Annotated in this window: 53 protein-coding genes, 1 other RNA gene and 1 pseudogene (2 of these 55 only partly in view); 35 read left to right on the forward strand and 20 right to left on the reverse strand. The window is 71.4% G+C overall.

What is annotated here, in order from left to right; genetic code table 11:
• Positions 1 to 55, reverse strand: the start of a protein-coding gene (locus ACH35V_RS05155; protein WP_395970348.1) for an HGxxPAAW family protein. 326 nt of this gene lie to the left of the window's left edge; the window shows 55 of its 381 coding nt (coding positions 1–55); its start codon is at positions 53 to 55; its stop codon lies beyond the left edge, outside the window.
• Positions 56 to 238: 183 nt separating this feature from the next.
• Here ACH35V_RS05155 and secA point away from each other — a divergent pair, with 183 nt between their 5' ends.
• Positions 239 to 3,121, forward strand: a complete 2,883-nt coding sequence (gene secA, locus ACH35V_RS05160; RefSeq protein ID WP_395970349.1) for a preprotein translocase subunit SecA — start codon at positions 239 to 241, stop codon at positions 3,119 to 3,121.
• A gap of 76 nt (positions 3,122 to 3,197) precedes the next feature.
• Here secA and ACH35V_RS05165 read toward each other — a convergent pair whose 3' ends face one another.
• From ACH35V_RS05165 to ACH35V_RS05180, 4 genes are all read right to left on the reverse strand, one after another.
• The gene (locus ACH35V_RS05165) at positions 3,198 to 3,737 is read right to left on the reverse strand and encodes an Rv3235 family protein (RefSeq protein ID WP_395970350.1); all 540 of its coding nucleotides are present in this window, start codon (positions 3,735 to 3,737) and stop codon (positions 3,198 to 3,200) included.
• A 268-nt stretch (positions 3,738 to 4,005) separates the two neighbouring features.
• Positions 4,006 to 5,349: a PTS transporter subunit EIIC gene (locus tag ACH35V_RS05170; RefSeq protein WP_395970351.1), complete on the reverse strand. Its 1,344-nt coding sequence runs from the start codon at positions 5,347 to 5,349 to the stop codon at positions 4,006 to 4,008.
• Positions 5,350 to 5,404: 55 nt separating this feature from the next.
• The gene (locus ACH35V_RS05175; RefSeq protein WP_131964775.1) at positions 5,405 to 6,148 is read right to left on the reverse strand and encodes a GntR family transcriptional regulator; all 744 of its coding nucleotides are present in this window, start codon (positions 6,146 to 6,148) and stop codon (positions 5,405 to 5,407) included.
• Positions 6,149 to 6,346: 198 nt separating this feature from the next.
• Entirely contained in the window at positions 6,347 to 7,684 is a 1,338-nt protein-coding gene (locus tag ACH35V_RS05180) for a PTS transporter subunit EIIC (protein WP_395970352.1), read from the reverse strand.
• A 178-nt stretch (positions 7,685 to 7,862) separates the two neighbouring features.
• On the opposite strand from ACH35V_RS05180, the gene nagA reads away from it, so the two are divergent.
• The 8 genes and pseudogenes from nagA (at position 7,863) to ptsP (ending at position 13,587) form a co-directional block, all read left to right on the forward strand.
• Complete coding sequence (nagA, locus tag ACH35V_RS05185) at positions 7,863 to 9,032, forward strand: N-acetylglucosamine-6-phosphate deacetylase (protein ID WP_395970353.1); 1,170 nt, start codon at positions 7,863 to 7,865, stop codon at positions 9,030 to 9,032.
• Positions 9,029 to 10,069 carry an SIS domain-containing protein gene (locus ACH35V_RS05190; RefSeq protein ID WP_395970354.1) on the forward strand — a complete coding sequence of 347 codons (1,041 nt, stop codon included), beginning with the start codon at positions 9,029 to 9,031 and terminating at the stop codon, positions 10,067 to 10,069. The genes nagA and ACH35V_RS05190 overlap by 4 nt, the downstream gene beginning before the upstream one ends.
• Before the next feature lie 10 nt (positions 10,070 to 10,079).
• Positions 10,080 to 10,370 (forward strand): glucose PTS transporter subunit EIIB, encoded by a 291-nt coding sequence (locus ACH35V_RS05195; RefSeq protein ID WP_395971139.1) that lies wholly within the window; start codon positions 10,080 to 10,082, stop codon positions 10,368 to 10,370.
• Between the two features lie 61 nt (positions 10,371 to 10,431).
• Positions 10,432 to 10,881, forward strand: a complete 450-nt coding sequence (locus tag ACH35V_RS05200; RefSeq protein ID WP_395970355.1) for a PTS glucose transporter subunit IIA — start codon at positions 10,432 to 10,434, stop codon at positions 10,879 to 10,881.
• A 10-nt stretch (positions 10,882 to 10,891) separates the two neighbouring features.
• Positions 10,892 to 11,381: pseudogene (locus ACH35V_RS05205) on the forward strand (HAD family hydrolase); the annotation flags it as partial.
• A 45-nt stretch (positions 11,382 to 11,426) separates the two neighbouring features.
• Positions 11,427 to 11,612, forward strand: a complete 186-nt coding sequence (locus tag ACH35V_RS05210) for a hypothetical protein (protein WP_395971153.1) — start codon at positions 11,427 to 11,429, stop codon at positions 11,610 to 11,612.
• A gap of 17 nt (positions 11,613 to 11,629) precedes the next feature.
• Positions 11,630 to 11,902, forward strand: a complete 273-nt coding sequence (locus ACH35V_RS05215; RefSeq protein ID WP_395970356.1) for an HPr family phosphocarrier protein — start codon at positions 11,630 to 11,632, stop codon at positions 11,900 to 11,902.
• Positions 11,903 to 11,904: 2 nt separating this feature from the next.
• Positions 11,905 to 13,587 carry a phosphoenolpyruvate--protein phosphotransferase gene (gene ptsP, locus ACH35V_RS05220; protein WP_395970357.1) on the forward strand — a complete coding sequence of 561 codons (1,683 nt, stop codon included), beginning with the start codon at positions 11,905 to 11,907 and terminating at the stop codon, positions 13,585 to 13,587.
• A 10-nt stretch (positions 13,588 to 13,597) separates the two neighbouring features.
• Here the strand turns inward: ptsP and ACH35V_RS05225 are convergent, their stop codons facing one another.
• Both ACH35V_RS05225 and ACH35V_RS05230 read right to left on the reverse strand, forming a co-directional pair.
• Positions 13,598 to 15,223, reverse strand: a complete 1,626-nt coding sequence (locus ACH35V_RS05225; RefSeq protein ID WP_395970358.1) for a glycoside hydrolase family 3 protein — start codon at positions 15,221 to 15,223, stop codon at positions 13,598 to 13,600.
• 269 nt (positions 15,224 to 15,492) lie between these two features.
• Positions 15,493 to 16,932 carry an N-acetylglucosamine kinase gene (locus ACH35V_RS05230; protein WP_395970359.1) on the reverse strand — a complete coding sequence of 480 codons (1,440 nt, stop codon included), beginning with the start codon at positions 16,930 to 16,932 and terminating at the stop codon, positions 15,493 to 15,495.
• Positions 16,933 to 16,993: 61 nt separating this feature from the next.
• Between ACH35V_RS05230 and ACH35V_RS05235 the strand changes: the two genes are divergently transcribed.
• The 9 genes from ACH35V_RS05235 to ACH35V_RS05275 all read left to right on the forward strand — a co-directional run bounded on the left by ACH35V_RS05235 (position 16,994) and on the right by ACH35V_RS05275 (position 31,608).
• Positions 16,994 to 17,998, forward strand: coding sequence for a MurR/RpiR family transcriptional regulator (locus ACH35V_RS05235; protein WP_395970360.1), 1,005 nt, complete (start codon positions 16,994 to 16,996; stop codon positions 17,996 to 17,998).
• Positions 17,995 to 18,891 (forward strand): N-acetylmuramic acid 6-phosphate etherase, encoded by an 897-nt coding sequence (locus ACH35V_RS05240; protein WP_395970361.1) that lies wholly within the window; start codon positions 17,995 to 17,997, stop codon positions 18,889 to 18,891. The genes ACH35V_RS05235 and ACH35V_RS05240 overlap by 4 nt, the downstream gene beginning before the upstream one ends.
• Before the next feature lie 107 nt (positions 18,892 to 18,998).
• Entirely contained in the window at positions 18,999 to 19,652 is a 654-nt protein-coding gene (locus tag ACH35V_RS05245) for an HAD family hydrolase (RefSeq protein ID WP_395970362.1), read from the forward strand.
• Between the two features lie 25 nt (positions 19,653 to 19,677).
• Complete coding sequence (locus ACH35V_RS05250; protein WP_395970363.1) at positions 19,678 to 20,187, forward strand: DUF6912 family protein; 510 nt, start codon at positions 19,678 to 19,680, stop codon at positions 20,185 to 20,187.
• Between the two features lie 66 nt (positions 20,188 to 20,253).
• A complete protein-coding gene (pruA, locus tag ACH35V_RS05255) occupies positions 20,254 to 21,885 on the forward strand; it encodes an L-glutamate gamma-semialdehyde dehydrogenase (RefSeq protein ID WP_395970364.1) in 1,632 nt (543 codons plus the stop codon).
• Between the two features lie 157 nt (positions 21,886 to 22,042).
• Positions 22,043 to 22,753, forward strand: coding sequence for an HAD family hydrolase (locus ACH35V_RS05260; protein ID WP_395970365.1), 711 nt, complete (start codon positions 22,043 to 22,045; stop codon positions 22,751 to 22,753).
• A gap of 102 nt (positions 22,754 to 22,855) precedes the next feature.
• Entirely contained in the window at positions 22,856 to 24,820 is a 1,965-nt protein-coding gene (locus ACH35V_RS05265) for an acetoacetate--CoA ligase (protein ID WP_395970366.1), read from the forward strand.
• 245 nt (positions 24,821 to 25,065) lie between these two features.
• The gene (locus ACH35V_RS05270) at positions 25,066 to 26,511 is read left to right on the forward strand and encodes a serine/threonine protein kinase (protein ID WP_395970367.1); all 1,446 of its coding nucleotides are present in this window, start codon (positions 25,066 to 25,068) and stop codon (positions 26,509 to 26,511) included.
• Positions 26,512 to 26,766: 255 nt separating this feature from the next.
• Entirely contained in the window at positions 26,767 to 31,608 is a 4,842-nt protein-coding gene (locus ACH35V_RS05275; RefSeq protein ID WP_395970368.1) for an NAD-glutamate dehydrogenase, read from the forward strand.
• 282 nt (positions 31,609 to 31,890) lie between these two features.
• Here the strand turns inward: ACH35V_RS05275 and ACH35V_RS05280 are convergent, their stop codons facing one another.
• Complete coding sequence (locus ACH35V_RS05280) at positions 31,891 to 32,883, reverse strand: hypothetical protein (RefSeq protein ID WP_395970369.1); 993 nt, start codon at positions 32,881 to 32,883, stop codon at positions 31,891 to 31,893.
• 122 nt (positions 32,884 to 33,005) lie between these two features.
• Positions 33,006 to 34,121, reverse strand: coding sequence for a peptide chain release factor 2 (gene prfB / locus ACH35V_RS05285; RefSeq protein WP_395970370.1), 1,116 nt, complete (start codon positions 34,119 to 34,121; stop codon positions 33,006 to 33,008).
• 57 nt (positions 34,122 to 34,178) lie between these two features.
• On the opposite strand from prfB, the gene ACH35V_RS05290 reads away from it, so the two are divergent.
• Complete coding sequence (locus tag ACH35V_RS05290; protein WP_395970371.1) at positions 34,179 to 35,309, forward strand: hypothetical protein; 1,131 nt, start codon at positions 34,179 to 34,181, stop codon at positions 35,307 to 35,309.
• 79 nt (positions 35,310 to 35,388) lie between these two features.
• Here ACH35V_RS05290 and ACH35V_RS05295 read toward each other — a convergent pair whose 3' ends face one another.
• On the reverse strand, positions 35,389 to 35,574 hold the full coding sequence (locus ACH35V_RS05295) for a hypothetical protein (protein WP_395970372.1): 186 nt from the start codon (positions 35,572 to 35,574) through the stop codon (positions 35,389 to 35,391).
• A 434-nt stretch (positions 35,575 to 36,008) separates the two neighbouring features.
• Here ACH35V_RS05295 and ftsE point away from each other — a divergent pair, with 434 nt between their 5' ends.
• The 6 genes from ftsE to ssrA all read left to right on the forward strand — a co-directional run bounded on the left by ftsE (position 36,009) and on the right by ssrA (position 42,262).
• The gene (gene ftsE / locus ACH35V_RS05300; protein WP_138643357.1) at positions 36,009 to 36,698 is read left to right on the forward strand and encodes a cell division ATP-binding protein FtsE; all 690 of its coding nucleotides are present in this window, start codon (positions 36,009 to 36,011) and stop codon (positions 36,696 to 36,698) included.
• A gap of 163 nt (positions 36,699 to 36,861) precedes the next feature.
• The gene (ftsX, locus tag ACH35V_RS05305; protein ID WP_395970373.1) at positions 36,862 to 37,767 is read left to right on the forward strand and encodes a permease-like cell division protein FtsX; all 906 of its coding nucleotides are present in this window, start codon (positions 36,862 to 36,864) and stop codon (positions 37,765 to 37,767) included.
• Between the two features lie 62 nt (positions 37,768 to 37,829).
• The gene (locus ACH35V_RS05310) at positions 37,830 to 39,089 is read left to right on the forward strand and encodes a S41 family peptidase (RefSeq protein WP_395970374.1); all 1,260 of its coding nucleotides are present in this window, start codon (positions 37,830 to 37,832) and stop codon (positions 39,087 to 39,089) included.
• 4 nt (positions 39,090 to 39,093) lie between these two features.
• Positions 39,094 to 39,594 (forward strand): SsrA-binding protein SmpB, encoded by a 501-nt coding sequence (smpB, locus tag ACH35V_RS05315; RefSeq protein ID WP_395970375.1) that lies wholly within the window; start codon positions 39,094 to 39,096, stop codon positions 39,592 to 39,594.
• A 9-nt stretch (positions 39,595 to 39,603) separates the two neighbouring features.
• A complete protein-coding gene (locus ACH35V_RS05320; RefSeq protein WP_395970376.1) occupies positions 39,604 to 41,586 on the forward strand; it encodes a penicillin-binding transpeptidase domain-containing protein in 1,983 nt (660 codons plus the stop codon).
• Between the two features lie 303 nt (positions 41,587 to 41,889).
• Positions 41,890 to 42,262: a transfer-messenger RNA gene (ssrA, locus tag ACH35V_RS05325) on the forward strand.
• A 59-nt stretch (positions 42,263 to 42,321) separates the two neighbouring features.
• On the opposite strand, the gene ACH35V_RS05330 is transcribed toward ssrA, so the two are convergent.
• The gene (locus ACH35V_RS05330; RefSeq protein WP_395970377.1) at positions 42,322 to 42,636 is read right to left on the reverse strand and encodes a tyrosine-type recombinase/integrase; all 315 of its coding nucleotides are present in this window, start codon (positions 42,634 to 42,636) and stop codon (positions 42,322 to 42,324) included.
• Between the two features lie 479 nt (positions 42,637 to 43,115).
• Positions 43,116 to 43,427 carry a hypothetical protein gene (locus tag ACH35V_RS05335; RefSeq protein ID WP_395970378.1) on the reverse strand — a complete coding sequence of 104 codons (312 nt, stop codon included), beginning with the start codon at positions 43,425 to 43,427 and terminating at the stop codon, positions 43,116 to 43,118.
• Positions 43,428 to 43,597: 170 nt separating this feature from the next.
• On the opposite strand from ACH35V_RS05335, the gene ACH35V_RS05340 reads away from it, so the two are divergent.
• Entirely contained in the window at positions 43,598 to 43,891 is a 294-nt protein-coding gene (locus tag ACH35V_RS05340) for a hypothetical protein (RefSeq protein ID WP_395970379.1), read from the forward strand.
• Here ACH35V_RS05340 and ACH35V_RS05345 read toward each other — a convergent pair.
• Positions 43,854 to 45,302 carry an MFS transporter gene (locus ACH35V_RS05345; RefSeq protein WP_395970380.1) on the reverse strand — a complete coding sequence of 483 codons (1,449 nt, stop codon included), beginning with the start codon at positions 45,300 to 45,302 and terminating at the stop codon, positions 43,854 to 43,856. The two genes, ACH35V_RS05340 and ACH35V_RS05345, sit on opposite strands and share 38 nt — an antisense overlap.
• A gap of 118 nt (positions 45,303 to 45,420) precedes the next feature.
• On the reverse strand, positions 45,421 to 45,843 hold the full coding sequence (locus ACH35V_RS05350) for a Dabb family protein (RefSeq protein WP_395970381.1): 423 nt from the start codon (positions 45,841 to 45,843) through the stop codon (positions 45,421 to 45,423).
• A 156-nt stretch (positions 45,844 to 45,999) separates the two neighbouring features.
• Between ACH35V_RS05350 and ACH35V_RS05355 the strand changes: the two genes are divergently transcribed.
• The 6 genes from ACH35V_RS05355 (at position 46,000) to ACH35V_RS05380 (ending at position 50,146) form a co-directional block, all read left to right on the forward strand.
• Positions 46,000 to 46,638: a TetR/AcrR family transcriptional regulator gene (locus tag ACH35V_RS05355; protein ID WP_395970382.1), complete on the forward strand. Its 639-nt coding sequence runs from the start codon at positions 46,000 to 46,002 to the stop codon at positions 46,636 to 46,638.
• 127 nt (positions 46,639 to 46,765) lie between these two features.
• Positions 46,766 to 47,950, forward strand: coding sequence for an epoxide hydrolase family protein (locus ACH35V_RS05360; protein ID WP_395970383.1), 1,185 nt, complete (start codon positions 46,766 to 46,768; stop codon positions 47,948 to 47,950).
• 160 nt (positions 47,951 to 48,110) lie between these two features.
• On the forward strand, positions 48,111 to 48,710 hold the full coding sequence (locus ACH35V_RS05365) for a sulfite oxidase-like oxidoreductase (RefSeq protein WP_395970384.1): 600 nt from the start codon (positions 48,111 to 48,113) through the stop codon (positions 48,708 to 48,710).
• Positions 48,711 to 48,718: 8 nt separating this feature from the next.
• Entirely contained in the window at positions 48,719 to 49,390 is a 672-nt protein-coding gene (locus tag ACH35V_RS05370) for a ferredoxin reductase (RefSeq protein ID WP_395970385.1), read from the forward strand.
• A 16-nt stretch (positions 49,391 to 49,406) separates the two neighbouring features.
• Complete coding sequence (locus ACH35V_RS05375; protein ID WP_395970386.1) at positions 49,407 to 49,706, forward strand: DUF6510 family protein; 300 nt, start codon at positions 49,407 to 49,409, stop codon at positions 49,704 to 49,706.
• A 269-nt stretch (positions 49,707 to 49,975) separates the two neighbouring features.
• The gene (locus tag ACH35V_RS05380; RefSeq protein ID WP_395970387.1) at positions 49,976 to 50,146 is read left to right on the forward strand and encodes a hypothetical protein; all 171 of its coding nucleotides are present in this window, start codon (positions 49,976 to 49,978) and stop codon (positions 50,144 to 50,146) included.
• A gap of 54 nt (positions 50,147 to 50,200) precedes the next feature.
• Here ACH35V_RS05380 and ACH35V_RS05385 read toward each other — a convergent pair whose 3' ends face one another.
• The gene (locus ACH35V_RS05385) at positions 50,201 to 50,854 is read right to left on the reverse strand and encodes a LuxR C-terminal-related transcriptional regulator (protein WP_395970388.1); all 654 of its coding nucleotides are present in this window, start codon (positions 50,852 to 50,854) and stop codon (positions 50,201 to 50,203) included.
• 279 nt (positions 50,855 to 51,133) lie between these two features.
• Between ACH35V_RS05385 and ACH35V_RS05390 the strand changes: the two genes are divergently transcribed.
• The gene (locus ACH35V_RS05390; RefSeq protein ID WP_395970389.1) at positions 51,134 to 52,294 is read left to right on the forward strand and encodes an ATP-binding protein; all 1,161 of its coding nucleotides are present in this window, start codon (positions 51,134 to 51,136) and stop codon (positions 52,292 to 52,294) included.
• 171 nt (positions 52,295 to 52,465) lie between these two features.
• Here the strand turns inward: ACH35V_RS05390 and ACH35V_RS05395 are convergent, their stop codons facing one another.
• Complete coding sequence (locus ACH35V_RS05395; protein ID WP_395970390.1) at positions 52,466 to 53,041, reverse strand: hypothetical protein; 576 nt, start codon at positions 53,039 to 53,041, stop codon at positions 52,466 to 52,468.
• 36 nt (positions 53,042 to 53,077) lie between these two features.
• The gene (locus ACH35V_RS05400; RefSeq protein WP_395970391.1) at positions 53,078 to 53,251 is read right to left on the reverse strand and encodes a hypothetical protein; all 174 of its coding nucleotides are present in this window, start codon (positions 53,249 to 53,251) and stop codon (positions 53,078 to 53,080) included.
• A gap of 137 nt (positions 53,252 to 53,388) precedes the next feature.
• On the opposite strand from ACH35V_RS05400, the gene ACH35V_RS05405 reads away from it, so the two are divergent.
• Positions 53,389 to 54,033, forward strand: a complete 645-nt coding sequence (locus ACH35V_RS05405; protein WP_395970392.1) for a response regulator — start codon at positions 53,389 to 53,391, stop codon at positions 54,031 to 54,033.
• Between the two features lie 148 nt (positions 54,034 to 54,181).
• Positions 54,182 to 54,787, forward strand: coding sequence for a LuxR C-terminal-related transcriptional regulator (locus ACH35V_RS05410; RefSeq protein ID WP_395970393.1), 606 nt, complete (start codon positions 54,182 to 54,184; stop codon positions 54,785 to 54,787).
• A gap of 160 nt (positions 54,788 to 54,947) precedes the next feature.
• Here the strand turns inward: ACH35V_RS05410 and ACH35V_RS05415 are convergent, their stop codons facing one another.
• The 3 genes in view from ACH35V_RS05415 to ACH35V_RS05425 are tightly spaced (each overlapping or abutting the next) and all read right to left on the reverse strand, a layout consistent with a single transcriptional unit that may run on beyond the window.
• Positions 54,948 to 55,610 carry a sulfotransferase family protein gene (locus ACH35V_RS05415; protein WP_395970394.1) on the reverse strand — a complete coding sequence of 221 codons (663 nt, stop codon included), beginning with the start codon at positions 55,608 to 55,610 and terminating at the stop codon, positions 54,948 to 54,950.
• Positions 55,607 to 56,686, reverse strand: coding sequence for a type III polyketide synthase (locus ACH35V_RS05420; RefSeq protein WP_395970395.1), 1,080 nt, complete (start codon positions 56,684 to 56,686; stop codon positions 55,607 to 55,609). The genes ACH35V_RS05415 and ACH35V_RS05420 overlap by 4 nt, the downstream gene beginning before the upstream one ends.
• On the reverse strand, positions 56,683 to 56,791 hold the end of the coding sequence (locus ACH35V_RS05425; RefSeq protein ID WP_395970396.1) for a condensation domain-containing protein. Its footprint extends 1,280 nt past the window's final position; only the last 109 of its 1,389 coding nucleotides appear in the window; the start codon falls outside the window, past its right edge; the stop codon is at positions 56,683 to 56,685. The genes ACH35V_RS05420 and ACH35V_RS05425 overlap by 4 nt, the downstream gene beginning before the upstream one ends.

Raw genomic sequence — 56,791 nt, forward strand, 5'->3', positions numbered from 1 at the left:
AATGTTCCGGTCGCGGTTCTTCCGGCCGCTCTACGGACTGCGACTGTTCGGACACCGATCCTCCCCTCCGGATGCTGTGGGACATCCTCTCCGGGAGCCGGAAAGTCAAACGGGACGCGCAGTGGATTGCGCTGCGGAGTGACCTAGACCATTCTAAGTCTCGCCTACGATGGCATCGTACGTGTGGTGTGCGCGCCGCCTGGAGCGGTGAACCACGATCTGCAAGGAGCCTCCGAGAGTGCCGCCAGTCATCGACAAGATCCTTCGTGCGGGCGAGGGCAAAATCCTGCGCAAGCTCAAGAAGCTCGCGGATCAGGTCAACTCGATCGAGGAGGACTTCCTCGAGATGAGCGACGCCGAGTTGCGCGAGCTGACCGACAAGTACCGGGAGCGGCTCGCCGACGGCGAGACCCTGGACGACCTGCTCCCCGAAGCTTTCGCGACCGCCCGCGAGGCCGCCAAGCGCGTCCTCGGCCAGCGCCATTTCGACGTCCAGGTGATGGGCGGTGCCGCCCTCCATCTGGGCAACATCGCCGAGATGAAGACCGGTGAGGGCAAGACCCTGACCGCGGTGCTGCCGGCCTATCTCAACGCCCTGTCGGGCGACGGCGTCCACATCGTCACGGTGAACGACTACCTGGCCAAGCGGGACGCCGAGTGGATGGGCCGCATCCACCAGTTCCTCGGCCTCGAGGTCGGCGTCGTCCTCGCCCAGATGACGCCCGAGGAGCGCCGCGCCGCCTACAACGCCGACATCACCTACGGGACGAACAACGAGTTCGGGTTCGACTACCTGCGCGACAACATGGCCTGGAGCCTCGAGGAGTGCGTCCAGCGCGGCCATAACTTCGCGATCGTGGACGAGGTCGACTCGATCCTCATCGACGAGGCCCGCACCCCGCTGATCATCTCGGGGCCGGCCGAGCAGAACTCCAAGTGGTACTCGGAGTTCGCCAAGATCGTCCCGCGGCTGAAGCGGGCGGAGCTGGTCAGCACCGCCGGGCAGGTCGACGAGTACGGCCCCGGCGACTACGAGGTCAACGAGAAGAAGCGCACGGTCGGCATCACCGAGGCCGGCGTGGAGAAGGTCGAGGACTGGCTCGGCATCGACAACCTCTACGACTCGGTCAACACGCCGCTGGTGAGCTTCCTCAACAACGCGCTGAAGGCCAAGGAGCTGTACAAGCGCGACAAGGACTACGTCGTCATGAACGGCGAGGTCCTGATCGTGGACGAGTTCACGGGCCGCATCCTCCACGGCCGCCGCTACAACGAGGGCATGCACCAGGCCATCGAGGCCAAGGAGGGCGTGGCGATCAAGGACGAGAACCAGACGCTCGCCACGATCACCCTGCAGAACTACTTCCGCCTCTACTCCAAGCTGTCCGGCATGACCGGCACGGCCGAGACCGAGGCGGCCGAGTTCAACAAGACCTACAAGATCGGCGTGGTGCCGATCCCGACGAACAAGCCGATGATCCGCGAGGACGTGGCGGACGTCGTCTACAAGACCGAGCAGGCCAAGTTCGAGGCGTGCGTCGACGACATCGCCGAGCGGCACGAGAAGGGCCAGCCCGTCCTCGTCGGCACGACGTCGGTGGAGAAGTCCGAGAAGCTGAGCAAGATGCTCAAGCGGCGCGGCATCCCGCACCAGGTGCTGAACGCCAAGCAGCACGAGCAGGAGTCGACGATCGTCGCGGAGGCGGGCCGCAAGGGCGGCGTCACCGTCGCGACGAACATGGCGGGACGCGGCACCGACATCATGCTCGGCGGCAACCCCGACTTCCGCGCCGACCTGGAACTGCACCAGCGTGGCCTGTCCCCGCTGGAGACTCCGGACGAGTACGAGTCGGCGTGGCCGGAGGCGCTGGAGAAGGCGCAGGAGGCCGTGAAGGGCGAGCACGAGGAGGTCGTCGACCTCGGCGGCCTGTACGTCCTCGCGACCGAGCGGCACGAGTCGCGGCGCATCGACAACCAGCTGCGCGGACGGTCCGGCCGGCAGGGCGACCCGGGCGAGTCCCGGTTCTACCTCTCCCTCGAGGACGACCTGATGCGGCTGTTCAACTCCGCCCGCGTCGAGTCGATCATGACCCGGCTGAACATCCCGGACGACGTGCCGATCGAATCCAAGATCGTCAGCAATGCGATCAAGTCGGCGCAGAGCCAGGTCGAGCAGCAGAACTTCGAGATGCGCAAGAACGTCTTGAAGTACGACGAGGTCCTGAACCGGCAGCGCAAGGTCATCTACGCCGAGCGCCGCAAGGTCCTCGAAGGCCAGGACCTGCACGACCAGGTCCAAGGCATGATCGACGAGGTCGTCGCGGGCTATGTCGCGGGCGCCACCGGCGAGGGCTTCGCCGAGGAGTGGGACCTCGAGAAGCTGTGGAAGGCGTTCCGGCAGCTCTACCCGATCGAGATCACGGTGGACGAGCTGGTGGAGGACGCCGCCGATGGCGACATCTCCGGCCTCGACGCCGAGACCCTCGCCGCGAAGATCCGCGAGGACGCCCAGGCCGCCTACGACAAGCGCGACGAGGAGCTCGGCGCCGAGGTCATGCGGGAGCTCGAGCGCCGCGTGGTGCTGAACGTCCTCGACCGCAAGTGGCGCGAGCACCTCTACGAGATGGACTACCTCCAGGAGGGCATCGGCTTGCGGGCCATGGCGCAGCGCGACCCGCTGGTCGAGTACCAGCGCGAGGGCTACGACATGTTCAACGCGATGCTCGACGGCATCAAGGAGGAGTCGGTCGGCTACCTGTTCCACCTGGAGGTCGAGGTGGAGGAGCAGCCGACGGCCCCGGCGGTCGGCGCCGCGCCCGTCTCCGTCGCCAAGACGGCCACGGACACCGAGGCCGACGCGGACGCGGACGCCGCCCCCGCCGACGAGGTCGAGGAGGCCGACGAGGCCCCGGCGATCAAGGCGAAGGGCCTCGACGCGCCGAAGCGTCCGGCGAAGCTGGAGTACTCGGCCCCGACCGTCGACGGCGACGGCGGCGTCGAGCACCACAGCGAGGAGACGCAGGACGAGTACGCGGGCGTGAACCGCAACGACCCGTGCCCCTGCGGCTCGGGCAAGAAGTTCAAGCGCTGCCACGGCGACCCCCGGAGCAAGGGCAAGTAGCACCCGTCACGGAAGCGGCCACCCCCACCATCGGGAGGGCCCATACCCACCTCAAGGGGCGCCCCGCTTCCGCACGTCAGGGGGCAGTTGTCTCCAGGGCTGTGCAGCGCCATCGGCCGCGGGTGTGCTCCAGGCGCAGGGCCAGGGCGTGGACGCGTCCGGCTACGACCACCACCGCGACCGACTCCGCGACGGTCGGCGCGGGGCGCTGGAGCCGGTTGGACAGGACCTTCGGCGGGACGATCCGTCCGCCGCGTCCCACTGCGCGGCTACGTGTCACTGCGTTGCCCTGCCTTACGGTCTCGCCGGGGGCGGACGTGGTGCTGTGGTGGAGCAGTGCGCGGCACACGGCCGGGACGGCGACCAGGGACAGTTGGTGCGCTGGGCGCGTGCCCGCCAGGATGTCCACGACCAGGCGGACGGCCGCGTCCGCGACGGACCGGACCTCCGCCTCTGCGCCGTCGTCCGGCCGGACCAGCCGCAGTCCGGGCGGCCGCGGTCCGGGCGGCCGGACGGGAGCCGCCGCCGGCTCCAGTGCCAGCGCTCCCCGGGTGGCGGGCACCGGACGGTACCGGACGAACCGCACCACCCCTGACTTCCCCGTACGCCCTCGCATGAAAGACCTCCTGGCTCGTTTCAAGACAGGAGTCACGAGAGGCGCAGGAAATACATTCTGACCACATCCGGCCCATCAGCGGCCAAGGGCCGGAAAGGGGCCGGAAAGGGGAAGGCGGCGGGACGCTGCTGCGTCCCGCCGCCTTCGGAAGCGAGTCCCGGGCGAGGGTGCGGGGTTTTCCGGGACTCTCGGGAGCCGGGCCGGGGGGCTGGGCCGGCCCGGGGTGGGGCGCCGCGCTAGTGAGGGGCTCGCGGCGCCCCCGTGGGGGTCAGGCGCCGGCGGCCTGCGTGTCCCCCTTCTTGCCACCGGCCATTTCCGGGTCGGCCGCGGGGTCGACGGCCGCGGTCTCCTCGCCTTCCGGTTCGCGTCCCGGAGTCGCGAAGTTGAACTTCTCGATCAGGAACTTGAAGATGAAGTAGTAGACGAAGAAGTACAGGACGCCTATCCCGAGGATGAGCGGTAGTTGCTTCGTGTTGTCCTTCGTCGCGTTCAGCAGCAGGTCGATGCCGCCGGCGGAGAAGCTGAAGCCGAGCTGGGCCCCGGCGGCCTCCAGGACCGCCATCGATATGCCGGTGAGGACGACGTGCACCGCGTACAGGACGGGCGCGACGAACATGAACGAGAACTCGATCGGCTCGGTGACGCCGGTGACGAACGCGGTGAGCGCCGCCGACAGCATGAGGCCGCCGACCGCCGGACGGCGGTGCGCGGGGGCGGCGCGCCACATGGCGAGGGCCGCGCCGGGCAGGCCGAACATCAGGACCGGGAAGAACCCGGCGAGGAAGCCGCCCGCGTCGGGGTCGCCGGCCAGGTAGCGGTTGATCTCGCCGTTGACGGCGCCGTCCGGGCCCTGGTACTCGCCGAACACGAACCAGACGAGGGAGTTCGGGATGTGGTGCAGGCCGAACGGGATGAGCAGCCGGTTGATCATGCCGTAGATGCCGGCGCCTGCCGCGCCCGCGCCGGTGATCCACTCACCGAAGTCGGTGAGCCAGCTGCCGAGCACCGGCCAGAGGAAGCCGATCAGGATGCCGATGATCAGGCCCGCGAAGGCGGTGACGATCGGGACGAAGCGGCGTCCGCCGAAGAAGGCCAGCCAGGTCGGCAGCTTGATCCGGTAGTAGCGCTGGTAGAGCAGCGCGGCGGTGAGGCCCATCAGGATGCCGCCGAGCACCTGGGTCGGGTTCGTGGCGCCCCAGTCGATGGTCGGGGTCGGCTGTCCGCCGACCACCTTCTCGATCGTGACGTTGCCCTTGAGCTCCTCCGAGTGCGAGAACATGATCTTCGAGACGCGGTCGAAGACCAGGTAGCCGACGACCGCGGCGAGCGCGGTGGAGCCGTCCGACTTCTTGGCGAAACCGATCGCCACACCGACGGCGAAGAGGAGCGGCAGGGCGGCGAACAGCGCGTTGCCGGCCTCGCCGACGACCTCGGCGACGCGGTTCCATTCGAGGCCGTCCTTGCCGAGCATGTCGGGCTGTCCGAAACGCAGCAGCAGGCCCGCGGCGGGCAGGACGGCGATCGGCAGCATGAGGCTGCGGCCGATGCGCTGCAGCTGGGCGAGTATGCTCGACCCTCTGCGTGGTGTGTTATCCACTGTCGTGGCGGTCATCGTGAGGTTCCTCCTCAGGGGATCCAGGAGTTCTCAGGTGTAGGGGGCTGGGGGATCAGGACTGGGGCGGCGGGGGATTTCCGAGTGCCGTGTGGATCTGGTAGCGGTCCGCCCTGTAGGTCGACACGCCCAGCTCCGCACACACACCACCGGTGTACGAGCGGCGTTGGAGGAGCAGCACTGCACTGCCCCTTGGGATTTGCAGGTGCCTGGCATCCGCGGCGTCGGCCAGACTTGCGTCGATCGTCTGATCGCCCGCGTCGAAGACGAGACCGTACACCGCTTCGAGGACGCCGTACAGAGAGCGATCCGCGAGGCGGCGGTCGAGCAGGTCGGGAGCGAGTGAGGCGAGGATGTGGGCACGTTCCAGGGCCATCGGCTCGCCGTCCGCGGTGCGCAGGCGTTCGATGACATGGATCTCGGTTCCCGGTTCGACCTCGAAGACCCGGGCGAGGCGGGCGTCCGCGTAGACGGTCCGCCGGTCCAGGTCTATCGCGCCGGGACGCAGGCCGCGGCTCAGCATGTCCTCGGTGAACGAGACGAGCCGCAGCGGCATCTCGATCTTGGGCCGGGCCACGAACGTGCCCTTGCCCGGGACGCGGTACAGCCGGCCCTCGGAGACGAGCTGGTCGACGCCCTGCCGCACGGTCATGCGGGACAGCCCGTACCGGACGCACAGCTCGCGCTCCGACGGGATCGGGGCGTCGACGGGCAGTTCCGCGCTCTCGATGAGGTCGAGCAGGATCGCGCGGAGCTGGAAGTACTTCGGTACCGGACTGTGCGGGTCGATTGTCGTCACGGGGGTTTCCTCGATGGCCGGGGGCCGGATCGATGGGATTCGCCGGGTTTCGACGGATGGGTGGGGTAGTCGGTGTATTGGATTTGGTTCGGACTGGTCTAGGCCGGACTAGACCACAGGACCGAAAGGCATGTCAATGCACGAATTCGTAACGACCGGGTCACGCCGGTACGCGACCATGATCGACGTACTCGCAGGTCAGGGAGCCCGCTCGGAGGGCCCGTCCGGCCGGGCCTCCGGGGGCATGTCCTCTTCCGGCTCCCGTCCAGGGGTCGGCAGGTCGAACCGCTTGATGACGAACATGAAGATCGCGTAATACAGGACGAAGTAGACCACCCCCAGTGCGATCACCATCCAGAGATGCCGGGTGTTGCTCTTGGTCGCGTTCAGCAGCATGTCGATCAGCCCGGCGGAGAAGCTGAAGCCGAGCTGCGCGTCCGCCGCCGCGAGCAGGCCCAGGGACACGCCCGTCAGCACGACGTGGATGCCGTACAGGACGGGCGCGACGAACATGAACGAGAACTCGATCGGCTCGGTGACGCCGGTGACGAACGCGGTGAGCGCGGCCGAGAACATCAGCCCGCCGACGGCGCCGCGCCGGTGCGGGGGAGCGGCGCGCCAGATGGCGAGGGCCGCGCCGGGCAGCCCGAACATCAGGACGGGGAAGAACCCGGCGAGGAACGTCCCCGCGTGCGGGTCCCCGGCCAGGTAGCGGTTGATCTCGCCGTGCGTGACGCCGTCCGGGCCCTCGTAGGTGCCGAACACGAACCAGATGAGCGAATTCAGGATGTGGTGCAGGCCGAAAGGGAGCAGCAGCCGGTTCGCGACGCCGTAGACGCCCGCGCCGAACGCGCCCGCGCCCGTGATCCAGTCGCCGAAACCGTCGATCCAGCCGCCGAGCGTCGGCCACACGAACCCGAAGACCACGCCGAGGGCCAGCGCGGCGGCGGCGCTGACGATCGGCACGAACCGCCGGCCGCCGAAGAACGCCAGCCAGGACGGCAGCTTGATCCGGTAGAACCGCTGGTAGAGCAGCGCGACCATGACCCCGACGACGATGCCGCCGAGGACCTGCGTCGGGTTCGTCAGCCCGTAGTCGACCGCCTCCTCCAGGCTGCCGTCCTCCGCTTGGACCTGGTGGACGACGGTCCCCTTCAGCTCGCTGGTGTGGGAGAACATCACCTTCGAGACGCGGTCGAAGACCAGGTAGGCGACGACGGCGGCGAGTGCGGTGGAGCCGTCGGACTTCTTGGCGAAGCCGATCGCGACGCCGACCGCGAACAGGATCGGGAGGTTGTCCAGCAGCGCGCCGCCCGCCGCGGCGAACACCTCGGCGACGCGGTTCCAGCCGAGACCGTCCACGCCGAGCAGGTCGTCCTGGCCGAGCCGGAGCAGGATCCCGGCGGCGGGCAGGACGGCGATCGGCAGCATGAGGCTCCGGCCGATCCGCTGCAGCACCGCGAACGTGGACGACCAGGCGCCGCCGATGCCGCCGCGCCCGCCACCGCCGCCGCCGACCGCGGCCGTGCTGCTCATCGGTGATCACCTTCCGGACCGGCGGCTTTTCCCGCAGCCGATACCGGACGAGTTCGGGCCCGCATCTTCATCTTCATCCGATTCGTGGAGTATGGTGCGTACTGGTCTAGTCCGGACTAGACCAGTTGGACCGGGCGTTTACGACCAGCGATCGTCGTGTCACAGAGAGTGCTCATACATGGCATCACTACTGATCACGGCCTCCAACATGATCATTACCCCCGCGGGCAGTCCTACCCGCGTCCTCTCCCCGGGATACGTCCGGGCCGAGAACGGTGTGATCGTCGAGGCGGGCGGGGGCCGTTCGCCCGCCACGCTCGGCACGCCCGACCACGACCTGCGCGACGGGCTGCTCGCGCCCGGCCTGGTCGACATCCAGGTCAACGGCTTCTTCGGCCACGACATGGTGGACGCCGACGAGGCCGGCTGGCACACCGTCGTGACCCGCCTCCCCGAGACCGGCGTGACCGCGTTCCTCCCCACGTTCATCACCGCCCCCGTCGAGACGCAGGCCGCCGCCCTCCGCCGCGCCCGCGACCTCCTCCCGAACCTCCCGGACGGGACGCGCGTCCTCGGCGTCCACCTCGAAGGACCGTTCCTGTCGGAGAAGCGCAAGGGCGCGCACAACGCCGTCCACCTCACCGACCCGGAGCCCGGCGCGCTCGAGACGCTGCTGGAGACCGGGCTGGTCAGGCTCGTCACCCTCGCGCCCGAGCGGAACGGCGCGCTGGACGCGATCCGCACGCTCACCGAGGCGGGCGTGGTGGTCAGCGTCGGGCACAGCGACGCGACGGCCGACCAGGTCGCCGCCGCCGCCGACGCCGGGGCCCGCAAGGTCACCCACATCTTCAACGCGCAGACCGGCGTCCACCACCGCGACCCGGGCGTGGCCGTCCAGGCGCTCATCGACGACCGGCTGAGCCCCGGCCTGATCCTCGACCTGCACCACGTCGCGCCGAAGGTGGCCGAGCTGGTGTTCCGCGCTGCGCCGGGACGGGTCGTGCTCGTCACCGACGCCGCCTCGGCCGCCGGCATGCCGCCGGGCACCTACGAGCTGGGCGGCGAGCCCATCACCATGCCCGCGGAGGGTCCGCCGCTGCGCGCCGACGGCACGCTGGCCGGATCCGGACTCCGGCTGGACGACGCGGTCGGCAACGCCGTCCGCATCGGCATCGACACGGTCACGGCGGTGGACGCCGCGACCCGGGTTCCGGCCGACCTGATCGGCCGTCCCGACCTCGGCCGGATCGCCCCCGGCGCCGCCGCCGACCTGGTCTGGCTGGGGCCGGACCACCGGGCGCGTACGACGTGGGTCAACGGGCAGGAAGTCTTCGGAGGGGGATCATGACGAGTTTGATGCGCGCCGAGATCGGCGAGCAGCCGGACGCGCTGCGCCGGACGATCGACGCGCTGCTGCCGCGCACCCCCGACCTCGGGGCGCTCGCCCGCGAGACGCGGCAGGTGCTGTTCATCGCGCGCGGGTCGTCGGACAACGCCGCGGTGTACGGCCGCTACCTGGTCGAATCGCACGCCGGACGGCTGGCCACGCTCGCCGCGCCGTCGATCGCGACCACCTACAAGCGCAAGCTGGACCTGTCCGGCGTGCTGGCCGTGGCGATCAGCCAGTCCGGCAAGACGGAGGAGATCGTCGAGACCCTCGGCTGGGCCGGCGACTGCGGCGCCCGGACGGTCGCCGTCACCAACGGCGCGGGCTCGCCGCTGGCCGAGATCGCCGAGGTCGCCCTGCTCACGGAGGCGGGCGACGAGATCGCAGTCCCGGCCACCAAGACCTACACCACCCAGCTCGCCGCGCTGTCGGTGCTGGGCATCGGCCTGGGCGCCGACGTCGCCGAGGACGACCTGCGCCGCGTCCCCGACGAGGTCGCCCGGATGATCGCGCTGACCGAGGAGTCGGCCGCCCTCCCCGAGATCGTCGAGGAGCTGGCGAAGGTGCCGGGCACGGTCGTGTCCGGGCGCGGCATCGCGTTCGGCACCGCGCTGGAGCTCGCGCTGAAGATCAAGGAGGCGTGCTACCTGCACGCGATGGGCCTGTCCTACGCCGACCTGCTGCACGGCCCGATCGCCGTCGTCGACGCGCAGACCCCCGCGCTGCTCGTCGCCGCCGACTCGGGGCCGACGCTGGCCGGCACGGTCGCGCTGGCCAAGCGGGTCGAGAGCGCGGGCGCCCGCGCCTACGGCGTCGGCGGCGGCGACGCCCTCGCGGCGGCGTGCTCGGCGGCGCTGCCCGGCCCCGCGCTGCCCGAGTGGACGGCCCCGCTCGGCCTCATCGTGCCCGGCCAGATCCTGGTCGAGAACCTGGCGCGCCGGCTCGGCATCGACCCCGACGTGCCCCGTGGCCTGAACAAGGTCACCCAGACAGACTGATACAAACCCCCTGCAAAGCCCGGGGCGACGAGAGCCGGCCCGGGCCCACCCCGACGAGGAGAAGAACATGGACAAGGCCGAGGCCATCGTCGCCGGACTGGGCGGCGCCGACAACATCATCGAGATCGAGCCCTGCGCCACCCGGCTGCGCACCGAGGTCAAGGACGGCGGCAAGGTCGACGAGGCCGCGCTGAAGAAGGCGGGCGCGTTCGGCGTCATGCGCAGCGGCACCGTCGTCCAGGTCGTCGTCGGCACCGAGGCCGACACCCTCTCCAGCGACATCGAGGACATCCTCGAGTAACCACCCCCGACCCCGACCCCGACACGACCGATAACGACCGACTCTAAGGAGACCCCCGCTGATGACCCGAGTACTGTCACCGGTCTCCGGCCGGGTGGTCGGCCTCGCCGGCGTGCCCGACCCGGTGTTCGCCCAGGCCATGGTGGGCCCGGGCACGGCGGTCGACCCCGAGCGCGGCCCCGGCCACGCCATCGCCCCCGTCACCGGCACGATCGTCAAACTCCATCCGCACGCCTACGTCGTCGTCGACGGCGAGGGCCACGGCGTGCTCGTCCATCTCGGCATCGACACCGTCAAGCTCAAGGGCCAGGGGTTCGAGCTCCTGGTGTCCGAGGGCGACCAGGTGACGTCCGGCCAGCCGGTCGTCGCCTGGGACCCGGGCCTGATCGAGGCGGGCGGGCGCTCGCCGGTCTGCGCGGTCGTGGCGCTGGACGCGGGCGCCGACGCCCTGTCCGACGTCGTGGAGTCGGGTGAGGTGACGAAGGGAGCCGAGCTGTTCACATGGAACTGATCGGATGGCGATGATCGGGCTGGGCGCCGCGGTGTTCGACCTCGACGGCACCCTCATCGACACCGAGCCGCGCAGCCGCGCCCAGTGGTCGCGGCTGTTCGACGCGCACGGCGTCCCCCACGACGACGCGCTGATCGCCTCGTTCGCGGGGCGCCGCGGGCTCGAGGTGCTCGGGGAGCTGGCGCACCTGTTCCCCGGCCGGACGGTCGAGGACCTGTTCGAGCAGGTCGTCTCCTACCAGAAGGCGCCCGGGATGCCGGCCGTCGCGCCCGTCCCCGGCGCGGTGGAGCTCGTCCGGACGCTGGCGCACCACGGCATCCCGCTCGCCGTGGTGACGTCGGCGGAACGCTCGTACGCCGAGGACCTGCTGGACGACCTGGGCGTCCGCGGACTGATGGACATCGTGGACCGCCGGGGACGTCGGCACAGGCAAGCCCGACCCGGAGGGCTACCTGGCCGCCGCGCGGGACCTCGGCGTCCCGGCGGCGGACGCGGTCGGGTTCGAGGACACCCCGGCGGGCGTCGCGGCCGTCAAGTCCGCCGGCATGACCTGCGTGGGCCTCGCCACCACGCAGCCGGCGGACGCGCTGGCCGGGGCCGACCATGTGGTCGCCGACTTGAAGGACGTGGACGTCGTGCCGGGCCCCGCGCTGCGGGTGCGCGGCCTCGGACGGGACCAGCAGGGCATCCGGCACGGCCGGAATGGCCAGTGCCAATCGGGACAGAACTAAGCCAAGAGGAGTGTGCCGTGACCGAGCGCAATGTGAAGATCCAGTCGAGGGTGGGGCTGCATGCGCGGCCGGCCGCGCTTTTCGTCCAGACGGCCGCCAAGGCCCCGATGGACGTGACCGTGGGCAAGCCCGGCGGCGCCCCCGTGAACGCCAAGAGCATCCTCGCCGTGCTCGGATTGGACGCCCGGCACGGGGAGGAGGTCGTGCTGTCCGCGGAGGGCGCGGGCGCGGACGAGCTGCTCGACGACCTTGAGAAGCTGCTGGCCGAGCCGGAGCCCGAGGAGTCCTGACGGTGCCGGAGGTTCTGCAGGGCGCGGGAGTCAGCGCGGGCGTCGGCGCCGGGCCGGTGCGGACCATCGCCGGGGCCGTCCCCGAGCCGCCCGCCGGGTCCCGGCACGGCGGCGACGCCGAGGCCGAGCGCGCGACGGCCCTCGCCGCGCTGGAGGCCGTCGCCGTCGAGCTGGAGGAACGCGGCACCCGCGCCGCCGCGGTGGGCAACCCCATGGGTGAGGAGGTGCTCGGCGCGCAGGCGCTGATGGCCCGCGACCCCGGCCTCGCCGACGACGTCCGCGCCCGGGTCGACCGCGGGGTCGCCGCCGCCCGCGCCGTGTTCGAGTCGTTCGGCGTCTACCGCGAACTCCTCGCCGGCGCCGGCGAGTACATGGCGGCCCGGGTCACCGACCTGGACGACATCCGCGACCGCGCGCTCGCCCGGCTGCTCGGCCTGCCGATGCCCGGCGTCCCGGAGTCGGACGAGCCGTTCGTGCTGGTCGCGCGCGATCTCGCGCCCGCGGACACGGCCGTCCTCGACCCGGCGCAGGTCATCGCGTTCGTGACCGAGGAGGGCGGGCCGACGAGCCACACCGCGATCATCGCCCGGACGATGGGCGTCCCCGCCGTGGTGGCGCTGCCCGGCGCGACGACGCTGGCGGACGGCACCCGCGTCCTCGTCGACGGGGCCGCGGGGACGGTGCGTCCCGACCCGTCCGACGCCGACGTCGCCGCGGCCCGCGCCGCTGCCGCCGCCCGCGCCGCCGCCCTTGAGGACTCCACCGGGCCCGGCGCCACCAAGGACGGCCACCGGGTGCCGCTGCTGGCGAACGTCGGCGGCCCGAAGGACGTCGACGCCGCGCGCGCCAACGGCGCGGAGGGCGTCGGCCTGTACCGCACCGAGTTCCTCTTCCTCGACCGGCACAAGGCGCCGACCGACGAGGAGCAGGAGGCGGCGTACCGGACCGTCCTGGAGGCGTTCCCGGAGGGCCGCGTCGTCGTCCGGACGCTGGACGCGGGCGCCGACAAGCCGCTCAAGTTCCTCCCGCCGCCCGGCGAGGAGCCGAACCCCGCGCTCGGCGAGCGCGGCATCCGGATGTCGCGCCGGCACCCGGACGTCCTGACGGCCCAGCTCGCCGCACTGGCCCGCGCCTCCGCGGGGCTGACCACGAAGCTGCAGGTCATGGCCCCGATGGTGACGGACGCGGCGGAGGCCGCCTACTTCGCCGCCGCCTGCCGCGACGCCGGCATCGCGCGTCCCGGCGTCATGATCGAGGTGCCCGCCGCCGCGCTCCGCGCCCGCGACATCGCGCTGGAGGTCGAGTTCTTCAGCATCGGCACCAACGACCTCACGCAGTACGCGTGCGCGGCGGACCGGCAGATCGGCGGACTCGCGCATCTCCAGGACCCGTGGCAGCCCGCGATCCTCGACCTGATCGCCCCGGCCGCCGATGCGGGCGTCCCGTGCGGGGTCTGCGGCGAGGCCGCCGCCGACCCGGCGCTCGCCTGCGTGTTGGTCGGGCTCGGCGTGACGTCGCTGTCGATGAGCGCGCCCGCCCTTCCGCTGGTGCGGGCCGCGCTCGCCCGGCACACGCTGAACGAGTGCCGCCAGGCCGCCGCGGCCGCCCGTGCCGCCCGCACCGCCGCGCAGGCCCGCGAGGCCGCCCGCGCGCACCTGCCGGGCCTGGCGGAGCTGGGGATCTGACGCGTTCCGGCTACCGGTAGCCGAGGCCGTGGCCGACCTGCTTCCCGGCCGCGGGCACCGGTAGCCGGCCGGTCGGCTTGACCGCGCCGCTCAGCACCCGGCCGAGGGCGTTGACCGACACCGCGCTGGACGAGTACGTGGCGAGCGCCGCCGCCGCGCCCTTGGCGGAGTCGAGGTCGTAGGGACGGCCCAGCGCCGCGACCACGACCGGCTTCGAGCCGAGCGCCCGGACCTTGGCGGCCGTGGCCCCGCCCGCGTTCAGGGTGGTCAGGACGGTGACGTCCGCCGAGCCAGGGGAGGTCACCGTGACTCCGTTGCGGCGCAGCGCCGCGCGCAGCGTCCCGGCCGCAGGGCCGGTGACGGCGACCTTCTTGCCCTTCAGCGGCAGCACGTTCCGGTCGTTCCGGACGAGCGTGACCGCGTGCTCGGCGACCTGCCGGGCGATGGCCTTGTGCGCGGACGTCCCGATCACGGCAGCGGCCTTGGCCGGGTCGGCGGCGGTGTCCTGGAACAGGCCGCGCCGCTGCTTGAGCTTGAGGATGCGCGTGACGGAGCCGTCCAGCCGCGTCTCCGGGATCTTCCCGGACCGGACGGCCGCCAGCACCGCCCGGTAGGCGCGCGGCAGGCTCGGCGGCATCAGCAGCTGGTCGGCGCCCGCCTCGATCGCGCGGACCGGCACGGCCGCGTCGCCGTACTTGTCCCGCACGCCCGCCATCTCCAGCGAGTCCGTCGTGATCACGCCCTTGTAGCCGAGCGTGCCGCGCAGCAGCCTGACCAGGACGTTCCGCGACAGCGTGGACGGATCGCCCGACCCGTCGAGCTTCGGCACGACGATGTGCGCGGTCATGACCATGTCGACGCCCGCGCCGATCGCCGCGCGGAACGGGGGCGCGTCCAGCCGCTCCCACATCGGGCGCGAGTGCTTGATCACCGGCAGGCCGGTGTGGCTGTCGGTGGCGGTGTCGCCGTGCCCGGGGAAGTGCTTGGCCGCAGCGGCGACCCCGGCGGCCTGGTACCCGTCGACGGCCCCGGCGGTCAGCTTCGACACGAGGCCGGGCTCGGCGCCGAACGAGCGCAGCCCGATCACCGGGTTGCGCGGGTTCACGTTCACGTCGGCGTCGGGCGCGTAGTCCAGGTTGATGCCGACCGCGCGCAGCTCCGTGCCGGTGACCCGCGCGGCGGCGCCGGCGTCGGCGGGGCTGCCGGTCGCGCCGAGCGCCATGTTGCCGGGGAAGGCGGTGATGAACGGCGTCCGCGACACGATGCCCTGCTCCTCGTCCACGCCGAGCAGCAGCGGGATCTTGGACGCCTTCTGCAGCGCGTTCGACTGCGCGGCCGTCTTCGCCGGGGCGCCGAAATTGCCGGGGAAGTAGATCAGCCCGCCCACGCGGTACTTCCTGATCTTGGCGAGGGCGTCGGCGCGGCTGGTGAACCGCGTCACGAACAGCTGCCCGACCTTCTCCTCCAGGCTCATCTTCGCGACATGGCCGGGGATCCAGGCGTCCGGGTCCTTCGGCTGGACGCCGCGCGAGCCGGACGGCCGCGGCCCGTCGCCGCGGTCGTCTCCGCCGCCGCAGCCCGCGGTGACCGCCAAGGTCAGCGCCGCCGCGAGCGCGAGTGGACGGGTAGCACGCACCTGACCAGGCCCCCCGACATGGTCTCGGTTCCTCGGTCGCATCGGACGGTCGCGACGTTAACCGCTCGCCGTCCCCGCTGTCGACTCGGCAGGCCACCCCTTGCACGACTGCCCCCCGCGTAACAGGACGATCACGATGGACCCCAGGATCACGGGTGTGGATCTTGTGGGGTCCATCGCGATGAACCCTGACGGCCTGGACGCCGTCTCTTGCGGGATCGGCCGGGCTGGAACGGGACAGCCGGTGCCGGACCGGCCGGGCGGGGAGCTCAGCCGGGCAGGGGGTGGCCGAGGCGGCGCAGCGCCATCCCGGCCGCGCCGACGGCTCCGTCGCCCGCGCAGCGCGGCGCCGCGGCGAAGCGGTCGCGCAGCCCGGTGCGGACGGCCTCGGCGACGGGGCCCTCACGGAGCACCGAGCCGTGCATGACGACCGGTGCGCCGGGGTCGGACAAGGCCGGGCGCACCGCGTCCACGTCGCGGAGCAGCCACTGCGCGGCCTCTTCGGTGATGCGCCTGGCCACCGGGTCGCCGGCGGCCGCGGCGGCGGCGACCACCGGGCCGAGCCGGCCCAGCGCCGCGGGCGGACGGCCGTACACCTCCTTGATGATCGCCTGGGCGAGGCGGGGGTTGGGCGGGGTGCCGGGCGCCTCGGGGTGGCCCGGCGGCGCCGGATCGCCCCGCGGGCCGCCCACCTCATAGGGACTGCCCGGATCGCCGCGCGGCCCGTGCCCGCCGGGATGGCCCGGCGGCCCGTGCGAGCCTGGCGGTCCATGCGAGCCCGGATGGCCCGGCGGGCCGTGGGAGCCGGGCGGGCCCGGCGGGCGGTGCGGACCCGCCGGGCCTTCTCCGGACGCCGGATGCGGCACGTTCCCGGTAGGCGGGTAACGGCCGTTCCCGGGCGGCGGACCGGGCCCGTCGCCGGACGGCGGGCCAGGGGGGTCGGGGAGCAGCACGGCGGTTCCCGCGCCGCTCCGGAGGGGGGTGCCGTGAGGGGTGCCGCCTCTGGAGGAGAGGTTGACGGCCTGCGAAAGCAGCGAGGCGCCCGGTGACGACGAAGGGGCGCCGGCCATGGCCAGCGCCCTCGGGCGGCGGGGTCTCCGCCGTTCCGCGTCGATCTCCGCGACCACGGTGGCGCCCAGCAGCGCCCGGGGGACCGAATCGGTGAGCAGCGTCGGGGAGCCGCGGCCGTCGTAGGCGGCGAGCGCGGCCCGGACGGCCTCCTTCCCGAGCCATACCGCCGAACCCTCGTCCCCGACGAGCCAGCCGTAGCCGTCCGCGCGCTGCACGATCGTCCCGTCGTTGATGACCGCCGCGCCGGCGCCCGTGCCGGAGAACACCACGATGCCCTTGGGCTCGCTGGTTCCGGCGTGGAACGCCACCGCGATATCGGTCACCACCGCGGGCGAGCCGCGCAGGCCGACGGCCTGCCAGGCCTGCCGCGCCGCCGCGACGGCCGCGGGCCGTCCGGCGGAGCCGGCGCCGGCGATGCCGAACACGCCGGTGAGGATGAGGGTACGGTCAAGGTCCCCGAGCGCCTCGCGCAGGGCGGTGGTCAGCGCCCCGGCGGTGTCGCCTCCAGAGTTGGGATTTGCTCCAGGGCCGGTGCCGGAACCGGCCAGAGCACCCCCCAGCGTCAGCACGACGCAGCGGGTCTTCGTGCCACCCGCGTCGATACCGACCACGTAAGGACCGGCCAAATGGGTCAACACATGGCGACCGTAGCCTTTTCTACCGTTGACGTGACATCCCGCGCGTAAGAAAATTTCCATCATGAGGAAACCCATCGGCTCCGAGCGGAGCCTCGAGCAGGGCCCCGAGCGGGGGATCGCGGGGGAGCCCGGTTCACCACGGGACCAGGCGGCGGGCCAGGCCCCGGAGCGGGACCGGGACAGCACGCCGCTGAGCACCGTGGTCCGGGTCCGCTCGCTGCTTCCCTCGCTGCCCCCCGCGGAGCGGCGAGTCGCCCAACGCGTCATCGACGACCCCGAAGGGGTCGCCAACTCCACCATCACCGAACTCGCGCAGACGTGCGGTACGTCCGAGACCACGGTCATCCGGTTCTGCCGGGCGATCGGGTTCCACGGGTACCCAGAGCTGCGGCTGACCCTCGCCACGGAGGCCGGGCGGGCGCAGAGCGCCGCCGGGGGCAGGGTCATCGGCAGCGACATCAGTCCCGACGACTCCCTCGAACAGATCGTTGAGAAGGTGACCTTCGCCGATGCGCGGGCCGTGGAGGAGACCGCCTCCCAGCTCGACATCAAGATGCTCGAACAGGTCGTGGACGCCGTCGTCGCCGCGGACCGGGTCGACGTCTACGGCGTCGGCGCCAGCGCGTTCGTCGCGGCCGACTTCCAGCAGAAGCTGCACCGCATCGGACGGATCTGCTCGGCCTGGGCGGACGCCCACATCATGCTCACCAGCGCCGCGGTGCTGGGCCCCACGAGCGTGGCGATCGGCATCTCGCACACGGGCTCGACGGTCGAGACCATCGACGCGCTGGAGGTCGCCAAGAGCAGGGGCGCCAAGACGGTGGCGCTCACCAACTTCCCCAAGTCCCCGATCGCGGAGGTGGCCGACCTGATCCTGACCACGGCGGCGCGGGAGACGACCTTCCGCTCCGGCGCCACAGCGAGCCGGCTGGCGCAGCTCACCGTGGTCGACTGCCTCTTCGTCGGGGTGGCGCAGCGCACCTACGGGCCGACCCGCAAGGCCCTGGAAGCCACATTCGAGGCGGTCCGCGGCCGGACCGTGCGACCCGACCGGAGGCGTCGGTGATCGATTGCGAGCTGCCCACCGAGGGACGGAACCCCCGCACCCTCGACGTCGACACACTGCCCACCCTGGAGGTGCTGCGCCTGATCAACTCTGAGGACGCGACCGTTCCGATGGCCGTGGCGTCCGTCCTGCCGGAGGTTGCCCGGCTGGTGGACCTCGCCGTGGAGTCGCTGCGCGCTGGAGGACGCGTGCACTACTTCGGCGCGGGCACGTCGGGACGGCTCGCGGTGATCGACGCCGCCGAGCTGCCGCCCACGTTCGGCATCTGGGGGCGGGTGGTCGCCCACCACGCCGGCGGGCCGGGCGCGCTGTCCCAGGCGATCTCCGACGTCGAGGACGACGTCGAGCTCGGCCGCCGGGACGCCTGCGACGTCCGGCCCGGCGACATCGCGGTCGGCATCGCGGCGAGCGGGCGCACGCCGTACGTGGTCGGCGCGCTGCGCGCCGCCGCCCGCGTCGGCGCCCGCACGGCGCTGATCAGCTGCAACCCGCACACCCCGTACGGGGACGAGGTGGAGGTGCACATCGGCCTCGCCACCGGACCCGAGGTGATCAGCGGGTCCACCCGGATGAAGGCGGGCACGGCGACCAAGCTCGTGCTCAACTCCTTCTCCACCACACTGATGATCAGGATGGGCCGGACCTACTCCAACCTGATGGTCAGCGTCAACGCGCTGAACGGCAAGCTGCGCGCCCGGCTCGTCCGCATCCTCACGGAGGCGACGGGGATGGACGCGCGGACCTGCGAGAACGCGCTGACAGAGGCAGGAGGCAACACGCGCGTGGCGCTCGTCTCACTTCTCGGTGAGGTGCCCGCGGCACGCGCGACGGTGGTGCTTGAAGAGGCCGATGGGGGCGTGCGGGAGGCTCTGCAACGGCTCAGATCGGCCTGATCGAGGATCCGGGGGCCGGCCGGTAGTTGGGGCCGGCGGCCTTTCGGACGGGGGAGTACGGCAGAACGGGGTTCGGGGATCGGTCCGAAATCACCTACTATCGGGCCGTGCGAGACGAACGACACGCGACGCCCAGAGCTGTGATCACCGACTGGGGCGGCGTCCTGACCTCCCCTCTCAACGAGGCGATCGACGTGTGGCTCGCCGCCGAGCGCATCGACGTCCAGCGGTACAAGGACGTGATGCGCGCCTGGGTGAAGCAGGCGTACGACGGCGCCGGGACGAACCCGATCCACGGGCTCGAGGACGGCAGCCTCCCCGCCGCGGAGTTCGAGCGCCTCCTCGCCGCCGAGCTGCTCACCGACGACGGCGAGCCGGTTCCGGCGGCGGGGCTCATTGCCCGCATGTTCGGGGCGTTCGCGCCCGTCCGGCCCATGTACGACGCGCTCCGCGCGGCCCGCGCCGCCGGGGCCCGTACGGCCGTCCTGTCCAACTCGTGGGGCAACGACTACCCCCGCGACCTGTTCGCCGAGGTCTTCGACGCCGTCGTCATCTCCTCGGAGGTCGGCCTCCGCAAGCCCGACGAGCGGATCTTCCGGCACGCCCTCGCCGTCCTCGGCCTGGACGCCGCCGACTGCGTCTTCATCGACGACATCGAGCACAACGTCCGCGCCGCGGAGGACCTCGGGCTCCACGGCATCCACCACACCGGTCCCGACACCACCATCGCCGAACTGCGCGCGTTGAACGTCCTGCCGTGACCGTCTGGCAGACTGGCTGACCGTCATGCGCGTCTACCTGCCGTCCACGCTCACGCTCCTCGCCGGCGTCCGCGCCGCCCAGGAGATCGGTCCCGCGCCGGTCGCGGCCCACGCGGTCACGCCCGCGCTGCGCGAGTGGTACGCGGGCGGCGATCTGGAGGAGCTGGAGTACGCGGCGCTGTCCGCCGCCGCCCGCGCCTCCCTGCGGCTCCTCGCCGCCGACCCCGCCGCCCCGCGCCGCCGCGTCGTCCTCGCCGCGGAGGTCCCCGACCAGTTGGTCACCTGGCAGCGCGGCGACGCCGGACTGGCCAACGACGACCGCGCGCAGGTCGCGCTCTCCGAAGCCGTCCCGTGGAAGCGGATCGCGTCCGGCCATGTGGACGACGCGAACGCCGCCGCCGACATCGCCGCCGCGGCCGACGCCCTCCTCGCCGCCGACGCCGGCGACGACGACGCCCGTTTCACCGTGGACGGCGCCGAAGGCCACGAACTCCTCTGGTACGCCACCCAGGAACTCCCTCACCTCCTCGACTGACCGGCATATCGGCGGGTAGGTCCCGGCACGTCGGACAACGAGGCCGGAATCGCAGGGAGCCGTCAGATGGACGCCGTCACCAACGTGCCCGCACCGGTGAACGAGCCGGTCAAGACCTACGCGCCCGGCAGCGGCGAGCGGGCCGCGCTGGAGGCCAGGATCAAGGAGCTCGGCGGCGCGCAGACCGAGCTGACCATGACGATCGGCGGCGAGCGGCGCATGGGCGCGGGCACGCCGATCGACGTCGTCGAGCCGCACAACCACGGCCACGTCCTCGGCCGGATGGGCGACGCGACCGAGCCGGACGTGGCCGAGGCGATCTCCGCCGCGCGGGAGGCCGCGCCCGGATGGCGGGCCATGGCGTTCGAGGACCGCGCCGCGATCTTCCTCCGCGCCGCCGACCTGCTCGCCGGGCCGTGGCGCTCGACGGTGAACGCCGCCACGGTCCTCGGGCAGTCCAAGTCCGTGCAGCAGGCCGAGATCGACGCGGCCTGCGAGCTGATCGACTTCTGGCGGTTCAACGTCCGCTATGCGCAGCAGATCCACGAGATCCAGCCGCTGTCGTCCCCGGGCGTGTGGAACCGGCTCGAATACCGGCCGCTGGAGGGGTTCGTCCTCGCGATCACGCCGTTCAACTTCAGCGCGATCGCCGGGAACCTGCCGACCGCGCCCGCGCTGATGGGCAACGTCGTGGTGTGGAAGCCGTCCCCGACGCAGCAGCTCGCCGCGCACTTCACGATGCGGCTGCTGGAGGCCGCCGGGCTCCCGCCCGGCGTGATCAACCTCGTCACCGGGAACGGGCAGGCCGTCTCGAACGTGGCGCTGCGCCACCCCCACCTGGCCGGGCTGCACTTCACCGGCTCCGCCGCCACCTTCCAGAACCTCTGGCGGACGATCGGCGAGCACATCTCCGCCTACAAGGGCTACCCCCGCATCGTCGGCGAGACCGGCGGCAAGGACTTCGTCGTCGCCCACCCGACGGCCGACCCGGCGGTGCTGAAGACCGCGCTCGTCCGCGGCGCGTTCGAGTACCAGGGGCAGAAGTGCTCCGCCGCGTCCCGCGCCTACATCCCGCGCTCCGTCTGGGACCGGATGCGGGACGACTTCCTCGCCGAGACCGAGTCCCTCACGATGGGCAACGTCGCCGAGGACCTGTCGCTGTTCATGGGCGCGGTGATCGACGACCGCGCGTTCGCCAAGCATCGCCGCGCCATCGAACGGGCCCGCGACGTCGACACCATCGAGATCCTCACGGGCGGGGAGCTGGACGACTCGTCCGGCTACTTCGTCCGGCCGACCGTCCTGGAGTCGTCCGACCCGACCGACGAGATCTTCACGACGGAGTACTTCGGGCCGATCGTCGGCGTGCACGTCTACGACGACGGCGACTACGACGCCGTCCTGCACCAGATGGAGAGCGTGTCCGAGTACGGCCTGACCGGCGCGATCATCGCCGAGGACCGCGCCGCGATCGCCGCCGCCGCCGACGCGCTCCGGTTCGCGGCCGGGAACTTCTACATCAACGACAAGCCGACCGGGTCGATCGTCGGGCAGCAGCCGTTCGGCGGCGCCCGCGCGTCCGGCACCAACGACAAGGCCGGCTCGGTGTTCAACCTCACCCGCTGGACCAGCGTCCGCTCCATCAAGGAGACGCTCGTCCCGCCGACCGACCACCGCTACCCGCACATGGGCCCCTGACCCGGAGGCTCTTGCCGCGTGCATGGTTGCGGACGGCACCCGGAAGGCCGGACGATAAGCTCGCCCCGCCGCTCCGGTGGGGCGCGCCGGCGCCGGGGCCGCCGCCGCCCGACCTGACCGCCGTCCGCCTGCTCGTCCAACCTCGCATGGGAACGGGATGTCGACGCTCAACCGTCTGGTGCTGTGGAACATCGATCACACCCTGGTCGACGTCGGGCGGGTCACCCGGGACGCCTACGCCGAGGCGTTCCAGCGGACCATCGGGCGCCCCCTCGTCCGGCTGGCGCCCACCCCCGGCCGCACCGAGTCCGAGATCATCTTCGAGACCCTCGCGTTCAACGACGTCGTCACCACCGACGACCATCTGCCCGCCTTCATGGCCGCGCTAGCCGAGGCGTTCGCGACCCGCCGCTCCGACGTGCGCGCCCACGGCCGCGTGCTGGCCGGGGCCCGCGAGGCCGTCGAGGCGCTCTCCCATGTGCCGGGCGTGGTGCAGTCGGTGCTCACCGGGTCCGTTCAGCCGAACGCTGTTGTGAAGGTGACCGAGCTGGGCCTCGCCCCCCACCTCGACCTGGACGCGGGCGGCTACGAGAACGGCGTCTACAGCAAGGCCGCCCTCCTGGAGCTGGCCCGCACCCGCGCCGGGGAACGGCACGGCGCCCGCTACCCCGAGGGCGCCACCGTCTACATCGCCGACTCGCCGCGCGACGTCCAGGCCGCGCACATCGCCGGGTCCCCGATCATCGCCGTCGCCACCGGCAGCGCCACCGAGGCCGAGCTGCGCGCCGCCGGCGCCGACCGCGTCGTCGCGACGCTCGCCGACACCAAGGCCGTGGTCAGCGCCATCGCCGACCTGACCCGCATCTGACCGCTTCCGGGCCGACGCGTACGCTCGGGACGATCTGGGAAGTTGCGCGGTATGCGGCCTCGGCCGATATTGGGATCGCCGCGCGCCAGTGGAGGGAGAGAGATGTCCCGTGAGGTCGCCGAAGGTTCGCCGCTGTGGGAGCCGTCGGAGGAGGTCGTCGCCAACGCGCGGGTGACCCACTTCGTCCACTGGCTGTGGGACCGGGGCGTCCTCACCGAGACCTACGACGACCTGTGGCGCTGGTCGGTCACGGAGGTCGACGCGTTCTGGGACGCGATCTGGTCCTACTTCGAGGTCGTCGGCGAGCGCGGCGACGGCCCGGTCCGGGCCGGTGGCCCCATGCCGGTGGACGGCCTGAAATGGTTCCCCGGCGCGACGCTCAACTACGCGGCCAACGCGCTGCGCCGGGCCGAGCGGACCCCCGACGAAACCGCGGTGATCTTCCGGTCGGAGGCGGGCGGGCACCGCGTGCTGACGTACCGCGAGCTGGCCCTGCACGTGGCCGAAGTGCGCGCCGGCCTCGCCGAATTGGGCGTGGGCAAGGGCGACCGGGTGGCGGCGTACGTCCCGAACATCCCCGAGGCGCTGATCTGCTTCCTCGCCACGGCGTCGCTGGGCGCGATCTGGTCGTCGTGCTCCCCGGACTTCGGCTCGTCCTCGGTGATCGACCGGTTCGCGCAGATCGAGCCGAAGGTCCTCATCGCCGTGGACGGCTACGCCTACAACGGCAAGCGGTTCGACCGGCGGGAGGTCGTCGGGGAGATCGAGGCCGCGCTGCCGACCCTCGCCGCGACCGTCCTGATCCCGTACCTGGACCCGGCCGCCGCCCCGGACGGCCTCCGCGTCGGCATGCACTACGGCGACCTGCCGCGTCCGGGCCACGACGAGCTGGTGTTCGAGGACGTCCCGTTCGACCATCCGCTGTGGGTGGTCTACTCGTCCGGGACGACCGGGCTGCCGAAGCCGCTCGTCCACGGCCACGGCGGGGTCGTGCTGGAACACCTCAAGGCGCTGTCGTTCCACCAGGACCTCGGACCAGGGGACGTGTTCTTCTGGTTCACCACCACCGGCTGGATGATGTGGAACTACCTCATCGGCGGCCTGCTCGTGGGCTCCACCGTCGTCATGTACGACGGCGCCCCGCTCGACCTGTGGACGCTCGCCGCCGAGAACGGCGTCACCTACATGGGCGTCGGCGCGCCGTACATCACGGCGTCCGCGAAGGAGGGCCGCCGTCCCGGCGCGGAACTCGACCTGTCGGCGCTGCGCGGCATCGGCTCGACCGGCTCGCCGCTGCCGCCCGAGGGGTTCGCCTGGGTGTACGAGGCGGTCGGGAAGAACCTGCTGCTCGGCTCGTTCTCCGGCGGCACCGACCTGTGCACCGGGTTCGTCGGCCCCTCGCCGCTGCTGCCGCTGCGCGCGGGCGTCATCCAGTGCCGCGGCCTCGGCGCGAAGGTGGAGGCGTTCGGCGACGACGGCGCGCCGGTCGTGGACGAGGTCGGCGAGCTGGTCATCACCGAGCCGATGCCGTCCATGCCCGTCTTCTTCTGGAACGACGCGGGCGGCGAAGGCGGCGAACGGTACCGCGAGTCCTATTTCGACATGTACCCGGGCGTGTGGCGGCACGGCGACTGGGTGAAGGTCCTCCCGGACGGCGGCTGCGTCATCTACGGGCGGTCCGACTCCACGCTGAACCGCGGCGGCGTCCGCATGGGGACGTCCGACTTCTACCGCGTGGTCGAGGCGTTCGAGGAGATCGCCGACAGCCTCGTCATCGACACCGGGCGGCTCGGCCAGGAGGGGCGGCTGCTGCTGTACGTCCAGCTCGCGGAGGGCGCGTCCCTCACCGACGACCTGCTCGGACGGCTGAAGCGCGAGATCCGGTCGTCGCTGTCGCCGCGGCACGTCCCGGACGAGGTGCACGCCGTCCCCGGCATCCCGCGGACGCTGTCGGGCAAGAAGCTGGAGGTCCCCGTCCGCAAGATCCTCCAGGGCACCCCGGTCGACAAGGCCGCCAACCGCGACTCGATGGCCAACCCGGAAATCCTGTCCCACTTCACGCCGTAGGGCCCGTTCGCCGGACGTTCGATTTCGCTTGGGTGACAGGTTGCCCGCCCGTATCGCTGTGGGACGTGACGGCATTAGGGTGGTGCTCCGGTCCAAACGTGTCCGAACGGAAGCGTGTGCGGCAAAACACGCCGTATGGGCGCAGGGCCGGTGAACTTCCCCTCGGTCTCGGGCGTCACACAGTCGGAGGGGTGATCCGGGCCCGCGTGTAAGGCCCCGCGATCGAGAGAGGGACGGTTCCACGCATGGAGGTTGGGGCGCTGCGGTCCGGTGATCCGGATCGGCTCGGGTCGTACGCCCTGATCGGCCGGGTGGGCGAGGGCGGCCAGGGAACCGTGTACCTCGGCGCCGACGACGACGGCCACCAGGTCGCTATCAAGCTGCTGCACGCGGACCTGACGTCCGACGACAAGGCCCGCGCCCGGTTCCTGCGGGAGCTGGAGACCGCGAAGAAGGTCGCCCCGTTCTGCACCGCCCAGGTCATCGACGCGGACGTGGACGGCGACCGGCCCTACATCGTCAGCGAGTACGTCCGCGGCCCGTCGCTGAACCAGCATGTCCTGGACGAGGGCCCGCTCGACGGCGCCGGGCTGGACCGGCTCGCCGTCGGCACCGCGACGGCCCTTGCCGCGATCCACCAGGCGAAGATCGTCCACCGCGACTTCAAGCCGCACAACGTGCTGATCGGCCCGGACGGCCCGCGGGTCATCGACTTCGGGGTGGCGCGGGCGATCAGCGGCGGCACCACGCTCACCAGCCGGGTCATCGGCACCCCGTCCTACATGGCGCCCGAGCAGATCAGCGGCGACGAGGTCGGGACGGCCGCGGACGTGTTCTGCTGGGCGGCGACGCTGGTGTTCGCGGCCACCGGGGAGCCCCCGTTCGGCCAGGACACCATCCCCGCCGTGATCAACCGCATCCTGCACGAGGAGCCCGACCTCGGCGAGCTCGAAGGGCCGCTGCGCGAGCTGGTCCTCGACTGCCTGGAGAAGGAGCCCGCGCATCGGCCTGGCGCGCGGCAGGTGCTGATGCGGCTGCTCGGCCACGAGGAGACCTCGCGGACGGGCGCGCCCGCCGCGGTGTCCCGCCCGTCCGGCGACACCGACGAGACCGCGATGCTCGCCGCCGGGTCGGTCCGCGCGGCGGAGATCGGCGACGACGGGTTCGCCTCCGATCTGGACTTCGACGACGCGCGCCTCTTCGAGGACGAGCCGGCCGCCTTCCACCACGGCGGCGCGTCCGAGACGACGCTGCCCCGCGACATCGCCGCCGCCCGGGACGCGGGCGACGCGCGCGGGCTGCGGCGGGTGCTGGCCGGTTCGGGCCGCTCCGCCGCGCTGGCCGGGGCCGCCGCGCTGTTCGTGGCGATCGTGGTGGTCTCGTCCGTCCTCGCGCTCAACGCCGGCGACAACGGCAAGGCGGGGCAGCAGGTCAGCGACCCGAGCGGGCCGCCCGCGTCGAGCGTCCTGCCGAGCACGCCGCCGTCGACGAGCGAGGAGCCCGTCGAGGAGACCGAAACCCCGACCTACCGGCCGACGACGCCCACGTGGACGCCGTCCGAGAGCCCCAGCGAGACCCCGACGGACACCGGCAGCCCGACGCCGACCAAGACGAACACCGGCTCGCCGACCCCCACCGACTCGGGGACGCCCCCCGACCCGTCGCCCGGATCGGGCGGCGCGGGCTCCTAGCGCCGGAAGCGGCGGCGGCACGGCGGTCCGGCCACCACCACGCGCGTCCCGGCGTCCCGGCGGCGCGGGGTTCGGCGATCCCCCCGGACGGCGCCGCCCGGCCTGACATGGTGGCCTGGCGGGACGGCCCGGAGGGTGGGCAAAGCCACGTCCACGTCGCGGCGGAGCAGGTCGGCTTTGGGGCGATTCCTGGCTACGCTGGCGCAGTGAGCGGCGCCACAACGAGGTGGCGAAGGGTCTCTAGGGGAGTACTCGATGAGCGGCATGCTCGATCAAGCGAAGGACGACCTGCTCCGGCGGGCGGCTGAGACGTGCGCGCAGCGTCCGGGGGCGCGCGGCGGGGACGTGGAGGAGGCCTTCGCCTACCTCCGGCTGTACTACCGGCACGTCGCCCGCGAGGACCTGCTCGACCGGGACCCGGCCGACGTCTGCGGGCCCGCGATGGCGCACCGCGCGCTCGGCGAGGAGCGGCCCCAGGGGCGTGCGAAGGTGCGCGTCTTCACGCCGTCGCTGGAGGAGTACGGCTGGGACCCGGGCCACACGGTCGTGCAGGTCGTCACCGACGACATGCCGTTCCTGGTCGACTCGGTCACGATGGAGCTGACCCGGCACCAGCTCGCCACGCACCTGATCGTCCACCCGCTGCTGGGCGTGGACCGCGACGTCGCGGGTCACCTCAAGGCGTTCCGCGGCAAGCTCGACAGCGACGAGGACGTCGACGAGTCGTGGATGCACATCGAAGTGGACCGTACCAGCGACCGGTCCGTCCTGGACGCGCTGGAGAAGGACCTGCTCCGCGTGCTGGGGGACGTCCGCGTCGCCGTCGAGGACGAGCCGAAGATGCGGGCCCGCGCCGGTGAGATCGCCACCGCGATCCAGGAGACCGCGCCGCCGCTGCCGGGCAAGGAGCTCGCCGAGGGCGTCGAGCTGCTCGACTGGCTGGTGGACGGGCACTTCACGTTCCTCGGCTACCGCGACTACACGCTCACCGAGAGCGGCACCGCGCTCAAGCCCGAGCCCGGCACCGGCCTCGGCATCCTGCGCAGCGACAAGCAGGAGTCCGACAGCTTCGCGGCGCTGCCGCCCGAGGTCCGCGAGAAGGCGACGGAGAAGCGCCTGCTGGTGCTGACCAAGGCGAACTCGCGGTCCACCGTCCACCGCCCGCTCTACCTCGACTACATCGGGGTCAAGAAGTTCGACGAGTCCGGCGCGGTCATCGGCGAGCGACGCTTCCTCGGCCTGTTCACGCACGTCGCCTACAGCGAGTCGCTGTCGCACATCCCCGTCCTCAAGCGGAAGCTGGAGGAGGTGCTGGAGCTCGCCGGTTTCACCGCCGACAGCTACGACGGCCAGGACCTCATCGAGATACTGGAGAGTTACCCGCGCGACGAGCTGTTCCAGATCTCCGTCGACGACCTGCTCCCGATCTCGCTCGGCGTGCTCCGGCTCCGCGAGCGCCGCCAGCTGAAGCTGTTCCTGCGCAAGGACCTGTACGGCCGCTACATGTCCTGCATGGTGTACCTGCCGCGCGACCGCTACACCACCAAGGTCAGGCTGCGCATCCAGGGCCTGCTGAAGGACGCGTTCGACGGCGTCAGCGTCGACTACAGCGCGAACGTCACCGAGTCGATGCTGGCGCGGCTGCACGTGGTGGTCCGCGGCGAGCGCGGCCGTCCGCTGCCGGACGTGGACGTCCCCGAGCTGGAAGGACGGCTCGCCGCCGCCATCCGCTCCTGGGAGGACGATCTCGGCGACGCGATCGTCGAGCAGTGCGGCGAAGAACGCTCCGGGACGCTCGGCCGCCGCTTCGGCGACGCGTTCCCCGAGGCATACAAGGCCGACTTCCCCGCCCGCACCGCCGTCGCCGACCTGCGCCGCCTGGACGACCTGTCCGCCGACGGCACGGACACGTCCATCAACCTGTACGAGCCGTACAGCGCCGAGCCGGGCGAGCGCCGCCTCAAGATCTACCGGCTGGGCGAGCCGATCTCGCTGTCCCGGATCCTGCCGCTGCTGCAGAACATGGGCATCGAGGTGATCGACGAGCGGCCCTACGAGATCGGCACGGCCGACGGGCAGCGGTTCTGGATCTACGACCTGGGACTGCGGTACGTGCCGCCCGCCGACGTCCCGGAAGACGCCATCAAGGGCCTGTTCCAGGACGCGTTCACCCGGCTGTGGCGCGGCGAGATCGAGAACGACGGGTTCAACGCGCTCGTCCTGCACGTCGGGCTGAACTGGTGGCAGGCGATGATCCTGCGCGCCTACGCGCTGTACCTGCGGCAGACCGGCACCACGTTCTCCAAGCGCCACATCGAGCAGGTGCTGCTGCGCAACGCGTCCATCACCCGGCTGATCGTCCGGCTCTGGGAGAGCCGCCTCGACCCGAGCCTCGCGCAGGGCGAGGAGGAGCGCGGCGCCGGGATCACCGAGGCGATCCAGGGCAAGCTGGACGACGTCGCCAGCCTCGACGAGGACCGCATCCTCCGCGCCTACCTCGCGCTCGTCCAGGCGACCCTGCGCACCAACCACTACCAGGGCAAGCCGTACCTGGCGATGAAGTTCGACCCGCACGCCATCCCCGACCTGCCCGAACCCCGGCCGACGTACGAGGTGTTCGTGTACTCGCCGACGGTCGAGGGCGTGCACCTGCGGTTCGGGACGGTCGCGCGCGGCGGGCTCCGCTGGTCCGACCGCCGCGAGGACTTCCGCACCGAGATCCTCGGCCTGGTCAAGGCGCAGGCCGTGAAGAACACCGTGATCGTCCCGGCGGGCGCGAAGGGCGGGTTCGTCGGCAAGCAGCTGCCCGACCCGGCCGCCGACCGGGAGGCGTGGCAGCAGGCCGGGATCGCCTGCTACAAGGACTTCATCTCCGGCCTGCTCGACCTGACCGACAACCTCGTGGACGGGAAGGTCGTCCCGCCGCCGAACGTCGTCCGGCACGACGGCGACGACACCTACCTGGTCGTCGCCGCCGACAAGGGCACCGCCACGTTCTCCGACCTCGCCAACGGCGTCGCGGCCGAGTACGGCTTCTGGCTCGGCGACGCGTTCGCGTCCGGCGGCTCGGTCGGCTACGACCACAAGGGCATGGGCATCACCGCCCGCGGCGCCTGGGAGTCGGTGAAGTACCACTTCCGCTCCCTGGGCACGGACGTCCAGAACGACGACTTCACCGCCGTCGGCATCGGCGACATGTCAGGGGACGTGTTCGGCAACGGCATGCTCCTCTCCGAGCACACCCGCCTCGTCGCCGCGTTCGACCACCGGCACATCTTCATCGACCCCGAACCGGACGCCGCGGCCTCGTTCGCCGAGCGCCGCCGCCTGTTCGGCCTGCAGCGCAGCAGCTGGGCCGACTACGACACCGCGCTGATCTCCAAGGGCGGCGGCGTGTTCCCCCGCGCCGTCAAGTCGATCGCGCTGACCCCGCAGATGCGAGCCGTGCTCGGCATCGAGGAGGGCGTCAAGGCCCTCACCCCGTTCGACCTGATCAAGGCCATCCTGAAGGCGCCCGTCGACCTCCTCTGGAACGGCGGCATCGGCACCTATGTCAAGTCGTCCATGGAGAACAACGCCGACGTCGGCGACAAGGCCAACGACTCCGTCCGGATCGACGGCGGCGAGCTGCGCTGCCGCGTCGTCGGCGAGGGCGGCAACCTCGGCGTCACCCAGCTCGGCCGGATCGAGTTCGCCCGCACCGGCGGCCTGATCAACACCGACTTCATCGACAACTCCGCCGGGGTCGACACCTCCGACCACGAGGTCAACATCAAGATCCTGCTCGACCAGGTCGTCCGGGACGGCGAGCTGACCGGCAAGCAGCGCGACGGCCTGCTGTACGAGATGACCGACGAGGTCGGACGGCTCGTCCTGCGCGACAACTACGCGCAGAACGTCGTCCTCGCCGCCGCCCGCGCCCAGGCGCCCGCGATGCTGCACATCCACGCCCGCTACCTGCGCAAACTCGAACGCGACGGCCGCCTCCAGCGGCGCATCGAGTTCCTCCCCGACGACAAGGCCCTGGCCGAGCGCAGGCAGGCGGGCCTCGGCCTCACCAGCCCGGAGTTCTCCGTCCTGCTCGCCTACGCCAAGCTCGCGCTGGACCACGATCTCGTGGCGTCCGACCTGGCCGACGACCCGTACCTGGAGGCGTGGCTGGTCGACTACTTCCCGACCCCGCTGCGCGAGCGGTTCCGCGCCTACATGGACCGGCACCCGCTGCGCCGCGAGATCATCACCACGGCCGTGGTGAACGACCTGGTCAACGCGAGCGGCTCCACGTTCGTGTTCCGGATGAACGAGGAGACGGGGGCGTCGTCGTCCGACATCGCCCGCGCCTACCTCGTCGCCCGCGACGTGTTCGAGATGCCGAGGTTCTGGCGCTCGGTCGAGTCCCTCTCGGACCAGGTCGACGAGTCCACACAGATCGCGATGCTCCTCGAAGCCCGCAAGCTGACCGAGCGCGGCGCCCGCTGGCTGCTGCACAACCGGCGCCCGCCGTTCGACATCCGCGAGACGATCGACTTCTTCATCGGCAGCGCCACCACGCTGAGCACCCACCTGTCCAAGCTCCTCGTCGGCCTGGACCTCGCCGCGTTCGAGCAGCGCCGCGACGGCTTCGCGCAGCGCGGCGTCCCCGACGAGCTCGCCGAGCGCTGCGCGACGTTCGTCCCCGCCTTCTCCACCTTCGACCTGGTCGGCATCGCGCACGACACGGGCCGCCCGGTGGAGGAGGTCGCCGAGGTGTACTTCGACCTGGCCGACCGCCTCCAACTGTCCCGCCTGCGCGAACGCATCATCGCGCTGCCCCGCGACGACAAGTGGCGCTCGATGGCCCGCTCCGCGCTCCGCGACGACCTGTACACCGCCCACGCGGCCCTGACCAGGGACGTCCTCGTCACCAGCGAGCCGGGCGGGCAGCCTGAGGAGCGCATGGTCCACTGGGCGGAGAAGAACAAGCCGGCCGTCCAGCGCGCCCAGCAGACCCTCAGCGAGATCTGGGAGAGCGACAGCTTCGACCTGGCAACCCTCTCCGTCGCCCTAGGCGCAATTCGCACCCTGGTCACCGCCAGCTCTCTCCCATCCGCCGAGTAAGACCAGCCACCGAGCAAGACCAGCCACCGCCGCAACCATGCAACAACCCAAACCGTCGCGATCGCGTCCGAAGGCAGGTTTCGAGCTTGCGAGAAACCTGATCGCGCAGCGAGCCGCCAAGGCGAGACGGAGCGATGCAGCGATCGCACCGCGTTTCTCGACGATGGAGGGCCCCCAGGGCCCGAAGGAGGAGAGAAAGGCAATAAACACAGCACCGCCGGATGCCGGGTCGGTCTCGCTGCAGCGGTCAGAAGCGCGGGACCGCCCGGCACCCGACGGAGATCAGGTGCCGTGCGCGGTGACGGCCTTGCGGTACATCCCGGTGACCGTGGCGCGGCCCTTCGGCGGGACGGCGGCCAGGTACTGCACGAGGACGGTCGTGTCCATGCGCGTCCGTGCGGCCTTGGCCGGGGCGAGGCCGAGCAGGTCCCCGCCTACGGCCAACCGTCCCCGCTTGGACGAGGAGTACGCCTCGTTCTGCTTGAGGACGTACCAGACCAGGGCTCCCCGGTCCTTGGTGCGGAGCGCGTACACCCTGTACGCGCTGGGGGAGAACCTGGACGACAGGGTGACTCCCCGTCCGGCCAGGGTCTTCTCGCCCTGCTTCAGCGCCTTGTAGGTCTCGCTGGTCTGCGCCCCGTCCGCCAGGAGGGACGCGTTCGCCGCGCCGGGCCCGTCGGTGAGGAGTGCCGCATGCGCCGCGGGCACCTTGCCGGGCGCGGCGGCGAGGCCCTTCCTCTCGTCCGGGGCGACGGAGGTGGCGAAGCCCTCCGGGTCGACCGCGACGTTGCCGAGCGCGTCGCCGGTGGGGTAGGGATTCGCCGTCAGCAGCCAGGGCGCCCCCGCCTTGGCCTGCGTGAACAGCAGCGCGTGCCGCATCGAGCGCTTCCCCTGCCCGGTGACGGCGCCGGCCGCGAACCAGTGCGGGTACCCGCTCACCCGCGGGATGTAGAACGACGTGTTCGTGAACTTCACCGCGGGCGGCGGACGCTTGATGACGCGGCGGAGCTTGAGCGAGGCGTCGTCCATGGACAACTGCGGGTCGGCCTCGATGCCGGGCAGGGCCGCGCGGTCGAGCTTGCGCCCCGCCCGGTTGGCCTGGGCGGTGTAGGCGTCGAGGACCTGCTGGGCCTGCGCCTTGCTGAGCGCCGGCGCGGCCGCGCGTTTCTCCGCCTCGGCGGACGACGGCGATCCTCCCGAGCAGCCGGTGCCCATGGCGGCCGCGAGCAGGCAGGACGTGACGAGTGAAGCGACGGTGACGTTGCGTGCGGGCATTGCGAAAAGCCCCCCGAAGTGGCGACGGAGATCCGGACCGCACGCCATCCTCGCAGAGTGACTGCGTGGTCACTCTATGAACACGAAACCTCGCCGAGCAAACTTTACGAAGGACGCCCAGGTCAGGCGGTCTGCTGCTCCTGCTGCCGCATCCAGCGGATCTCGGCCTCGATGAACTCGTCGATGTCGCCGTCCAGCACGGCGGAGGGGTTGCCGACCTCGATGCCGGTGCGGAGGTCCTTCACGATCTGGTACGGGTGCAGCACGTAGTTGCGGATCTGCGTGCCCCAGCTGCTGGTGCCCTCGCCCCGCAGCGCGGACATCTTCTCCGCCTCCTCCTGCCGCTTGCGCTCCAGGAGCTTGGCCTGCAGCACGTTCATCGCCGTGGCCTTGTTCTGGATCTGGCTGCGCTCGTTCTGGCAGGACACGACGATGCCGGACGGGATGTGGGTGATCCGCACGGCCGAGTCGGTGGTGTTGACGCCCTGCCCGCCGGGCCCCGACGACCGGTACACGTCGATGCGCAGGTCGTTCTCGTCGATGTCGACGTGGTCGCTCTGCTCCACCACCGGGACGACGTCCAGCCCCGCGAACGACGTCTGGCGGCGGCCCTGGTTGTCGAACGGGGAGATCCGGACGAGCCGGTGCGTGCCGTGCTCGCCGCGCAGCGTCCCGTACGCGTAGGGCGCCTTGACCGTGAACGTCGTCGACTTGATGCCCGCCTCTTCGGCGTAGGACGTGTCGTAGACCTCGGTCGGGTAGTTGTGCCGCTCCGCCCAGCGCAGGTACATGCGCTGGAGCTGCTCGGCCCAGTCGGCCGCGTCGACCCCGCCCGCCTGGGCGTTGATCGTGACGAGCGCCTCCCGCGCGTCGTACTCGCCCGACATCAGGGTGCGGACCTCGAGCTGCTGGACCGCCTTGAGCAGCGCCGCGAGCTCGTCGTCGGCCTCCGTGCGGGTGTCGGCGTCGTCCATCTCCTGGGCGAGCTCGTACAGCGTCGCGGCGTCGTCCAGCCGCTGCCGCAGGCCCTCGACCTTGCCCAGCTCGCTCTCCAGGTACGACAGGCGGCGGCCCACCGACTGGGCGCGCTCCTGGTCGTTCCACAGGTCAGGGTCGGCCGACTGCTCGCGCAGCTCGGCGATGTCGCGCCGCATGCCGTCGAGGTCCAGCACCTGCTCGATGCCGGCGAGAGTCGAGCCGAGCTCCTTGAGCTGCTCTTCGGGTTCGATGCCTGCCACGTCTTCGAGCTTATAGCCGCCGGGACACCGGTCGGGCGTCCGGCCAATATCATGTGGGTGGCAGAATCACGGGCCGAGGAGGCCGGCCGAGGACGGCGGGCCGTGGAGTTCGGTCCGGGGGACGGGTCTGTGCAGAGGTTCTCGCGGGTGGTCGCGGCAGCGATGATCGTCGTCATGCCGCTGGCCGCGGGCTGCGCCGAGGGCAAGGCGAAGGCGCGGCCGACCGCAAGCATGCCCACGACGTCGCCGCCCGAGCCGGTGCCGCTGACGCGGGACGTCGCCGAGCGCGCGTTCCGCACCTACGTCACGGACGAGGACGTGGCCAGGGCCGCCGGCGACGAGCGGCTGGCGCTGACCTGGACGTCCGACGGCCAGTCCCAGCTCACCGCGGCCGAGTTCCGCAAGGCCGCCTACGACGGCGACCCGGTGCGGCGCTTCGTCTACGGCGAGCCCAAGCTGTACGTCCCGAAGGTGAAGGACGCCTCCATCTACCCGCAATGGTTCCTCGTGTCGGTCGACCGCTCCGTCCTGGGCGAGTCCAAGAGCAAGCGCAGGGCGCTGATGGCGTTCGTCCTGCGCGGCCCGTCCGACGACTGGAAGCTGACGCTCGCGACCCTCCTGCAGCCGAAGGCCAAGGAACCGGAGATCTCGATCGACAAGGAGGGGTACGCGACCCCGCTGGGCAGCGACGACACGTCGGTGCTGATCCGTCCCCGCGACGTCGGCGGCATCCAGGCGACGATCGCCGCGGAGGGCGGCCGCAGCGTGGCCGCGAAGGTGATGAAGTCCGGCGCGGTCACCACGGGCTTCTACCGGGCGGCCAGGCGGGCCAAGAAGAAGGCGAAGGAGAAGGACCTCACGCTGCAGGTCGTCTACACGGCGACGCCCTTCCCGTACTTCGGGCTGCGGACGGAGAGCGGCGGCGGCCTGATCATCTATTCGCTGTTCCGCAACACCTCGCTCGCCGCCAAGGAGCCGGGGACGCCGAAGCCGGAGATCCCGGAGGAGGCGGAGCATCTGCTCGACGGGACCGTCGAGGGCAACGAGGTCGCGACGACCTCGACCCTGCATTTCGCGGCGTACGACCCTGCGCGGGCCGAGAAGGACGAGCCACAGCCGAAGGCGCATCTGATCGCCGACGACGGAGCGATCTCCAAGGCCGCCACCCCGCCGATCAAGAAACCGTAGGGAGCCGCGGGTGCCGCGGTGCCGTGGTGTCGCGGGCGCTGCGGGCGCCGAGCGCCCGGGCGGCTTTCCGTGGAGGGCCTTAGCCGTATACCCGCTGGACGACGAGCGCGCCGAAGAGCAGCGCGACGAGGGCCGCCAGGACGAGGGCGGGCGGCACGGCCGGGCCGTGCCGGTGCAGTTCGGACCGGGCCTCCCGGCAGGTCGCGCAGCGCCCCTCCACCACCGGGTTCGAGCACCGAGCGCAGATCAGATGTTCGCAGCTCATGTCGTGGCCCCAATCTTCGAGAACGGGACGCCGGCCCCGTGGCGGGGAAACGTCGACTGTCTGGGTGTCTGTCGAGCTTGTCTGGTGTCCGTCCACCTATTAGGTATCTTTCTCCATCATCCAGCCTAGCCGGACTGTATGGTCGTTCCGGCAAGTCCGGGAGCTTGACGGTACGAAACGACCGGACGTCGGGAGACGGTTCGCATGGCACTGATCGGACGGGACAGACTGATCGGGCGGTGCGGCTACCCTGCGCGTTCGTACCACGTCGAGTGGGACGAGACAGTTGACTCTCCCCTCTACACTGCTCGAAGGCTCCGCGTCCCACCCGGTCGCGAAGCCGGGCGGCGCAGGCCGGAGACCGCGGGCGAGAAGCCCGCGGGCGCGGTCCGGGCCGCTCCCCAACCCCTAGACTGAACCGCCGTGATGCAGCCGTGATCCATTTCGACAACGTCACCAAGGTCTACCCGAGCCAGAACCGGCCCGCCCTGGCGCACGTGAACGTCGCCATCGAGAAGGGCGAGTTCCTGTTCCTGGTGGGGCCGTCCGGCTCCGGCAAGTCGACCTTCCTGCGACTCATCCTGAAGGAGGAGCGTCCTTCCCAGGGTCACGTGCACGTGGCGGGCAAGGACCTGAGCAGGCTGAGCAACTGGAAGGTGCCGCACCTGCGCCGCAGGATCGGCTGCGTCTTCCAGGACTTCCGCCTTCTCCCCAACAAGAACGTCTTCGAGAACGTCGCTTTCGCCCTCGAGGTGATCGGCAAGCCGCGGCGGTTCATCGGCAAGGTCGTCCCGGAGGTCGTCGACCTCGTCGGCCTTGAGGGCAAGATGCACCGGATGCCGGACGAGCTGTCCGGCGGCGAGCAGCAGCGCGTCGCGATCGCGCGGGCCTTCGTCAACCGGCCGATGATCCTGCTGGCGGACGAGCCGACGGGGAACATCGACCCCGCGACCTCGATCGGCATCATGAAGGTGCTGGACCGGATCAACCGGACCGGCACCACCGTCGTGATGGCCACCCACGACGCCGCGATCGTCGACGCGTTCCGCAAGCGCGTCGTCGAGCTGGAGGACGGACGCGTCGTCCGCGACCAGTCCCGCGGCGTGTACGGGCAGGCCTACTGACCCTCCACGGCACATCCATCTGAACCATCGATTCCTTCCGGGTCGTACGACACCGAGTACGGTGTCGGCCCACAGGTGGGAACCGCCCGCATCGGGCCGCGTTCCACGGTACGGAGACGGCCCGGGCTTCCGGCGGGACACAGGCGATCAAGGACAGCGAGGCATGCGCGTACAGTTCGTTCTCCAGGAGATCTGGATCGGTCTCCGCCGGAACATGACGATGACGATCTCCCTCGTCATCACCGTCGCCATCGCCATGGCGCTCTTCGGCACCGGGCTGCTCCTGCGGGAGCAGGTCCGGGCGTCCAAGAGCTTCTGGTACGACAAGATCGAGGTCTCGATCTTCCTGTGCAACAAGACGAGTTCCAACGAGGCCTGCCAGAAGCAGGACATCACCGAGCAGCAGCGGCAGACCCTCAAGGGGCAGCTGGAGAAGATGCCGCAGGTCTCGAACGTCGAGTACGAGACCAAGCAGCAGGCGTACGCGCGGTTCAAGGACAACTTCTCGGGCGCGCCCGGCTTCGTGGAGAGCACCAAAGAGGGTGACATTCCCGACTCCTTCCGGGTGAAGCTGAAGAATCCCGAGGAGTACAAGGCGGTCGCGCAGGCGATGCTCGGGCAACCGGGCGTCGACACCGTGATCAACGAACAGGAGATCCTGAAACGGTTCTTCAGGATCCTGAACGGCCTCCAGGTGGCCGCGCTGACGATCGCGCTGATCCAGGTGGTCGCGGCGGTGATGCTGGTCGGCAATACCGTCCGGCTGTCGGCGTTCAACCGGCGCCGGGAGACGGGCATCATGCGGCTGGTCGGCGCGTCCAACACCTATATCCAGATGCCGTTCATCCTGGAGGGCGCGATCGCGGGACTGATCGGCGGGATGTTCGCGTCGATCCTGCTCATATTCAGCAAGAAACTGCTGGTCGACAGATTGGCGGGAGACGTCCAGCTTGTCAGTCAGCTGGGCTGGAGCACGGTGGTCGCGGTCATTGTGCTGTCGATCTGTTTCGGTGTGCTCCTGTGCGCCGTCGCGTCGTTCCTCACACTGCGCAGATATCTGAAAATCTGAGCGGTGACCGGATCCGGCTGAAGCGCCGGGTCCGGCGCCGCGCGCCGCCCTACACTTGCCGCATGTTCCGGTCCGTGTCGCTCCGGGGGTGGCGGACCCGGCGAACCCCCCATATCGGCAAGGGCGGGCGCCTGCTGCGCGGCGGCGCCGTCGCCGCCGCGATCCTCTGCGCGTACGGGCTGGGGATGGTGAGCGGCTCCGGGTCGCAGCGGCACACCGCCGTCGCGGGCGGGTCCGTCCTCGACGAAGCCGCCGCGAAGATCGGCGGCCGGGCCGCGAAGCCGGTCGGACGCGCCGAGCTCGACCGCGCCGCCATCGAGGGCATGCTGCGCGGCCTCGGCGACCGGTGGGCGCAGTACTACTCCGCCCGCGAGTACGACGACGTCGAAGGGCGCCTGACCGGCCAGTACAGCGGCGTCGGCCTGTGGCTCGGCGGCGCGGACGGCGATCCGCGGGAGAGCGGGGCGGGCGTGCTGGTCGCGAGCGTCCAGCCGGGCGGCGCCGCCGCCCGCGCCGGAGTGCTGCCGGGCGACGTCATCACCGGCGTCGGGAACGCGTCCGCGGCGGGCTGGGGCATCGAGCGGGTCGCGGAGGCGCTGCGTGGACGTCCGGACCAGCCCGTCGAACTCACCGTCGAGCGCGACCGTAGAACGAAGCGGTTCCACCTCGTCCGCACACCGGTCCCCGCAGGAGACGTCACCGTGACCGACCTTCCCGAGCAGACGCGGGTGATCCGGGTCGGCGCCTTCACGCGCGGGACGGGCCGGCAGGTCCGCGCCGCCGCCGCCGGACGGTCGCCGTCCGGCGGCCCCCCGGGCGGTGTCCTGCTCGACCTGCGCGGCAATCCCGGCGGGCTGCTGGACGAGGCCGTCGAGACGGCGTCGGCGTTCCTGTCCGGCGGGCCCGTCGTGACCTACGAGCCGCGCGGGCGGCCCGTCCAGCGGCGCGCGGTGACCCTGCCCGGCGACGCCGGGACGCCGCTCGTCGTGCTGGTGGACGCCGGCACCGCGAGCGCCGCGGAGATCGTCGCGGGGTCCCTGCGCGACCGCGACCGCGCGGTGATCATAGGATCGCGTACATACGGGAAGGGTTCGGTGCAGGAGCCGATCCGGCTGGCCGACGGGTCGGTGATCGAGCTGACCGTCGGTCGCTACCGCACCCCGAGCGGCCGTAACCTCGACGGGGTCGGGATCGAACCCGACGTGGCGGTCTCCGCCGACCGTCCCCCCAAGGAGGCCGAGCGGAGAGCCCGGACGGTGCTGCGCGGCCTGCGCGCCGCCCTGCCGGCGGGCACCGAGGGGCCGCACGAGGACGAGGACTGAGGACGTGGCACGCGACACCGGGCGCAAGAAGGACAAGGACGCCGCCGGGCACAGGCTCATCGCCAAGAACAAGCGGGCCCGCTACGACTACCACATCGACGACACGTGGGAGGCGGGCATGGTGCTGATGGGCACCGAGGTGAAGGCGCTGCGCGCCGGACGCGCCTCCCTCGCCGACGGCTACGCGCACGTCCGGGACGGGGAGGTGTGGCTGGAGAACGTCCACATCCCCGAGTACACGCAGGGCACCTGGACCAACCACGCCCCCCGCAGGCGCCGCAAGCTGCTGCTGCACCGCCGCGAGATCCAGAAGATCATCACCAGGTCGGAGGAGCCCGGCTGGACGCTGATCCCGCTGTCCCTCTACTTCAAGGACGGGAGGGCCAAGGTCGAGATCGGCCTGGCCCGTGGTAAGAAGGCGTACGACAAGCGCCAGGCCATCGCAAAGCGGGAAGCCGAGCGGGAGATGCAGAAGGCGGCGGCGGCCCGGTTCAGGAGACGGTGAAGGGTGCCGATGACCAACCGTGGCCGTAGGCGTTCCGCGCGGGGCAAGCGGGACATGCGGGGCGCGCGGGCTCCGCTGGGCGCGCGGACGCGCAGGCGTCAGGGCGCGTCCCTCGCGGTCTGCGGCGCCCTCGTCGCGTCCCTGACGACGGGATGCTGGGCCGAGCCTTCGGCGATGCCCGCCGTCCGCGACTTCCTCATCGCCTGGCAGGTCGGCAACTACGAGGCGGCCGCCGGACGGACCGTCGGCATCGACAGGCAGCAGGTCGAGGACGCGCTCAGCCGCGTCCGGCAGCAGCTGGACGCCGCGTCCCTGCGGCTGTCCCTCGGCACCCAGGTCAAGGGCAGCGACGTCGACCAGATCGTCAAGAAGGGCGACGAGGCCGACGCGCGCTTCACCGTGAAGATCGACCTCGGGGAGAACGGCCAGCCGTGGGAGTACCCGGGGCTGATGCATCTGCGGCGCGTCGGCGGCAAGTGGAAGGTCGTCTGGAGCCCGTCCATCATCCACACGAAGCTGAAACCCGGGCAGCGGCTCGCGGTCGTGACGGAGGTGCCGAAGCGCGCGCCCATCACCGACACGCAGGGCCGCTCCATGCTGCGGGCGGTCGACGCCTACATGGTCGGCGTGTTCCCCGGGCAGCTCGCCGACCCGCAGAAGACCCTCGACCTGCTCGCCAAGCAGACGAAGATCGACGGCGGCCGCCGGCTGGACGCCGAACGCCTCCTCGGCCGCGTCCAGTCCGCCCCGCCGCAGGAGTTCCTCCCGCTCCTCACCCTTGAGATGCCGACGCACGCCAAGCTGATCCAGCAGCTCAACCGCGTCCCGGGCATCCGGTTCCAGGGCGTCAAGGCCCCCATCGCGCCCGCGTACGCGCCCGAGCTGATCGGCGGCCTCGGCCCCGCCACCGCCGACCGCCTCCAGCAGGTCGGCGCCCCCTACCAGCCGGGCGACACCATCGGCGTCAGCGGGATCCAGCTCCTCCAGCAGCGCCGCCTCGCCGGGACGCCCACCGTCCGGGTCGTGGCGCAGGACGAGACGGGCAAGAACACCGAGGAGCTGCGTTCCTGGCCCGGCCAGGACCCGCAGGTCGTCCGGACGACGCTCGACCCCGGCTACCAGCGCCGCGCCGACTTCGCCCTCGACGGGGTGCCGTACCCCGCGTCCATGGTGGCCGTGCGCCCGAGCACCGGCGAGGTGCTGGCCGTCTCCAACCACGGGACGAAGGGCCAGAACCTCGCGTTCGAGGGCCACTACCCGCCTGGGCTGACGTTCGGGATCGTGTCCGCCGAGGCGCTGTTCTCCCAGGCCGGGATGAACCACGCCACGGAGACCACCTGCCCTGGCAAGCTGACCGTCGGAAACAAGACGTTCAGCAACAAGGCGCGTCCTGACGGGCCCTTCGCGAACCACTTCGCCGCGTCCTGCAAGACGACCCTCGCGCAGCTGAGCGGCAAGCTGGACGCGCAGACCCTCGTCAAGGAGGCCGGGCAGCTCGGCGTCGGCCAGAACTGGGGGCTGCTCGTCCCGGCGTTCACCGGCTCCGTCCCGACGCCCGCCGACGACGGCGAGAAGGCCGCCGCCATGGTCGGCGAAGGCAGGGTCGAGGTGAGCCCCCTCGCGATGGCCCTGGTCGCCGCCGCCGCGCAGAACGGCACCTGGAAGCCGCCGTACGTCCTCTCGGACATCCCGAAGACCGTCCAGGCGCCCCCTCCGCAGAACCTGCGGCCCGAGTCCATCGCCAGCCTCAAGAAGGTCCTCGGACGCAACGCCAAGCTCGGCAACGCCCGCGGCGCCCGCGTCTCGGGCGACGTCGTCGGCGTCGCCGCGCTCGCCACCTACCAGCGGGACGGGCAGACCAAGACGATCTCCTGGTTCGTCGGTTCCAGCGGCGACCGCGCCTTCGCCATCGCCGTCGAGGGCCGCGTCAACACCCCCCAGCTCGCCGCCAGGTTCCTGACCGGCACTCCCACAGGTCGCGCCGCCGGATAGCCGACTTTGTGATCCTTTTACGCGCCGGGCGCAACTAACCCGCCGCCCCCGAGCGTCTTTACGGGTGACTGAGACTCCGCTTGGGGGGTTGCGGACTCAGTCGCCGTGATGAGGCCAGAGCCTCGACTCGGGGGAGGCTCTGCCGTCCGGACCGGCCCGACCCTGCCGGTCGACCCCGGTGGGCGCGACCAGTTCGCGCTCACCGGGGTTCACGGCTGCCGGGAATCACGTTGCCCCTTCACGCGTTAACCTTGTAACGTCATCGTGCGGCTGTCCCCGGACGCCCGTTTGACAACTCAACATGGGGGTGACCGGCTTCGACTTCGGTCGTTCGAGCCAGGGGAAGCGGGTCGAGGGTTGCTGTTGTGACCTCGTAAATCCTGTGACAGCAAACCAATAACTGCCAACAAGCAGCAGTCCGAGTTCGCTCTCGCCGCCTGAGCGAGTAGCGAACTCTGTCAGCCCGGGTGCGTCTCCGACCCGGGGTCTGGCATCGTAAGGAGACTCCACCTGCCGGCCCGGTCGCGGGGCCGGTAGGGAAACCGAACAGCGACTGAGTCCGTCGGCGACACGCCTGCGTGAGCGCCGGGACTGAGAAAACGCCAAGCAGGCTGCACCCGGAGAAGCCCTGACTCATCACCGAAGGACGCGGGTTCGATTCCCGCCACCTCCACGGCACATGAAGCCGCTGATCAGACGAGTTCTGATCGGCGGCTTCTTTGCTGCCCGCCCACTTTATGAACCGTCCTTGCCCAGGACCTTGGCTGCCTCGGCCGACGCCACGTTCCGCCCCATGTAGATGTCCATCGTCATCGAGGGCTTCGCGTGGCCGAGGTGGTCGGCGATGGCACGGGCGCTCAGGCCGGCTTCGTCGAGCCGGGTCGCGACGGTCTTCCGGAACGTGTGCGAGGTGACCCATCCGAACCGCTCGGCGTCCAGCCGGTCGAGGACATCCTTGATGTCCCGGTTGGCGTTGGACGGGTTCCGGACGCCGCCGGACAGGCCAGGGAACAGTAGCTCGACGTCCCCGGCAGGGCGCTTCGCCGCCATCGTCGGCGCTCGCTCCGCGAGACTCCGATCCTCCGGGGGCCGACGTCGAACGGATCTGCGTCCACTTCGCCGACCGCGTCGAGGGCAACGGCGCCAAGCGTCCCACGATCACAAAGAAGTGGCGGGACGCCGCCCGCCTGATGCTCGACAAGGACAGCCGCCCCGAGCAGGAGATCCACACCGCGATCGAGTGGTGCCAGGATCACGAGTTCTGGCGCTCGAACATCCTCAGCCTGCCCAGCTCCGTGAGAAGTACGACGCGATGAGCCTGCAGGCCCGCCGCTCGCATCGCGCAGTACGCCACCCCGCAAGACCAGGGACCGTCATGAACCCCGGTGAAGCCGCAACCTTGCTCGCCCACGCGAGCGCGTTCGATAACCGGCGTCCCAACGTCGCCGCCGACCAGGCATGGGCGGCCGCCCTGCACGACATCCCGCTCGACCGCGACACTCGACCCCAGGGCCGTGCTGCGCCTCGGGTCAGTAGATGCGGATGCTTTTGCCGAACTCGACGACGTGGCGCTGACCGTCGGGTGGAAGCTTTCCGATGACGAGTCCCTCGCAGTGCAGCTCGTCGTAGATGAGCGCCTCCGTGTCGGTTGCGTTGCTGGCGGTCAGCGGAAACTGGGTGGCGTTGTAGCAGCCGGCGGGGTCGACGTACCGCTGGTCGTTGACCCACAGCACCCCGCGGGCCGCCTGAGCGGTGGCCGGGCCCGCGGCAGCTGCCGGGGCGGCCAGCGGCAAGACGGTGGCGGCCAGGACGAGGCCGGCTAGGGGAACGCGCTTGATCATGATTACTCCCTGATCGTTCGGTGACGAGGAACATCCCCCCTATCGTTACAATATGTAGTCTCTTGATAACAACCCGTAAAAGGTATTGGTTGCCGCCACCGTGCGGTCGTCTCCTGCGCGCATCCCACGGCGATCGCCGAGATGACTGGCGCCCGCGCGATCACGGCCACGTGCTGCACACGTTGACGCTCGGCGCCTGGACGCACCGCACCGAGGTATGGCTCGACACCGACCTGCGGACTGCCCGCGACCATCTGTCGGCCACCTTCGGCGACCTGCGCCCATGCCCGGACGGCGGCGTGCTGCTGGTCAGCGGCGCGGAGAACCTGCCCGCCATGGCGCGCATCCTCACCGGCCTGCCCTGGCCCTTCACCGTCCGCGATCCGCCCGCGCTGGTCACGGCGCTCGCCGAGCACGTCACCGCGCTCACCCAGGCCGTCGCCCGCTCCCATCCCGCACCGTAGCCGGGGCCGGCGTGGGGGTTGGGGCGCGGTGGGTGGGGGCGGTGCGGCGGCTGGACGGGATGAGGAGCGTGGCGGCCACGGCCGCGGCGGAGACGGCGGCGAGCAGGAGGAAGGCGGAGGTGTAGCCGGCTTCGCGGGGGAGGCCGGTGGAGTGCGGGGCGGCGGTGACGATGCTGCCCACGATGGCCGTTCCGACGGCGCCGCCGATGGTGCGGATGTTGGCGTTCATGCCGCCGGCCGCGCCGGTCTGGTGGGCGGGGACGCTGGTGACGATCAGGTTCGTCATCGACGACAGGGCCAGGCCGAGGCCCGCGCCGAACAGCGCGGCGGCCGCGGCGATCTGCCATTGCGCGGAGTGGGTGAGGGCGAGTGCGGCGAAGGCCGCCAGGCTGAGCGCCGAGCCGGCGGCCAGCTGGAGCCTGGAGTCGACGACCCGCTCGATGGGGCCGCTGACCAGCCCGGCCACGAACATGGCGGCGAGCATCGGCAGCAGGAGCAGGCCCGCCTCGGTGACCGTGGAGCCGAATCCGTAACCCGCGCCGGCGGGGGTCTGGACGAACTGCGGCAGGAAGGCGAACAGCGCGAACTGGCCCGCGCCGAACAGCAGCGCGACCAGGTTGGTCGTCCAGACCGCGGTCAGCCGCATCATGCGCATGTCGATCAGCGGGTGCGCCGACCGCAGTTCCGCGACGATCCACGCGGCCAGGGTCGCCGCGGCGGCGATGAGCAGGCCGAGGACGGCGGGTGAGGTCCAGCCCCATTCGGGGCCGTTGCTGACGGCCAGCAGCAGGGCGACCAGCCAGGCCGACAGCAGGACCGCGGCCGGCCAGCTGAAACGGGCGGTCCGCGACGTCGGCGAGGACGGCAGCAGCAGGTAGGCGGCCAGCGCGGCCAGCCCGGCGATGAGCATCGGGATCCAGAACAGCCAGGCGTAGCCCAGGGCCTCGACGATCGGGCCGGCGAGCACGATGCCCGTCCCGCCGCCGGCGGCGATGACGGCGGAGACGCCGCCGACGCCGACGGCGACGCGCTCGGCCGGGAACCGGTCGCGGATGATCCCGTAGGACAGCGGGAAGACCGCGCCGGCCGCGCCCTGCACGGCGCGGGCGGCGAGCAGGACGCCGATGTTGGGCGCGAGCGCGGCCAGCAGGCACCCGGCGGCCAGCGTGACCAGGACGGCGACCAGGGCGCGCCGCTTGCCGAAGGCGTCGCCGACCCGGCCCAGGATCGGTGTGAAGATCGCGGCCGACAGCAGGTTGGCGGTTATCACCCAGGTGACGGTGCTCTGTGAGGTGTGCAGCTCTGCCTGGATCGTCGGCAGGACGGGGGTGACCAGGGACTGCAGCATCGCGAAGGCGCCGCTGCCCGCGGCCAGGACCAGGAAGGTCGCGCGGGGGCTCGTCGGTCTCATGGCCGTCCTCGGGTTCGGGGCGTGGATCGGATCCGCTGTGGCTCGTCGGATCCGCTGCGGTGCGGCCGTGGCCGGGGGACGGTGCCGGGCCGTCCCCCGTCGTCCCCCGGCCGCCGGCTCACGTGGTCGCCGGACCTTCGCCGGGGACGCCGCTGCCCTGGTAGGAGCCGAGGTCCTGGACGAGGTCGAGCAGCTCGGGGTGATCGGCGAAGCGGTCGGCGTGCACCTTGGCGATCTTGTCGCCGATCTCGGGGTCGGGATCGTCGGTCAGGTCCTGGGAGATCATGTTGGCGACCAGCGGCAGGCCGTACGCGTCGATCTCGCGGTGCAGCGGCGCGTACATGTAGGCGCGGTAGGCGTCGACGTCCTTGAGCGCGTACATGGCGCCGTAGTGGAAGTCGCCGCCGACGTCGCGGCCGACCAGGAAGAACTCGACGACGTCCAGCTCGCGTCCCATCCTGCGCAGCAGTTCGAGCGCGTGCTCGACCTTGTCGGCGGGGGCGTCGGGCTTCATGGCGATCCGGATCTGGTGGTAGATCATGGCGGCTCTCCTCCAGAAGAGAACTTGATGCGACTGTTGGTTGCGTTAACGACTGTAACCGGCTCTCCGGCTAAATGCAACAACCTGGCGCTTTTGCGTGCCCGTTAACGCGCCACTGGGTTGCGTCAAGGGTCGGCGGGGCTCTAACCTGCCTGGATGCCCGGAGATCCGCTCGACGACGTCCAGCATCTGCATGCCGACGCGGCCACGACCCGGCCGGGCGGCCGGACGGCGCGCGTGCGCGAGGCGGTCATCGACGCGACCCTCGCCGAACTCGGCGAGGTCGGCTACGCCGCGCTGCGCATCGACGCGGTGGCCGAACGCGCCGGCGTCAACAAGAGCACCGTCTACCGCCGCTGGGGCACCAAGACCGGCCTGGTGTCGACCGCCCTCGTCGAACGCCGCGGCGACCTCGTGCCACCGGCCGATACCGGCAGCCTGCGCGGAGACCTGATCGAACTGCTCAAGGAGATCAGGGACGGCTTCCGCACCCCCTGGATCGCGGCGCTGGTGCGCGAGACCGGGCCGCGCTCCACCGACAACGCCGACCTGTACGAACTCCTCGACACGTTCTGGCCGGCGCGCTTCCGGACCTCGGGAGCGATCTTCGTACGCGCCATCGAGCGCGGCGAGCTCCCGGCCGATTGCGACCCCGACTTCCTGCTGGAGATGCTCTCCGGGCCGCTCTACTTCCACCTGCTCATGCTCGGCCGGCCGCTCGACGACGCCTTCCTCGAAAGAACGGCCGACTTCATCATCGCCGGCGCGCAAGCGCGGCCCCCGGCACAGCGATAGGACGCGGACGGTGTGACCGTGACAGGCCAAGTCCACGCCTGGCTGGTGTAGATCGGGACAAACGGGTATCAAGCGTGCACCTCGCCGCCGTCCCGGTGTCGGGCGACTCGACCGGCAGGTGGAGAACATGTCCGACGCCCACGAGATCCGTCCCTTCCGGCTCGACACGCCGGGAGAGGCGATCGCCGACATGCATCGCCGGATCGCCGCCGCGCGCTGGCCCACCCGGGAGCTGGTCGCCGACCGCTCCCAGGGCGTGCAGCTCGCGACCGTCCAGGAGCTGGCCCGCTACTGGACGACCGAGCACGACTGGCGCGCGTTCGAGACCAGGCTGAACGCGCTGCCGCAGTACACGACCGGCATCGACGGCGTCGAGATCCACTTCGTCCATGTGCGGTCGCGGCACGAGAACGCGCTGCCGTTGATCATGACGCACGGCTGGCCGGGCTCGATCGTCGAGCTGCTGGAGGTCGTCGGCCCGCTCACCGACCCGACCGCGCACGGCGGACTGGCCGAGGACGCCTTCCACCTGGTGCTGCCGTCCTTACCCGGCTACGGCTTCTCGGGCGAGCCGGCCGAACTCGGCTGGGGCTCCGGCCGCATCGCGCGCGCGTGGGCGGAGCTGATGGACCGCCTCGGATACACGCGCTACGTCGCCCAAGGAGGCGACGTGGGCGCGGACGTCGCCGACGCGATGGCCCGCCAGGCGCCCCCGGGGCTGATCGGCGTCCACGTCAACCTGCTCGGCGCGGCGATCGGGCTCAAGGACCAATTGCCGGCGCAGACGGAGCAGGAACGCGCTGCGCACGATGCGGTCACCGCGTTCACGACGGACGGCTTCGGCTACTTCCTGGAGCAGTCCACCCGGCCGCAGACGATCGGCTACTCCCTGCTGGATTCGCCTGTCGGGCTGGCGGCCTGGATGCTCGACCACGACACCGACAGCTACTACAAGTTCTCCCGCGCGTTCGTCGACGGCCGGCCCGTGGGCGGCCTCACCCGCGAGAGCATCGTCGACGACATCACGCTGTACTGGCTGACGGGCACCGGCGCCTCGGCCGCCCGGTGGTACTGGGAATTCGGACGCGCCCACGCGGCCGGTCAGGCTCCTCCGCCGGTCTCGGTCCCGGTCGCCTTCACCACGTTCCCCGGCGAGATCTGGGCCGCCCCGCGCAGCTGGGTCGAGGCGGTCTACCCCGACCTCGCCTACTTCAACGAGGTCGACCGCGGCGGCCACTTCGCCGCCTGGGAGGAGCCTGAACTCTTCTCCGCCGAAGTGCGGGCCGCGTTCCGCCCACTGCGGAAATCGTGAGCCACTCAGGGTCCGCACGCCGATGGCCGGCGGCTCGCCCATCAGTCCGTAATGAATCCTTGGGGCCTCATGGGTAGTAGCCCCGCGTCATATCGCCTTCGGCGGGAACGAAACAGCAGGACATGAACCGACCCGCTCCGCTCGCCGAGAGGATGCTGAGATGGGGATCGTTTCGCCCGGCTTCCACGGCCGGCGGCGGGACACCGCCGTCGAACTGCCGCCGGGACAATACCTGACCGACGACTTCCCAGTGCTGTCCGCGGGCCCGACCCCGCGGATCCCGGCGGACGAATGGGAGTTCACCGTCACCACGGAATCCGGGCGGGAGCACCGCTGGACGTGGCGTGAATTCCTGGATCTGCCGTCCGAGACGCCGCGGGTGGACATCCACTGCGTCACCAAATGGTCCAAGCTGGGCACGGAATGGCAGGGGGTGTCGCTGGACGTCCTGCTCGCCGATGTCGAAACCGAAGCCGACTACGTGCTCGCGCATTCCTACGGCGGCTACACCACCAATCTGCCCCTTGAGGACGTCCTGAACGGGCAGGCGTGGGTCGTCCACCGCTATGACGGCGAGGACCTGGCGCCCGAACACGGCGGCCCCGCCCGGCTGCTGGTGCCGCACCTTTACTTCTGGAAGTCGGCGAAATGGGTGCGCGGAATCACGCTGCTCACCGACGACGAGCCGGGTTTCTGGGAGAGCGCCGGCTACCACGATTACGGGGATCCATGGCGCGAACAGCGTTACCAGGGCGACTAGCCTGGCGCGTGGCACGGCTGGCCGAAACGCGGCAGGAGACTGAAACGGCCCGCACACTGCTCTTCGACGTGCCGGATTGGCCGGGGCATCTGGCCGGTCAGCACGTCGACGTTCGGCTCACGGCCGACGACGGCTACACCGCGCAGCGGAGCTATTCGCTTTCCGCTCCCGACCGGGTGGAACTGGCCGTCCAGCGGATAGCGGACGGCGAGGTGTCCACTTATCTGACCGACGTCATCGGCGCCGGCGATCCGGTGGAACTGCGCGGCCCGGTCGGCGGCTGGTTCGTCTGGCGGCCGGGGACGGGACGCGCCGTCCTGCTCGTCGCGGGCGGTTCCGGAATCGCGCCGCTGATGGCCATGATCCGCGCCCGCCGCCTTTCCGGGGACGAGACGCCGTTCACGCTGCTCTATTCCGTCCGCACGCCTTCCGAGGTGTATTTCGCCGAGGAACTGCGGCGTCCCGACCCTGGCCTGGACGTGACCTGCATCTTCACCCGCGGCGCCCCGGACGGCTGGCCGCGCCCGCCCGGACGGCTGACCGCGGCCGACCTCGACCCGGCGGACGCCGACCGCGACTGCTTCGTCTGCGGGCCGACCGGATTCGTGGAGTCGGCCGCCGACCTGCTGCTCGCCCACGGCCACGACCCCCGGCGGATCAAGACCGAGCGCTTCGGCTGAGCGGAGGCTGATCGACATGACCCTGCGCCATCGACAGGACCCCCACGGCCATGTGGACGGCAACGCGCTCGCAGGCCCGCTGAGCGAACTGTTCGCCGTGGACGTCACGGTGGCCGAGGGCCGCTGCGTCAATTGCGGGCTCACCGGCCCGATCGCCACGCTGATGGTCTACGACCGCGCGCCCGGGATGGTCGCCCGATGCCCGGGATGCGACAACGTCGTCCTGCGGCTGGTCCGTACCCCGGACGCGGTATGGCTCGACTTCACCGGCATGACGTGGCTGCACGTCCGGCTTCCGGCAGCACCGCCGCGCTGACCCAACGCCGGAACGGAGCTTTCCCTCCTGCGAGGGAGACGCTTGCCTCCGCGGCGGGAGGTGACGGTGCCGCACTCTGACCAGGATGATCACCATGATCGCTGCTGCGTCCGTTGCCGTCCGGCCTGAACCCGCTGTCCTCGCTGTCCTCGCTGTCGTCCCGGCGCCTCGGTGGGCGCGGCGGGCCGCGCATGTGGCCGCTTTGGTCGCGTTGCCGTCGAGCCTGTGGCGGATCGGTCTGGCGTTGGCTGGGGGTCGCGGTCCTGACCGTGGCGTGGACGCCCTTGCTGCTGTGGTGGGCCACGCCGCACGACGACATGACCGACCTCGGGCACACCCTCGTGGGAGTGCTGTACCTGCCGCTGGTGGCGTGGGCTCCACTTCTGGCCGCGGTCACCCTGTCCTATCAGCGCCGCCGCAGGGCATCGCTGGCCGCTTGAGCGCCGGGCCGTCGGGCCCCTTGTTCCGGCGGCCCGGCGCTCACCGGGACTGGTTCAGTGGCGGGGGGTGACCAGGCCGGTCTCGTAGGCGAACGTCACCACCTGGGCGCGGCTGGAGAGTTCGAGCTTGGCCATGGCACGGTTCAGGTGCGTCTTCACCGTGGCCTCGCTGAGGTGCATGCGGCGGGCGATGTCGGCGTTCGAGCCTCCCTTGCCCACCCGTTCGAGGACCTGCCTCTCGCGAGGGGTGAGCGGATCGAGTCCGGGCGGTGGGAGCTGGGCGGTCCGGTCGTCGGCATAGGAGCCGACGAGATGGCGGGCGATGGCCGGTTCGAAGACGTGGTCACCGGCCGCGACGCATTGGAGCGCGGACAGCAGCCGCCGCGGGCCGGCGTCCTTGAGGAGGACGCCGGAGGCCCGCCCCCGCAGCATGGCGGCGATGCGCGTGTCGTCTACGGAAGCGGCCAGGAGGACGACCTTGGGCGCGGACGGCGCCGAAAGGAGGTCGTCCACGGCGGACGGGCCGTCCAGGCCGGGCAGGTGCAGGTCCATGAGGACCAGGTCGGGCTTGGTCAGCGCCGCCTGCGCCACGGCCATGTCGCAGTCGGCCGCCTCCGCCGCGACCCGCAGGTCCGGGGCGGACTGGATGGCGGCGACGAGCCGGGCTCGGACCGAGGGGTGGGCGTCGGCGACGAGGATCCGTGCCACGCCCGCCGCGAGCGGGTCGGGTGGCGCGGGCGGACGGTGGCGCGCGGTGCAGAGACGCGTTCGTCCGCGAGTGCTGGTCAGGCCGCTCCGGTGCCCCCGAGGAACGGCTGGTGTCATCGGTTTGCCCCCTTCTGTGCTGGCTCGTCCGGACGAGCCCCGTATGAACTGAAAGTGTGAGGGGCCGGGAGCGCCGTGTCATGACCGACGTCCGGGGGTCATGATCAGGAAAAATCAGGCATACTACGTGTTCTCGGAGAGCGACCGACTGGACACGGGGTGATGACGTTCCCGCAGCTCAAGGTGAACCGATCCAGGGCGGGCCCGGCCGAGCTGGCCGTCCATCTACCGGTCGGCCGGTTCGTCGTCGCGCTGCGGTGCGGCGGCGTCGCGTTCGCCGGGCTCGCGGCCGCGCTGAACGACGACCCGGGGGTGTCCCGCGGCTGGCAGGCCGCGGTCATCGGCGGCCTGGCGGCGTGGGCGGCGTTCCTCACCCTGATGGTGTTGCGGCGCGGGTTGACGTTTCCGCTGGTGGCCGGTGACGCCCTGGTCGTGGGCGCGGCGCTGGCCCTGCAGGACCGGCTGATCTCGCACGAGGCGGTGCTGGACGAGACCACCTGGGGCGTCATGCTGGCCGGCACGGCGCTGTTCGTGGTGCAGACCACGACGCGTCCGGCGGCCGGGGTGCCGCTCGTGGTCCTGATCATCGGCGCCTACGTGGCCGGAGCGCCCGCGGTGACCAGCTTCGTCCGGGCGCTGATCGCCGAGGCGGTGGTGATCGGCGCGGTCATGGCGCTGCTGCGCCGCGGCGGCCGGCGGGCCGACGAGGCCATCCGGGAGCGGGACCGGGACCGGCTGCGCGCCATGGTCGAGGCCGCGCGCCGGGCGGACGAACGGCACCAGCGGGTCCAGCTGCACGACTCGGTGCTGGCCGTCCTCACCATGGTCGGCTCGGGCGGCGTCCGGACCGACACGCCAGGGCTGCGGCGGGCCGCCGCGCAGGCGCTGGACGTCCTGTCGGACTCCGCCGGCCCCCCGCCCGCCGCCGAGCGGGACGTCGACCTGATGGCCGGGCTGGAAGAGCTGGCCGCGACGATGGCGCCGGACCTGGAGGTCGACGTCGACCTGGACGGGGAGCGCCCGGTCGAGCTGCCCGAGCCGGTCGGCCTGGCCATCGTGGGGGCCGCGAAGGAGGCGCTGCGCAACGTCCGGCGGCATGCGGACGTCACCCGCGCGGCGGTGCGCGTGCACCGCCGCGACGGGACGGTCTCGGTGGAGATCACCGATCGGGGCGCCGGGTTCGAGATGGCGCGGGTGCCGGGAAACCGGCTGGGCGTCCGCCGGTCGATCGTGGAGCGCATGGGACTCGTCGGCGGCGCCGCCGAGGTCACCTCGCGGCCGTCGGCGGGGACGAAGGTCGCGCTGCGGTGGCCCGATGGTTGAGTCGCCGGCCGCGTTCGGGGCGGCCCCCTTCGCGGCCCAGTTCAATCGCGCCTACCACGTGGCCGTGGTCGTCACGGTCGCGGGCTGGCAGGTCATCGCGGCGGGCACCGCGCTGGTGGCGCACTTCGACCGGTTCCGCTCGCCGGGCGCGGCGGTCGCCGTGTGGGCGCTTCAGCTGCTGCTCATCGCGGCGGGCGCCGTCCTGCTGCTGCGTGGCAGGCGGGACGCCCGGACGGCCTGGCCGCTCATCGCCGTGAACCTGGCGACGGGGGCGGCCCTGGCCGCCAACTGCCCGGCCGGGCTGCAACTGAACATCAATTGGGCGTGGACGACGGTCGGGCTGATCGCCGTGCTGCTGCTCCTCCGGCGGTCGATCCTCGAACTGGCGGCGGTGCTGGCGCTCAGCGCGCTCATCGTCCTCACCGCCCTGGTGCTCACCGGCGACGTGGACCGGCACAACGCCGCCGGGTTCGTGGCGCTGCTGTTCGGGACGGCCAGCGCCCCGTTCGCCATCATGGGCGGGGCGTGGCTCTGCCGGCGGAGCGGCGGCATGATGGCCGAGGCGGCGGCCGAGCAGTGGGAGATCGCGACCCGCGAGACGGTCATCGCGGAGACCGCGGCGCTGCGCGCGGAGCGGTACCGGGAGGTGCGGGAGCACGTCGAGACGATCCTGCGGGGGCTCGCCGACGGCACGGCCGACCCGGCCGACCCGGCGCTGTGGCACCGCTGCGCCATCGCCGAGGCCACGCTGCGGCGGCTGCTGAGCGAGCGCGAGGACGTCCCCTACCCGCTGATGAGCGCCCTGCAGCCCGGCATCGACGCGGCGGTGCGCCGGGGCGTCGTCGTCGACCTCGCGCCGGTGAGCGGGCTGCCGCCGCTGACCGCGGAGGCGGGCGCCGCTCTGGCGGAGATCCCGCTCGTGGCGCTGGCGGCGGCGCGCCGGTACGCCCGCGTCACCGCGCGGTCTCCATCGGCCGGGGAAGCGTCAGCGTGTCCGTGCTCTCCGACGGCGACCCGGCCCTCCCCGCGAACAAAGCGGACGGCGTCGTCGTCAGCACCGATCGTGACGGCGACATGCTCTGGTTGGAGGTGCGATGGGACGGAACGTGACGATCGCGGTCATCGACGACCAGGACGTCGTGCTCTCGGGCGTCCGCGGCTGGATCGCGGAGGACCCGCGCGGGATCGAGATCGTGCACACCGCCTCCGGCCCCGACGGGCTGGAGGACGGCCCGGGGACGGACGCCGACGTGCTGGTCGTGGACCTGCGCATAGCGGGCGAGCTCATCTTCGACCGCATCGCCGAGCTGTCGGCGGCGGGGCACCGCATCGTGGTGTTCTCCCAGTACGCGGAGCCCGACCTCGTCCGCCGCGCCGAGGAGGCCGGCGCGCGCGCCTTCATCACCAAGGAGTCGAACGAGGGGCAGCGGCATCTCATCGAGGCCGTCCTCGCCGTGCACGCGGGCGAGACGTACACCACGCCCTCGCAGGCCGGCGTGATGCTCGCCGAGGCCGAGGAGCAGCGTCCGAAGTTCTCCGAGCAGGAACTGCGCACGATGCGGCTGTGGCTCGGCGGGCTGACCCGCGCGGCGGTCGCCCGGCAGATGGGGATCAGCGAGTACACCGTCAAGCAGTATCTGGAACGCGCGAGGGAGAAGTATTCCCGGGCCGGCCGGGAGGCTCCGACCAGGGTCGACCTCTACCGGGAGGCCCGGCGGGACGGCATCGTGCTTGAATGATCGCATTACCGCGCCCGTTTCGATCGCCTCTCTCCCGCTGCCGTAGAAGTTTCGAGCGAATCTCAACTCGCTGCGGTATGTCCCTGAACTCCTCCGCCCCTATGGTTCTCAGCGTGGAACGTCCACACGGGGGACACCGCCGGCACTGGTGCACGGGGGAACGGTGTATTTGTCGATGCGTGAGCAAGAACAGCTGAAGAATTTCGTGAAGCAATCCCGCCACGAGATCCTGTGCATGGTCCCGGCCTGGCCGGGCATATTGCGCAGCCTTTATCAGAGTCTCGGCGCGCGCCCGCGCCCTCGGGTCCGCGTCATCGTCCCGGGCTCAAGCCGGAGCTGGATCCTCCGCCCGGTCATGGACCGGGTGGAAAGGGGCGAGGTCCGCTCGGACGACGGGCCCTTCCCGTTCCTGCTGCTGATGGACCGCACGAACGCGCTGGTCTGGAACGAGGACAGGGGCGCGCTGGACGTCCGCGCCGCCAACCGCGCCGAGTTCGACGGCATGCTCGAATCCTTCGAGGAGCGCTGGAACCGGGCGCGGCCCGCCGATCCGGAGGAGCTGTATCTGATCAACGATCTCCAGTCCGACATCTTCCGCAAGCTGGCCACGGGCATGACGACCGAGGCCACCGCACGGGCCCTGAACATCTCTCCCCGCACCGTTCAGCGCCACGTCAGCAACGTCATGCAAGAGCTGGGCGCGCGCAGCCGGCTGGAACTCGGCATGCGCCTGGCGGCCGCCGAACTCGTCTGACGACACGAACAGAATCCGCTCCCGACTTTCAAAATTCGCTCCCATCTTCGTCTCTGTGCTCGCTGAGCATCTGTGCGTTCAGGGGTCAGGGGCCAGGGGTCAGGGTGTCCCGGCGTCGGCGGCATTCAGTACCGCCGACGCCGGGATTCGCGGCCCCGGATTATTGGTGGGCGGCCGTCCGGCTCGCCTGCGGCGCCGTGGCGGAGCGGCCGTCGAGCATTTCGGTGAAACGCGCCCGGTCGTTCTGGTGCGGGAAAGGCTCGTCCGGGACGGGGACGTCCAGGAACCGGCACAGCGGCTCCCAGCCCTCCGCGATGTCGAAGACCAGCAGGCGGCTCGCGGGGATCTCCCGCCGGACGGCCGCGTTGTGGCGGGCGAAGACGGCCTTGGCGTATTCGGCGTCCTCGAACCGGCCGCCGAACAGGCCGTTCCAGACGACCGCCTTCGCCATGCGCCGCATCTGCGACAGGGCGGGGTCGGAGCCGTCGTCCTCCGCCATGGCGGCGCGATAGATGCTGTCCCGGGCGCTCTCGTACCAGCGGTCCGGGTCGCGCTCGGTGAGGATCACCTTCGCGTCCGGAAAGTGCTGTGTGAGCTCGCGCCAGAACCGCGCGCCCGGCCAGTCCACCGTGCTCCGGTAGCCGCGGTAGATCTCGTCCCACACGGGCCGGCCGTCGGCGGCGTCCTCCCAGCCGTCCAGCTCCGACGGTCGTTCGAGCATGCTGAGCATGTGGTGGCAGGGGCCGAAGTCCAACTGTTCCAGCGCGGTCTTGAGGGAGAGCGTTCCGGTGCGCCCGAATCCGGCGCCGATGATCTGGATCATGGTTTCCTCTCGGTTGGGTCGGTACGCGTGCCGCACAGGAGTAGGGCCCAGAGGGTGGCGCCCGGACCGAAGGCCAGCGCCATGACGTGTTCGCCCGCCGCCACGGGGGCCGACCGCCACAGCTGTTCGAGGACCGCCATGACGGCCGGGCCCGCGGTGTTGCCGTAGGAGCGCATCACCGCGCGCGACTCCCGGACGGAGGTCTCGGGCAGCCGCAGGTTCTCCTCGACCCGGTCGAGGATCCGGCGGCCGCCCGGGTGCAGCGCCCACCAGGCGATGTCGTCGTGGCGCAGGCCGTGCCGCGCCAGCAGCGGGCCGACCAGCCCGGGGACGGCGTTCGCGACCACGTCGGGCATCGTCGGGGCGAGCCGGACGTCCATGCCGTGCTCGCCGAGGTGGACCTGGAGGTCGGCGGCGTGCTCCGGGGCGACCAGCGTCTCGGCGTCGACGATCTCAAGCCCGGGCCCGGCGGCGACTTGGCCGGTCGGGGCGTCGGGGCGGAACACCACCGCTGCCGCGCCGTCCCCGAACAGCGTGAGCACCACCGCCTTCTCCTTGTCGTAGGGCGGCGGCTGCAGGTGCGGCGAGAACAGGTCGACGAGCAGCAGCACGGCCGGACGCTTGTGGACCTCGACCCAGTCGCGGCAGGCCAGCAGCGAGGGCAGGGCCGCGTAGCAGCCCATCGGCCCCAGCGACAGCGCCTGGGTGCGGCGGGACATGCCGAGTTCGTGGGTCAGGGCGTCCAGGCCGGGCACCGAGTGCGTCGTGGTCGTGGACGTGACGAGCAGCCCCACCTCCGAGGCCGCGACCCCGGCCCGCCGCAGCGCGAGGTCGACGGCCTCGCGGCCCAGCGCGACGGCCTCGGCCAGGCTGCGGTCCATGCGGGTCCGGGTGCTCCAGCCGCGCGGATCCTCCGCGAACGGGTTGACCGCCATCCCCTTGGCGTCGATCGCGGAGTTGCCGATCACCCGCGCGATCTCGTCGCCGCCGGGGTCGGCGGCGAACAGCGCGGCGAACTCGTCCATCTTCACCGCCGGAGGGGAGACGAAGGAGACATTCACGATGCGGGCGGTCACGCGTGCACTCTTTCGCCGGTCCGGGCGCCGTCGCCGGGCAGCGGGACCCGCGGGAGCGGCAGGTCCTCGTCGCTGTCGGCGGCGGCCACGAGCAGATCCTCGACG

The organism is Actinomadura sp. 1N219 (assembly GCF_044326405.1).
In the GTDB taxonomy this organism is placed as follows: Bacteria; Actinomycetota; Actinomycetes; order Streptosporangiales; family Streptosporangiaceae; genus Spirillospora.

What these genes read in the sequence shown, in the direction of transcription:
- ACH35V_RS05165 (WP_395970350.1), bottom strand. Translation starts at nt 3,737, where the DNA reads ATGCGAGGGCGTACGGGGAAGTCAGGGGTGGTGCGGTTCGTCCGGTAC.
- ACH35V_RS05170 (WP_395970351.1), bottom strand. Translation starts at nt 5,349, where the DNA reads ATGACCGCCACGACAGTGGATAACACACCACGCAGAGGGTCGAGCATA.
- ACH35V_RS05180 (WP_395970352.1), bottom strand. Translation starts at nt 7,684, where the DNA reads ATGAGCAGCACGGCCGCGGTCGGCGGCGGCGGTGGCGGGCGCGGCGGC.
- nagA (WP_395970353.1), top strand. Translation starts at nt 7,863, where the DNA reads ATGGCATCACTACTGATCACGGCCTCCAACATGATCATTACCCCCGCG.
- ACH35V_RS05190 (WP_395970354.1), top strand. Translation starts at nt 9,029, where the DNA reads ATGACGAGTTTGATGCGCGCCGAGATCGGCGAGCAGCCGGACGCGCTG.
- ACH35V_RS05200 (WP_395970355.1), top strand. Translation starts at nt 10,432, where the DNA reads ATGACCCGAGTACTGTCACCGGTCTCCGGCCGGGTGGTCGGCCTCGCC.
- ACH35V_RS05210 (WP_395971153.1), top strand. Translation starts at nt 11,427, where the DNA reads ATGACCTGCGTGGGCCTCGCCACCACGCAGCCGGCGGACGCGCTGGCC.
- ACH35V_RS05235 (WP_395970360.1), top strand. Translation starts at nt 16,994, where the DNA reads ATGAGGAAACCCATCGGCTCCGAGCGGAGCCTCGAGCAGGGCCCCGAG.
- ACH35V_RS05250 (WP_395970363.1), top strand. Translation starts at nt 19,678, where the DNA reads ATGCGCGTCTACCTGCCGTCCACGCTCACGCTCCTCGCCGGCGTCCGC.
- pruA (WP_395970364.1), top strand. Translation starts at nt 20,254, where the DNA reads ATGGACGCCGTCACCAACGTGCCCGCACCGGTGAACGAGCCGGTCAAG.
- ACH35V_RS05260 (WP_395970365.1), top strand. Translation starts at nt 22,043, where the DNA reads ATGTCGACGCTCAACCGTCTGGTGCTGTGGAACATCGATCACACCCTG.
- ACH35V_RS05265 (WP_395970366.1), top strand. Translation starts at nt 22,856, where the DNA reads ATGTCCCGTGAGGTCGCCGAAGGTTCGCCGCTGTGGGAGCCGTCGGAG.
- ACH35V_RS05270 (WP_395970367.1), top strand. Translation starts at nt 25,066, where the DNA reads ATGGAGGTTGGGGCGCTGCGGTCCGGTGATCCGGATCGGCTCGGGTCG.
- ACH35V_RS05275 (WP_395970368.1), top strand. Translation starts at nt 26,767, where the DNA reads ATGAGCGGCATGCTCGATCAAGCGAAGGACGACCTGCTCCGGCGGGCG.
- ACH35V_RS05280 (WP_395970369.1), bottom strand. Translation starts at nt 32,883, where the DNA reads ATGCCCGCACGCAACGTCACCGTCGCTTCACTCGTCACGTCCTGCCTG.
- ACH35V_RS05295 (WP_395970372.1), bottom strand. Translation starts at nt 35,574, where the DNA reads ATGAGCTGCGAACATCTGATCTGCGCTCGGTGCTCGAACCCGGTGGTG.
- ftsX (WP_395970373.1), top strand. Translation starts at nt 36,862, where the DNA reads ATGCGCGTACAGTTCGTTCTCCAGGAGATCTGGATCGGTCTCCGCCGG.
- ACH35V_RS05310 (WP_395970374.1), top strand. Translation starts at nt 37,830, where the DNA reads ATGTTCCGGTCCGTGTCGCTCCGGGGGTGGCGGACCCGGCGAACCCCC.
- ACH35V_RS05320 (WP_395970376.1), top strand. Translation starts at nt 39,604, where the DNA reads ATGACCAACCGTGGCCGTAGGCGTTCCGCGCGGGGCAAGCGGGACATG.
- ACH35V_RS05330 (WP_395970377.1), bottom strand. Translation starts at nt 42,636, where the DNA reads ATGGCGGCGAAGCGCCCTGCCGGGGACGTCGAGCTACTGTTCCCTGGC.
- ACH35V_RS05335 (WP_395970378.1), bottom strand. Translation starts at nt 43,427, where the DNA reads ATGATCAAGCGCGTTCCCCTAGCCGGCCTCGTCCTGGCCGCCACCGTC.
- ACH35V_RS05345 (WP_395970380.1), bottom strand. Translation starts at nt 45,302, where the DNA reads ATGAGACCGACGAGCCCCCGCGCGACCTTCCTGGTCCTGGCCGCGGGC.
- ACH35V_RS05350 (WP_395970381.1), bottom strand. Translation starts at nt 45,843, where the DNA reads ATGATCTACCACCAGATCCGGATCGCCATGAAGCCCGACGCCCCCGCC.
- ACH35V_RS05355 (WP_395970382.1), top strand. Translation starts at nt 46,000, where the DNA reads ATGCCCGGAGATCCGCTCGACGACGTCCAGCATCTGCATGCCGACGCG.
- ACH35V_RS05360 (WP_395970383.1), top strand. Translation starts at nt 46,766, where the DNA reads ATGTCCGACGCCCACGAGATCCGTCCCTTCCGGCTCGACACGCCGGGA.
- ACH35V_RS05365 (WP_395970384.1), top strand. Translation starts at nt 48,111, where the DNA reads ATGGGGATCGTTTCGCCCGGCTTCCACGGCCGGCGGCGGGACACCGCC.
- ACH35V_RS05375 (WP_395970386.1), top strand. Translation starts at nt 49,407, where the DNA reads ATGACCCTGCGCCATCGACAGGACCCCCACGGCCATGTGGACGGCAAC.
- ACH35V_RS05390 (WP_395970389.1), top strand. Translation starts at nt 51,134, where the DNA reads ATGACGTTCCCGCAGCTCAAGGTGAACCGATCCAGGGCGGGCCCGGCC.
- ACH35V_RS05405 (WP_395970392.1), top strand. Translation starts at nt 53,389, where the DNA reads ATGGGACGGAACGTGACGATCGCGGTCATCGACGACCAGGACGTCGTG.
- ACH35V_RS05415 (WP_395970394.1), bottom strand. Translation starts at nt 55,610, where the DNA reads ATGATCCAGATCATCGGCGCCGGATTCGGGCGCACCGGAACGCTCTCC.